The following is a 57,671-nucleotide window of genomic DNA, read 5'->3' as shown; positions in this document are numbered from 1 at the left end:
GTCGAGGTCAGCGCGCGGTACAACCTGGTTGTAGTGAATCGCGAAGCCGTGGGAGAACGCCAGTGTTGCGCCCTTTTTCAGGTTCGGCTCGACTTCGTTCTTGTACAGCTGGGACTGAAACTCGTCCGGGGTCAGGATCATGACCAGGTCGGCAGCAGCAACGGCAGAAGCAACATCAGTCACTTTCAGGCCATGAGCCTCGGCCTTGGCGACAGTAGCCGAACCTTTACGCAGGCCAACAGTGACATCAACGCCGGAGTCTTTCAGGTTGCACGCTTGAGCGTGGCCTTGCGAACCGTAACCGATGATGGCGACTTTCTTGCCCTGGATGATCGAAAGGTCACAGTCTTTGTCGTAGAAAACTTTCATGGAAATCCCCTGTTATCTTGGCCGTTCAGGCCATTTGCTTAATTGATTTAAATGCTCAGCACTTTGTCGCCACGGGCAATGCCCGTTACGCCGCTGCGTACTGTTTCCAGGATAGCGGCGGTGCCGATGGCCTGAATGAAGCTGTCCAGTTTGTCGCTCGTGCCACTCAGCTGCACGGTATAAACGCTGGCGGTCACGTCGACGATCTGCCCGCGGAAAATATCCGTGGTGCGCTTGATCTCGGCACGCTGCGCGCCAGTGGCCTTGACCTTGACCAACATCAGTTCGCGCTCGATGTGAGCGCTTTCCGACAGGTCGACCAGCTTGACCACTTCGATAAGTTTGTTGAGGTTCTTGGTGATCTGCTCGATCACCTCATCATGGCCTACGGTGGTGAGCGTCAGACGCGACAGGGTCGGGTCTTCGGTCGGCGCAACCGTCAGGCTTTCGATGTTGTAGTTGCGCTGGGAGAACAGACCGACGACGCGAGACAATGCACCCGGTTCGTTTTCCAGCAGCAGGGAAATGATATGGCGCATGATTATGTCCGCTCCGTCTTGCTCAACCACATATCGCGCATGGAGCCGTCCTTGATCTGCATCGGGTAGACGTGCTCGGTCACATCGACCTGAATATCCATGAACACCAGACGATCAGTCATGGCAAAAGCTTCTTCCATCTTCGGCTTCAAGTCCTTCAGGTCAGTGATACGCATGCCGACGTGGCCATAGGCTTCGACCAGCTTGACGAAATCAGGCAGCGATTCCATGTAGGAATGCGAGTGACGCGAGCCATAGCTCATGTCTTGCCACTGACGGACCATGCCCAGAACACCGTTATTGAGCAGGATGATCTTCACCGGCAAGCCGTATTGCAGGCAGGTCGACAGTTCCTGAATGTTCATCTGGATACTGCCTTCACCGGTCACACAGGCAACGTGCGCATCCGGAAAGCTCAGCTTTACGCCCATCGCAGCCGGGAAGCCAAAGCCCATCGTGCCCAGACCGCCCGAGTTGATCCAGCGGTTCGGCTTGTTGAAACGGTAGTACTGCGCAGCGAACATCTGGTGCTGGCCAACGTCCGAGGTGACGTAAGCGTCGCCCTTGGTGACTTCGCACAGCGTTTCGATAACGGCTTGCGGCTTGATGACCGTGCCATCGCCACGGTTGTACGGGAACAGATCACCCGCACCGCGCCACTCGTCAATCTGCTTCCACCACGCGGCAACGGATGCCTTGTCAGGTGTCTCGCCGATCTCTTTCAAAGTGGCGACCATTTCGGTAAGCACGCTTTCGACAGGACCGACGATAGGCACGTCGGCCTTGATGGTCTTGGAGATCGAAGCCGGGTCGATGTCGATGTGGATGATTTTTGCGTTCGGACAGAACTTGCTCGCGCCATTGATGACACGATCATCAAAGCGCGCGCCGACTGCCAGGATCACATCGGTGTGGTGCATCGCGAGGTTGGCGGTGTAGCTGCCGTGCATCCCGAGCATGCCGACGAACTGACGATCCGTGCCCGGATAGCAGCCAAGCCCCATCAGGGTATTGGTGACCGGAGCATTGAGCAGTTGCGCCAGTTCGGTCAGTTGCGCCGAAGCATTGCCCATGATCACGCCGCCACCGGCGTAGACGATAGGACGCTTGGCCGCCAGCAGCATCTCGACGGCTTTGCGGATCTGGCCGGAATGGCCACGGACCGCTGGGCTGTAGGAGCGCAGCTTGGCTTTTTTCGGAAAGACGTATTCGAATTTCTCGGCCGGGTTGGTCATGTCTTTCGGAATGTCGACCACTACAGGGCCCGGACGACCGGACTGCGCCAGGTAGAAAGCCTTTTTCAGGACTTCCGGGATTTCCGACGGGTGCTTGATCATGAAGCTGTGCTTCACGATCGGCCGGGAGATACCGATCATGTCGGTCTCCTGGAAGGCATCGGTACCCACCAGCGTGCTCGCTACCTGACCAGACAGAACCACCATCGGAATGGAGTCCATGTACGCCGTGGCGATACCGGTAATGGCATTGGTTGCACCTGGGCCGGACGTCACCAGCACCACGCCCGCCTTGCCGGTAGCCCGCGCATAGCCGTCGGCCATGTGCGTGGCAGCCTGCTCGTGGCGAACAAGGATATGGCTTACCGCCGGTTCTTTGAACAGGGCATCGTAGACATGCAGGAGAGCACCACCCGGGTACCCATAGATATGCTCAACGCCTTCGTCACGCAAAAAGCGGACGACCATTTCAGCGCCAGATAAAAGCTCCACGTTGTTCACCTCTAAAACGCCAGAATACCGCCCACTCCGGGACGGGTCTTAATAGGTTTACTGCCAGCAGAGCATGAGCGACGGTGGTCGCCGACTACGTCAGCACTGACTGAGCAAGTATTGGGAGGTCCCTGAGTGTTGCGGAACATTCCCACCCAGCGCGAGGTAACGCGTTGCGGGTGTTACAGGTCGGCGCGGGTGTGCGCCTCATGATCTACTGAGAGGGTCTGCTTCTGGCAGTCCTTCTACAGCGAACTTTGGATTGTTGTGATTCCCCCCCTTCAAGTCAAGTGATCCGTGCGCTTTCTTGACAGAGGACCGGCGAAATCGCACCGTTTCGGACTGAAATGCACCGTTATGGTAGTTTTCTGTGTGCACAGACTCTCAAGGACACGACATGCATTGGATGATTCTCGCCGCCGCACTGGCCCTCAGCACAACCAGCCAGGCCGCCTCAATCTATAAGTGGGTCGACGCTCAGGGCGTGACGCATTTTGATGCTCAACCCCCCACCGGCCAGCAGGTGCAGGAAATCAATGTGCAGACGCCGCCGCCTGCCTCTGCGCCCAGCACTCCTGCGGACGACGGAGCTGCACAGCAACGCGCTATTGACCAGAAAGTCAAAAGTCAGGTGAAGGCTCAGGAAGCGAAACGCGCGGAGAATTGCGAAACCCTGCGCACCAATCTCGCGCAGTTGCAGAACAATCCGCGAGTGCGCGAGCAGGTCGGAGGAGAGTCGAGGCGTCTCACGGATGAAAACCGCAAGACGCGTATCGAAGAAACCGAGAAAGCCATCAGCGAATTCTGTCGCTAGAGGATTGGCTCAGCGAGCGGCCGTAATCAACTGGTCGAACCGTGCCAGATGCTGCTGCAGCAGCCGGGTTTCACTCAGGCGCCCGGCATAGACCATCTCGGCCATCTCCAGAATGCCGGACGCATTGGGCAGCGGCAGGTCACGCTCGAGGATGACTTTCATGCGCGGCAGGAAGATCCATTGCAGCCACTGCGCGAACTCGAGCGTATCGACGCTGAACGGTTCCTGACTGGCAAGCGCCTGCTCGCTGGGCGGCGTCGTATCCCACCAGCCCAGCGCGCGCAACTCGCGCTCTATCAACAGCAACTGCTCGGCCACCTCAGGCAAACGTACGTCCATCAGCGAGCCTTTTGGCGAGCCAGCGCAGCACCGGCCGCGTCACCCTGCTTTTCGCGAGACTGGGCGATCAGACCCCAAAGGCTGGCCTGAAGGCTGGTACGCCCGTTGGCGTAGGTCAGACCGCGACGAGCCAGTTGCTCTGCCTGAGCTGCATCGCCCTGAGCCAGACGCACCTGAGCCAGACGATAAAGCACCTGAGGCTCACGCGGGGCGACACGCTGCGCGCGCTCCAGGCTTGAGGATGCGCCGTTGAGGTCGCCACTGCTCTGCTGTTGCTGTGCCGTGGTCAGCAACGCCAATACCGGCCCGTCAAGCTGCTCGTCCTCTGACAGACCGCCGCCACTGGACGGAATCCCGGTCGGTGCAGAGGCCGCCGGCATGCTGTAACTGTTGTTCGCCGGAGCCGGGCTGATCGGGGCCTGATTGACCGGAGCGGCATCGACAGGCGGCGTGTTGACACTGAACGGAGCCTGACTGGTCGGCGCAGAGAAGCTCTGCCCTGCATCGGAACCACCCGCGCCAGGCACCATCACCACGACACCCGAATCCTGCGGCACGGCTTGCGGCTGCTGGACTGGAGCGGTGTTGGTTCGGTAAGTGCCGTTACGCGACGCTGCCGCGCGCTCGCCGTTGGACACCTTGGAGCTCGAATCCACGACCGGAATCGAGCCGCGTTCCACACTGGCGCAGCCGTTCAGCAAGGCCAGTGCCGTTAAAGCTGGAATCCACCATTTATTCACTTCAAAACCTCGATTGCCTAGTTCAACCAACCCTTGACCCAGTCCATCACCTCAGTGGCAGGTGCCGGAGCGCCGCCGCATGTCGCGCCGGGCTGGGGCTCACTGCCGCGAATATACGGCATCTGCACTGCATTCGGGCAGCTTGAGTCAGAACCCTGGCCTGTCTGCGCATCGACCCATGCCTGAACGACGTTATCCGGCATCGCCATGTCCAGCGGCAGCGGATTGGCCTTGCGCATAAAGCTGGTCCAGACCTGCAAGGCACCAGTGGCGCCAGTAAACGGTGTCTTGCCGTTATCATCACGGCCCATCCACACTACGGCCAGCAGATCCTGACTGAAACCGGCGAACCAGCTGTCGCGCGAGTCATTACTGGTGCCGGTCTTGCCCGCCAGATTCAGCGAGCTCGGCAACACGTTGTAAACAGATTTGCCAGTCCCTTCGCGCATGACCCGCTGCATCGCATTCTGTACCAGGTAAATGGCACCCGGATCGAAACGCTGCTCGATCTTGAACGGATAACGCTTGAGCGGTTCACCTTCGGCGGTCAGCACACTGCGAATACCACGCATCGGCGTATTGAACCCGCCGCTGGCGATGGTCTGGTACATAGTGGCGACTTCCATCGGACTCAAGCCGCCCGCACCCAGCAGCATCGACGGATAAGCAGGCCACTCACGCGTTACACCCAGCTTGGCCAGTGTCTTGAAGACAGTTGGAATACCCAGCTCAAGGCCCAGCTTGGCAGTCGACAGGTTGTAGGAATGCGCCAGCCCTTGATACAGAAAGATGTTGCCATGCGACTTGTGATCGTAGTTCTGCGGTTTCCAGATCTGGCCATCAGCGCCCTTGACCTGAAACAGTTCGTCGGCAATCCAGCTGGTCAGCGTGTACTGGCTCGGACGTTCCAGTGCGGTCAGGTAAATAGCCGGCTTGACCAGCGAGCCTATCGGACGCACTGCATCGATCGCCCGGTTGAAACCCGAGAACCCGGCCTCGCGACCGCCAATCAGCGCCTGCACCTCACCGGTCTCCGGGTTGGTGACGACCATACCCGCCTCTACTTCATCAACACCCTTGCGCCCGGCGAGCTTTTTGAACGTGTCGTCCATAGCGGCCTGGGACTTCATCTGCAGGATCGGATCAAAGCTGGTAAAGATCCGCAGCCCTTCTTCGGTCAAGTCTTCATCGCGATAGTCTTCGCGTAACTGGCGCTTGACCAGATCCAGAAAAGCCGGGAATGAGCTGTCGGCGAGCGTGCCGGTCTTGGTCACACCCAGTGGCAATTTCTTCGCGGCGGCCACCACTTCGGGGGTTGCCACACCTTGCTGCTCAAACAGGTCAAGCACCAGATTACGACGCTCCAGAGCACGCTCGGGATTGCGGCGCGGGTTGTAGAAGGACGGCCCCTTGACCAGCCCGACCAGCATCGCCACCTGATGAATCTTCAGTTCGGAAAGCGGCTGGCTGAAGAAATACTGACTGGCCAGACCAAAACCGTGCACTGCACGTTGACCGTCCTGACCGACAAACACTTCATTGAGGTAAGCCTCGAGGATTTCCTGCTTGCTGTAATGGATCTCCAGCAAGACCGCCATCATGGCCTCGGTTAGCTTGCGGGTCAGGCTGCGCTCGTTGGTCAGGTAGAAGTTCTTGACCAACTGCTGGGTCAGCGTACTGCCGCCCTGGCGCATCTGCCCTTGCGAAGTATTCACCCAGATAGCCCGGGCAATGGACTTGGGCGACACGCCGAAGTGGTGATAGAAATCGCGGTCCTCGACCGCCACCAGCCCGTCGAGCAGATACGGCGGTGCCTGATCAAGCTTGATCAGGATCCGGTCTTCGAGGTTCTTCGGGTAAAGCCCGCCGATCAGCAAGGGCTCCAGCCGCGCCACGGCAAGCTTGGCACCATTGCCCGACGACAGGTCGGCGACGTAATCACCGGAAAAGCGCACGCGCACCTGCTGCGCCGCATCAGTGCCTTCGTAGAACTGGAAACCCCGCGTGTTGAGGTCGACGGTATTGCCATTCACCGCCGCAGCGCCAGGACCATTCGCGACGCTTTCGCGGCGATAACCCAAGGCGTCGAGTTCGATGAGAAAATCATCGCGGCTCAGCTTCTGTCCGACGAACAGCTCCAGCGGTCGTGCATAGACCTTGGCCGGAATGGTCCAGCGCTTGCCGGAGAACTTCTCCTGAACGATTGCATCGAGGTAAATGGCCAGGCCGCCCAGCAGAACCAGGCCGACAATACCGAGCTTCAACGCCCAGCCCAGCCACTTGTTCAGGCTGCGAGGAGGTTGCTTTTTAGGAGAACGAGAGGTGCGGGATCGAGTCATGGGCGCGGATTATACGCACTTTAGCAAGGATCGACAGACGCCCGAGTCAGCGGTTTGCAGCCTCGCGCCAAGCGGCCATAATGGCGGCATCGCGTACTTACATTTTGAACACATTCCTGAAGGATCGCCCGTGAGCAAGTCTTTGATCGCTGCCCTGCAGAACCCTGCTCTTTTCCCACATCAGGTGGAGAATTTCCAGCTCATCGAAACGCACATTTCGTGGGTTCTGCTGACTGGCCCGTATGCCTACAAATTCAAGAAGCCGATGAACTTCGGTTTTCTGGATTTTACTACGCTGGCTCTGCGTAAGCATTTCTGCGAAGAAGAGCTGCGCCTCAATCAGCGCCTGACCGACGACCTCTACATCGAAGTGCTGCCGATCACCGGCACAGTCGACGCGCCGCAATTGGGCGGCGACGGCGAAGTCATCGAATACGCCTTGAAGATGAAGCAGTTTTCACAGGACGGCCTGCTCAGCACCCTGCAGGCCAACGGCGAGGTGACCACTGCGCATATCGACGAACTGGCGCGCCAGATCGCAGGCTTCCACCTCAGCTCGCCGCAGGTCGGAACCGAAAGCGAACTGGGCTCGCCAGACAGCGTGATGGCCCCCGTGGTACAGAATTTTGAGCAGATTCGTCCACTGATCAGCGAAAAATCCGACCTGGCACAGCTCGATGCCCTGCAGGCGTGGGCAGAGTCTAGCTTTGCGCGGCTCAAGCCACTGCTGGCTCAGCGCAAGGCCGACGGATTCATCCGCGAATGCCACGGCGACATCCATCTGGGCAACGCGACAGTGATTGACGGCAAGGTCGTGCTGTTTGACTGCATCGAGTTCAACGAACCGTTCCGCAAGACCGACGTGTACGCCGACATCGGCTTCCTGGCAATGGACCTTGAGGACCGCGGCCTGAAATCCCTTTCCCGGCGCCTGATCAGCCAGTACCTGGAAGTCACCGGCGACTACGCAGGCCTGGAACTGCTGAATTTCTACAAGGCTTATCGGGCGATGGTTCGTGCCAAAGTGGCGCTGTTCAGCCAGCCATCCGATGCCGACGGTGTGCAGCGCGCAGCGACGCTTCGTCAATACCGCAACTACGCCAATCTGGCCGAAAGCTACAGCGCCATTCCCTCACCGTTCCTGACAATTACCCACGGTGTATCAGCCGTCGGCAAAAGCCATGTCGCAATGCGCCTGGTGGAATCGCTGGGCGCCATTCGCCTGCGTTCGGACATAGAGCGCAAGCGCCTATTTGCCGGGCGAGATGAAGAGATGTATGGCGCGCAAGCCAACGATGCAACCTATGCACACCTGCACGAACTTGCCGGTATAACCCTTCGCGCAGGCTTCTCGGTAGTGATCGATGCCACCTACCTCAAGCATGGGCAGCGTGATGCAGCGGCAAAAGTCGCCGAAAACACCGGCGTGCCGTTTATGATCCTCGATTGCGAAGCACCACAGGCAGTGATCGCTGGCTGGCTTGCCCAGCGTCAGGCACAGAACAATGATCCTTCCGACGCCACCCTGGAGGTCATCGAGGCCCAGCAGGCCAACCGCGAACCGCTGAGCGCAGAGGAAACGCTGCGCAGCAAGAAGGTTGCCACCCACATCAGCAGTGAGCTGGACAGCCTCATCGACAACCTGCGCCAGCGCCTGCCGGGGCTGTAAAACCGGTACATGGCCGTTGAGCGGGTAACGCTTCACGGCCTCGCAATGATGGCGATATAATGGCGTCATAATTCCAACGCAACCACATGTCCGAGGCCATCATGAGCCAGCCCAAACAGATCGACTCACCGCTTTATATGCTGCTGCGCAAAGATGATGTCGAAGGTTTCAACCAGGAAAAACCGCGGACCGGCACAATTGACATGGCCGGGGGCGACTTTCGAGGGCTGGACCTGCGGGCACTGGACACCGCCGGTATCGACTTCACCGACGCCTACTTCCGGTCTGCCGACCTTCGCGGCCTGGACCTGCGGCACACGCCGATGGAAGGTGCGAGTATCGCTCACGCACAGATTTCAGGCGTGTTCTTCCCCGCCGAGCTCTCGGCTGACGAGATTCTGATGTCGGTAAATTTCGGTACACGCCTGCGCTATCGCACCCGCTAAAACCGTAAAACCTTCGCAGCCTGCATGCGCAATGCATGTCAGGCTGGCGCTGCGTCGCTTCATTTCCGAAACTCCCCCTCTAAATATCGCGGCCATGCGCAGCCAGCCGTTATGCCGTGCAAGGCATTTTTGGCCTATGGATAGCTGTCAGGTGATGAGCATGGACAGGTTCAAAAGAACTGTTGACTTAGAAATGAGAATCGTTATGATTATCACATCCGGTCGAGAGACTGGACGGTAACTGAAAGACCTTGGTTCGGACTTTCAGATTATCTCCTCATCAGGCTAATCACGGTTTTTGACCCGGCTCTTTGCCGGGTCTTTTTTTGTCCTTCAAAAAGCTGCCCACCGCTCAAAAACCGTTGCCATACGACTCATACAGGCCAAGTCTGGCCAGCAAATCGTCCAGTAAGCTTGAGCCGCCCAACCGCACGCGCCCGGCGTTCATCCATTGCCGACCAAAACGGGCACGCGCCAGCGTCATGTAAAAACGTGCCTCGTCGAACGTCCGGATCCCTCCCGCAACCTTCAACCCCACCTGCCCGCCGAAGTCCGCGATAGACTCGAGCATCACCCGCGCAGCCTGCGGTGTAACGTGGGTGGCTGATTTGCCTGTGCTGGTCTTGATAAAGTCGGCACCCGAAACAATCGCATCGCGGCAAGCATTGAGGATCATTTGGGAATCGCGCAGATCGCCGGTTTCAAGTGTCGCGGTGAGTTTGACCCGCCCTGAACACAATGAGCTGCACGCCGATATCATCTCAAGGCCGGGCTGCCTGTCCCCACCGAGCAGTGCGCGAAAGGGGTACACGACATCTATTTCGTCCGCGCCGGACAGCAGCGCAGCGCGAACTTGCGAGGTCACTGACTGAATGTTGCTGCTGCCGTGAGGGAAATTGACTATGGCGACAACCTTGATGTCATGCGCCAGCATACGGTCCAGGGTGGTGCGCGCCAGACACACGAAACGCGGCTGCACGCAGACCGCGGCAACCTGCCCCACAGGCGTCCATGCGCGCTGACAAATGCCGACGATGCGCTGCTCCGTATCGTCGGCATTGAGGGCAAACAGCTCAAGCAGCCTTATGACCTGACGCGCCAGCCGCTCATCATCTGCTGTCATCTCTTTCATGGCGTATTCGCTCTGCAAAACATGGGCAGAACGATATACGGGCTTGAAGGCCAGAAGGCGCTAGGACCATGCTCAGAGAAAAAAGCCACAGGAAGACAGGAAAAAACTGACGCAGCCTGTAACAAGCCCCGCGTACGACAACGCGACAATCCAAAGAAGCTGTCAGACTACCCAGGTCAGGCGTCTACACAAAAAACAGGCCTGTGGAGGCTTCTTGAAATTCCTTTGCACCTCAAGTCACTTGCACGAAGCCCAAAGCAGGGGTTTCGAGCTAGGCGGACACGCATTGCTGGCAGTACGTCGTCAGGGTGAAGTGTTCATCTACAAAAACCGCTGCCCGCATCGCGGTATCGCCCTGGAATGGCAGCCGGATCAATTCCTCGACAGCAGCGCCAGCCTGATCCGGTGCGCAATGCATGGGGCGTTGTTTCTGATCGAGAATGGCGAATGCGTTGCCGGCCCCTGCGAAGGCCAATCATTGACGGCGATCCAGAGCCGTGAAGATGCTGAGGGGATCTGGGTGTCGCTGCCCATGGAGGATGACGAGGACTGACTCGCCACGCCCAGAACGCTTCAATCCAGCCAGTGCACCTGCAGTCGTCGGTCAATAACAATTTCGTCTGACGTCAGGTGCACACCGTAGGCAAGAATTTGCACACCAGCGTCAATGGCTTCGCGCAACGCAGCCGCGTAAGCCGGATCGATCTCCTTTGCGGGTCGCACGGCGTCGATACCGGTGAGGTTGACGCAATACAACAACACGGCCCGCACGCCCTCGCGCGCCAGCGTGGCCAGTTCACGCAAGTGCCGCGCACCACGCTGGGTGACCGCGTCGGGAAACGCAGCGACACTGGAATCATCGAAACCCAACGTGACACTTTTCACTTCCAGATACAGATAGCCATCAGGGTATTCAAGGCGAAAGTCCACACGACTCTTTTCCTGCCCGTAGGCCACCTCGCGCTTGAGCGTCGTAAACCCCTCGAGTTCGCTGATAACCCCGGCGCGCAAGGCCTCTTCAACCAGCGTATTGGCTCGCCCGGTGTTGATACAGGCCAGCCTGCCCTGCGGCGTCTCGCTGATTTCCCAAGTGCCCGGCAGCTTGCGCTTCGGGTCACTTGAACGGCTGAACCACACACGCCCACCGGGCATCATGCAGTTGAGCATCGAACCGGTGTTGGGGCAGTGAATGGTCAACAGCTCGCCGCTGTCGGTTTCGATATCAGCCAGAAAGCGTTTGTAACGGATCAGCAGGCGTCCCTGTTCAAGCTGCGGAGCAAAGCGCATCAGGCACCCCAGCTACGCAAACCGCGAGCAATTCGCTCGACTGCCTGCTGAAGGCGCGGCAGGCTCTGTGTATAGGCAAAGCGCACATGATGCCCAGCCTGATGGCGACCAAAGTCCAGGCCTGGCGTAAAAGCGACATGCTCGGTTTCCAGAAAATGCCGGCAGAACGCGAAGGCATCGCCGCCAAACGCCGAGATGTCGGCGTACAAATAGAATGCCCCTTCCGGCTCGACGGCAATACCGAAACCCAGTTCGCGCAGCGCAGGCAACAGGAAGTCCCGGCGACGGCCGAACTCGGCGCGCCGCTGCTCGAATATTTCAAGTGTCTGAGGCTCAAAGCAGGCAAGCGCGGCATGTTGCGCCATGCTTGGTGCGCTGATGTAGAGGTTCTGCGCCAGTTTTTCCAGATCGACCACGGCGTCTTGCGGTGCAACCAGCCAACCGAGGCGCCAGCCCGTCATGCCGAAATACTTTGAAAAACTATTAAGAACAAACGCTTCGTCATCCACCTCCAGCACACTGCTGGCCTCCACGCCGTAGGTCAGGCCGTGGTAAATCTCATCCACCACCAGGTGGCCGTTACGAGCTTTCAGCGCTTGTGACAAGGCTGCCAGTTCGTCGCGATTCAGCAGCGTGCCGGTAGGATTGGCAGGCGATGCCACCAGTGCGCCGACACTGTTCTGGTTCCAGTGAGCCGCCACCAGTTCGGGATTCAGTTGATAGCGTTCTTGCGGACCGACCGGCACCAGTTGCGCCTCGCCCTCGATCAAACGCAGGAAGTGTCGATTGCAAGGGTAGCCAGGGTCGGCCAGCAACCAATGCTTGCCCGGATCGACCAACAGGCTGCTGGCAAGCAACAACGCGCCCGAACCGCCCGGCGTGACCAGAATGCGCTGGGGATCAATATCAACGCCGTAGCGTCGGGCGTAGAATCCGGAAATCGCTTCGCGCAGTTGCGGAAGACCACGAGCGGCGGTGTAGCGAGTCTTGCCGTCTGCCAGCGCCGCCTGGCCAGCCTTGATGATGGGCTGCGCAGTCGTAAAATCGGGCTCGCCGATTTCAAGGTGAATAACGTCATGACCCGCTGCCTGCAGTTCATTGGCACGCGCCAGCAACGCCATGACATGAAAAGGTTCGATGGCGCGACTACGTGCACTGTAAGGCTGGGGCATGGATATTCCTTTATGGGTGCGGGTATTAAAAACATGATTGTCATGACGACGCGGCATGATTCTACCGAACCGACCGCACTACGGTGCTTTAACGGGCTGAAAAACCCAGTCGTCGAATGCTGAATAAAAGAAAGCTACGACGGTACGCATCGACTAGAGTTCATTTAAGTGAAGGGCAGATGTGAAATAGCCATCTCTATACGCGGACGGCGTCGTCATGCTCGACAACCGGGAGTAGCGCACTCCGATTTGATCTGGTAAGTTCGCCCGCTTGCAGCTGCAGGGCCGACGGGTGTCGGTGATGGAACAATCCTGCGCAATAGATTAGAAGAGTGAGAGGCGGTCCAGACATGCCCACCCCAGAAAAGCAACACAGCCATCTAATCGGCGGCTTTGCACCCTACCCGGAAACAAAGGGTGAGGAGTACATGAGCGAGCCCATGCGCGCGCACTTCACCAAGATCCTGAACAAGTGGAAGCAGGACTTGATGCAAGAGGTCGACCGAACGGTAGACCACATGAAGGACGAAGCAGCCAACTTTCCCGACCCGGCCGACCGTGCCAGTCAGGAAGAAGAGTTCAGCCTTGAACTTCGTGCCCGTGACCGCGAACGCAAGCTGATCAAGAAGATCGACAAGACGCTGCAACTGATCAAGGACGAAGAATACGGCTGGTGTGAATCGTGCGGCGTAGAGATCGGCATTCGCCGTCTTGAAGCGCGCCCGACTGCCGACCAGTGCGTCGACTGCAAGACACTTGCTGAAATCAAGGAAAAACAGGTCGGTAAGTGACCTGGGGCCGCCTTTGACTGAAAAAGACGCTTCGGCGTCTTTTTTTGTGCCTGTTGGAATCACGCCCCTCGTGCCAATACGCGCGTTGACTATCGTGCCGACGCTTCACTTCGGTTCGTCGTTCTGGATTTGCGTCCGATCTTGAATGTGCGATGCGGCACAAATCTGTGACGCGGAGCGTCACCCAAGGCATTCCTACGCTGGAGCGTGAGGAACGATAATCTCAACTATCGTGCGACGCTCCGTGTCGCATGCCGTTCTGGACGCTCTGCGTCACATGGCAGTTCTGTGATGTCAGGTGGGTTGGATTCTGCTCAAGTCCCCTTTTCGCCCCTCGGCGACCTACTTTGATGGGGCCAAAGTAGGCAAATCCCCTCGCTCCTGTTTCCGGCCCGACTTCGTCGGGTTCCTTCGCCCTGTCACTGATCCGGGGGTCGCCGCAACGGGCCATCCATGGCCCGGTGCGGCTAGCCTGGCGTCCTGCCAGGCTACCCCCGGATCAGCGCCAGGACTCAGCCGTCACTAACGTCGCAATTTGCGTCGCCAGTGCTATCGCGACCGAAAAGCTTTGCGTTGGCAGCGGCTGCGTGTAGGGCGTGACAGTATTAACTATCGTGCGACGCTCCGCGTCGCATGCCGTTCTGGACGCTCTGCGTCCGGTCTTGGACGAGCAACGCGGCGCAGAGTGAACATCGTCACTAGAGTCCGCGTGAAGACCAACCGCGTTTCGCTTGCCCACTCAAGCTAGCCACCCGTAACATCCCGCCCATGAAAAAACCGGCCTATATCGGGCGCTTTGCGCCGACTCCCAGTGGTTATCTGCATTTTGGCTCGCTGGTCGCAGCGCTGGCGTCCTATCTGGACGCTCGCGCAGTCGGCGGCCAGTGGCTGTTACGCATGGAAGACCTGGACCCGCCGCGCGAGGTGGCCGGCGCGCAAGCCGCGATTCTTGAAACCCTTGAGCGCTACGGCTTTGAATGGGATGGCGAGATGGCTCGGCAGAGCGAGCGCCATGATGCATACGCCGAAATACTCCAGCGCTGGTTCAATCATGGCCTGGCCTATGCCTGCACCTGCTCACGCAAACAGCTCGAGCCGTTTGAAGGCGTGTATCCCGGTTTTTGCCGCAATGCGGGACATGCGCCCGAGAATGCCGCAATCCGCATCCGGGTCCCGGAGCTTGAATATCGCTTCGAAGACCGTGTGCAGGGCACATTCAAAATGCACCTGGGACGCGAAAGCGGTGACTTCGTGATCCGCAGGCGCGACGGCCTGTATGCCTATCAGCTCGCCGTGATAATCGATGACGCCTGGCAAGGCGTGACCGATATCGTGCGCGGTGCCGACCTGCTGGACTCGACGCCCCGCCAGTTGTACTTGCAGGAACTGCTGGGCTTGCCCCAGCCACGCTACCTGCATGTGCCGCTGATCACCCAGCCGGATGGCCACAAGCTCGGCAAATCCTATCGCTCGCCACCGTTGCCGGCCGAACAGGCCACCCCTCTGCTGATTCGGGCGTTGCGGGCACTGGGGCAACCACTCGATACGCACATGACCGATGGCACCGCGCAGGAAGTGCTTGCCTGGGGAATCCGCCACTGGAACGCCGACCTGATCCCCAGACTACGCAATATTGAAGAAGCCCGGATAGACTGATCCAGAGCGGTCGCCGCAAACTGCGACGCAAGTATGCTTGCAGGTTATCCGGCATCCGTTAACATGCCGCTCCTCATCTACCAGCACAGGGAGACCAGATGTACATATACCGGTTGGTTTTGCTTCTGGTGGTAGGCATCTATCTGTTCTCTCCGGCCATCATGGACTGGTGGATCGATGCGACCGGTGCCTGGTATCGCCCCTACATGCTGTGGCTGATCCTGATCGTGGTGACTTTCATTCTGCAGAGCCAGCGAGATGCCGATGAGCTTTAGTCTGACGCAGATGCTGATGGTCAGCGCCGCCTACCTGCTGGTGCTGTTCGGTGTAGCCTGGGTCAGCGAGCATGGCCTTATTCCACGCTGGATCATCCGTCATCCGTTGACCTACACCCTGTCACTGGGCGTGTACGCCAGCGCCTGGGCGTTTTATGGCACGGTCGGCCTGGCCTATCAGTATGGCTACGGTTTTCTGTCCAGCTACCTGGGGGTTTCCGGTGCATTCCTGCTTGCGCCAGTGCTGCTCTACCCGATCCTCAGAATCACCCGCACCTATCAGCTTTCATCGCTGGCCGATTTGTTTGCCTTCCGCTTTCGCAGCACCTGGGCTGGTGCGCTGACCACCGTATTCATGCTGATCGGCGTACTGCCGTTGCTGGCCTTGCAGATTCAGGCAGTGGCCGACTCCATCGGCATTCTGACCCGCGAACCGGTGCAGGATCGGGTGGCCGTAGCGTTTTGCGCGCTGATCACCCTGTTCACTATTTTCTTTGGCTCACGGCACATCGCAACCCGTGAGAAGCACGAAGGGCTGGTATTCGCCATCGCCTTCGAATCGCTGATCAAGCTGATCGCACTGGGCGGTGTCGGGCTGTACGCCTTGTATGGCGTGTTCGACGGCCCGCAACAGCTGGAACTGTGGCTGTTGCAGAACCAGACCGCCCTCGCCTCGCTGCACACGCCGTTGCAGGAAGGCCCCTGGCGCACCCTGCTGCTGGTGTTCTTCGCCTCGGCGATTGTCATGCCGCACATGTATCACATGACCTTCACTGAAAACCTCAACCCGCGCTCGCTGGTCAGCGCCAGTTGGGGGCTGCCACTGTTTCTGCTGTTGATCAGCCTCGCTGTTCCACTGATCCTCTGGGCCGGGCTCAAACTCGGGGCCACGACCAGCCCGGAATACTTCACCCTCGGGATCGGTATCGCGGCCAACAGCAAGTCGTTGGCCCTGCTCGCCTATATCGGTGGACTGTCGGCGGCCAGCGGGCTGATCATCGTGACTACGCTGGCGCTGTCCGGCATGGCCCTCAACCATCTGGTGCTGCCGCTTTATCAGCCGCCAGCCGAGGGCAACATCTACCGCTGGCTGAAGTGGACGCGACGCGGGCTGATCGTGGCGATCATTGCCTTGGGTTACGGCTTCTATCTGCTGCTCGGTGCCCAGCAGGATCTGGCCAATCTCGGCATCGTCGCTTTCGTTGCGACGCTGCAATTCCTGCCGGGCGTACTGTCGGTGCTTTACTGGCCGACCGCCAACCGGCGAGGCTTCATCGCAGGCCTGCTGGCCGGCATTGCGGTCTGGGCAGTCAGCATGCTGCTGCCGCTGATCGGCAACCTGCAGGGCTTTTATATCCCCTGGCTGAACATGATCTACGTGCTGGACGACACCAGCTGGCACATGGCAGCTATCGCGTCTCTCGCGGCCAACGTGTTGTTGTTCACCCTGATATCCCTGTTCACCAATGCCAGCCCTGAAGAAGTCGGTGCAGCCGAGGCCTGCGCGGTCGATAACGTGCGCCGACCGCAACGCCGTGAACTGCATGCCGTGTCGCCCCAGGAATTCGCCACCCAACTGGCCAAGCCGCTGGGCGCGAAAGCCGCACAGAAGGAAGTCGAACAGGCGCTGCGCGATCTGTACCTGCCATTCGACGAGCGCCGTCCTTATGCCCTGCGCCGCCTGCGCGACAGGATCGAGGCCAACCTGTCCGGGTTGATGGGGCCAAGTGTCGCCCAGGACATGGTGGAAACCTTCCTGCCGTACAAATCGGGCAGCGAAAAATATGTCACCGAAGACATACATTTTATTGAAAGCCGTCTTGAGGACTACCACTCGCGCCTGACCGGCCTTGCTGCCGAACTCGACGCCCTGCGCCGCTACCACCGCCAGACCCTGCAGGAACTGCCGATGGGTGTGTGCTCGCTGGCCGAAGATCAGGAGATCCTGATGTGGAACAGGGCGATGGAAGAGCTGACCGGCATCGTCGCCCAGCGCGTGGTCGGTTCGCGACTGGAAACCATTGCCGAACCCTGGAAAAGCCTGCTTACCGGCTTTGCCAGCCTGCCCGATGAGCACCTGCACAAGCAGAAACTCGGTCTGGACGGCCAGACCCGCTGGCTAAACCTGCACAAGGCGGCCATCAACGAGCCTCTCGCCCCTGGCAACAGTGGCCTGGTGGTGCTGGTCGAGGACCTGACCGACACGCAGATGCTTGAAGACAAGCTGGTGCACTCAGAGCGGCTGGCCAGCATTGGTCGACTGGCAGCAGGCGTGGCGCACGAGATCGGCAACCCGATCACCGGCATTGCCTGCCTCGCGCAAAACCTGCGTGAAGAGCGTGAAGAAGACGGCGAACTGAAAGAAATCAGCAGTCAGATACTTGAACAGACCAAACGTGTGTCGCGCATTGTCCAGTCATTGATGAGCTTTGCCCACGCGGGGGCTCATCAGCACAGCGACGAGGCCGTTTGTCTGGCTGTGGTGGCTCAGGATGCTATTGGTCTGCTGGCGCTGAACCGGCGCAATTTCGAAGTACACTTCTATAACCTGTGCAACCCCGAACATTGGGCTGTCGGCGACCCGCAGCGCTTGGCACAAGTGCTGATCAACCTGCTCTCCAATGCCCGCGATGCGTCCCCGGCAGGCAGTGCGGTCAGGGTCAGAAGCGAAGTATCCGAGCACACGGTGGACCTGATCGTCGAAGACGAAGGCAGTGGGATTTCAAAGGCAATCATGGACCGATTGTTCGAGCCGTTTTTCACTACCAAGGAGCCTGGCGAAGGAACCGGACTTGGCCTCGCGCTGGTCTATTCCATCGTTGAAGAGCATTATGGACAAATCACTATCGACAGCCCGGCCGATCCCGAGCAGCAGCGTGGAACCCGTATTCGGGTGACCTTGCCACGTCATGTCGACGCGACGTCCACCGTGAACTGAGACCGTCGAGAGAACTGAATCAATGCCGCATATTTTGATCGTCGAAGACGAAACGATTATCCGCTCAGCCCTGCGTCGCCTGCTTGAACGCAATCAGTATGAAGTCAGTGAAGCCGGCTCCGTTCAGGAAGCTCAGGAGCGCTTCAGCATTCCGTCTTTTGATCTGATCGTCAGCGACCTGCGCCTGCCAGGCGCGCCGGGTACCGAACTGATCAAGCTCGGCGAAGGCAAACCGGTGCTGATCATGACCAGTTACGCCAGCCTGCGCTCAGCGGTCGATTCGATGAAGATGGGGGCAGTGGATTACATCGCCAAACCCTTCGATCACGATGAAATGCTGCAGGCAGTCTCGCGAATCCTGCGTGATCGCCAGACGGTCAAGGGGCTTCAGGACGAGCGTAACGCCCTTGCCAAGGCTAACGGTGCTGAAAAAGGCCCGGCACAGAATAATAATGGCGAGATAGGCATTATCGGTTCTTGCCCGCCCATGCTGGATCTCTACAGCAAGATCCGCAAAGTGGCACCGACCGATTCCAATGTCCTGGTTCAGGGCGAGTCGGGCACCGGTAAAGAACTGGTCGCCCGCGCCCTGCACAACCTGTCACGCCGTGCCAAGGCGCCGATGATTTCGGTCAACTGTGCGGCCATCCCTGAATCGCTGATCGAGTCTGAATTGTTCGGTCACGAGAAAGGCGCATTCACCGGTGCCAGTGCAGGTCGTGCTGGTCTGGTTGAAGCTGCTGACGGAGGCACGCTGTTTCTCGATGAAATCGGCGAGCTGCCTCTGGAAGCCCAGGCACGCCTGCTGCGCGTTTTGCAGGAAGGCGAGATTCGTCGTGTCGGCTCGGTGCAATCGCAAAAGGTCGACGTACGCCTGATTGCCGCAACCCACCGCGACCTCAAGACACTGGCCAAAAATGGCGAGTTTCGTGAAGACCTGTTCTACCGCCTGCACGTCATCGCCCTGAAACTCCCCGCCCTGCGCGAGCGTGGCAGCGACATTCTGGAAATCGCCCGTGCGTTTCTGGTACGTCAGAGCGCCAAGGTCGGTCGCGACGACCTGAAGTTTTCCCCCGACGCCGAACAAGCCATTCGCCATTACAGTTGGCCAGGCAACGTACGCGAACTGGAAAATGCGGTGGAGCGCTCGGTGATCCTGTGCGAAAACCCGGAAATCACCGCAGACCTGCTGGGCATCGACATCGAGCTCGACGGTCTGGATGACGACGAGTACATGGGCATGGCACCGCTGCCGGGGTCTTCCAGCTCGACGGGCAATGAGCCAGCCGAAGACCTGTCGCTTGAGGACTATTTCCAGCACTTCGTTCTGGAGCATCAGGACCACATGACTGAAACCGAACTGGCGCGCAAACTGGGCGTCAGCCGCAAGTGTCTGTGGGAACGTCGTCAGCGTCTGGGCATTCCGCGTCGCAAGGGCGTCGCCAACGAGACGTAAAAAGCGGCAAAAGGCTCTGGCACGCGGTGCGCAGAGCGGGTAGAAACTGTTACCGCAAACACTTCACGTAACAAAAGCCGGGTCTTACGGTAACGCAGACCCGGCTTTTTTATGCCAGCAACAACCGCCTTTCGCCCGCAAACGCCCGGTTTACGGGGCTTCGCAAAAGTTGGCACAGCTTCTGCTATATGCTTAGTACAAGAAAAACAACAAGCAGTACGACACCCATAATAAAAACAACACGAATCGACTCACGCATAACAAGAACAACACGGCGGAGGCGCAGCTAACTGATTCTTTTGGAGAGGAGTTGTATTTGGGGCTTGCCCCGCAACCAGGCCGAGAACAACAAAAACTACCCTTAGGTAGAGCCTGAACTGGTTGGATCGGATGATCATTGCAACGCAGCGACCAAAGCAATCCGTTTGCTCTTGACTCCCGATTGGGAGGTTTCACAGACGAAGGTCTCGTGAATGGGCACTCAACAAAAACAAGAAGCCCATACAGAAAACAATAATAAAGAGCACACACTTTGGGGGAGCTTCGGCTCCCCCAGTAGCTTCCCCAGCGTTAATACGCGCCATCGTTTGCCCTTCCGCGACAGCTTCCTACACCATCCCCCGACTAAATGCTAGAATCCCCGCCCATCATGCGGTCATTCCACGTTTTTGGCCGAATATTCCTTCAAACAGTGCATCCCATGCTGAAGAAGTTGTTCCAGTCATTTCGTTCCCCACTGCGCAAACCGCAGCAACATACGCGTACCACGCCTGAAGTGCTCAATAGCAGCCAGCATTCGCTGCAACGCAGCCAGTTCAGCCGTTATGCCGTTAATATCGTCGAGCGCCTGCAGAACGCCGGCTACCAGGCCTATCTGGTCGGCGGCTGCGTACGCGACATGATGCTCAATATCACGCCCAAGGATTTCGACGTCGCCACCAGCGCCACGCCGGAACAAGTGCGTGCCGAATTCCGTAATGCGCGAATCATTGGCCGCCGGTTCAAGCTGGTGCATATCCATTTCGGTCGTGAAATCATCGAAGTGGCGACCTTCCGCGCCAATCATCCCCAGGATGACAAAGAAGAGGACAGCAACCAGTCCTCGCGCAATGAAAGCGGGCGCATTCTGCGTGACAACGTGTACGGCACGCTTGAAGAGGACGCCCAGCGTCGCGACTTCACGATCAACGCGCTGTATTACGATCCGGTCAGCGAGCGTGTTCTGGATTACGCCAATGGCGTACACGACATTCGTAACCGTCTGATCCGCCTGATCGGCGACCCCGAGCAACGCTACAAGGAAGACCCGGTGCGCATGCTGCGTGCGGTGCGCTTTGCTGCCAAGCTGGACTTCGGCATCGAAAAGCACAGCGCCCAACCGATTCGCTCGCTGGCACCGATGCTGCGCGATATTCCGTCGGCACGCCTGTTCGAAGAAGTGCTCAAACTGTTCCTCTCCGGGCATGCTGCTCCCACCTTTGAAATGCTGGTGGACCTTGAACTGTTCGAACCGCTGTTCCCGGCCAGTTCCAAGGCGCTGGAATACAACCCGACCTACACCCATACACTGATCAGCAATGCCCTGATCAACACCGACCTGCGCATCAAGCAGAACAAACCGGTCACGCCGGCATTCCTGTTTGCCGCGCTGCTCTGGCCTGCCCTGCCGGCCAAGGTACTGCGCGCCCAGGAGCGCGGCATGCCGCCGATTGCAGCCATGCAGGAGGCCGCTCACGAACTGATTATCGAGCAATGCCAGCGCATCGCGATTCCAAAGCGCTTCACGCTGCCGATCCGCGAGATCTGGGATATGCAGGAGCGCCTGCCGCGCCGTTCGGGCAAACGTGCAGACCTGTTGCTGGACAACTCAAGGTTCCGTGCGGGTTACGATTTCCTCCTGTTGCGTGAAGCTGCGGGCGAGCAGACCGATGGTCTGGGCCAGTGGTGGACCGATTATCAGGACTGCAACGACAGCGAACGCCGCGACATGATTCGTGACCTGAGTAACAAGCCCGAAGCGGCGGGCGCAGCGCCACGCAAGCGTCGTCGTAACAGCGGTGCCAAACGCAAGCGCACCACCGGCGAGGCGCAAAGCGGTGAATGAACCGCTGTTGACCATTGAACGCGTTTACATCGGCCTGGGCAGCAATCTTGCTGACCCGGCCGAGCAACTGCGCAGTGCCCTCAAGGCAATGGCGCAACTACCCGATTGTGAACTGACCGGCGTGTCTTCGTTCTATGTCAGCGACTCGTTGCTGCCCGGCCAGCCGCGCTTTACCAACGCCGTCGCAGCACTCGACACTACCCTGACGCCACTGACCCTGCTTGACGCGCTACAGGCCATCGAGCTGGATCAGGGCCGCGAACGCCATGAACGCTGGGGGCCTCGCACGCTGGACCTCGACATTCTGCTGTTCGGCAATCGCCTGATCGATGAACCGCGCCTCAAGGTGCCGCATTACCATATGCAGGCGCGGGCATTCGTGCTGTACCCGCTGGCAGAGCTGGCCCCAGGCCTGACGCTGGCCGACGGACGCGAACTCGATCATCTACTCGAAGACTGCCCGTTTACGGGCCTTGAACGCCTGCCCGCCGAGGCGTAAAGCCTGTCTGTCACCGCACATGTGTAACCGGTCCGACGCACAGGTAACACCTTCAATTGACTTCATGCCCCCTCCTCACGAAGATAGGCCTCCCGCCGCCGCACCACAGGCGAACGGGCGCGAAACAGGCCTTTGCAAAACACCGCGACACGACGGTGTGCCTGCTTTTCCAGGATGACTCTCACGCGCTGAACACCCGTCTTCACAGCGCCTGATGGAGGACTTTACATGCCGAACATAACCGTTACGTCGCTGCTGGCCATGAAACAGAAAGGTGAGAAAATCACCATGCTGACCTGCTACGACGCAACCTTCGCACACACGGCCTCCCAGGCGGGTGTCGAAGTGCTGCTGATAGGCGACTCGCTGGGCATGGTCCTGCAGGGTCACGACAGCACCCTGCCCGTCACGACCGCCGAAACCGCGTACCACGTTGCCTGTGTGAAGCGCGGTAATCAGGGCGCGATGATTCTTGCTGACCTGCCGTTCATGGCCAACGCCACGCTGGAGCAAACCTTCATCAACAGCGCGACGCTGATGCAGGCAGGTGCGCACATGATCAAGGTCGAAGGCGCTGCATGGCTTGGCGAGTCGATCCGTTTGCTGGCAGAACGCGGCATCCCGGTGTGCGCACACATGGGCCTGACGCCGCAGGCAGTCAACGTACTGGGCGGCTATAAGGTTCAGGGTCGACTGGAAGCACAGGCACGGCAGATGCGTGCCGACGCGATCGCGCTGGAACAGGCGGGCGCAGCGATGATCCTGTTGGAGTGTGTGCCGAGCGAACTCGCCGAAGAAATCACCCAGGCGGTGAAAATTCCGGTCATCGGTATTGGCGCAGGCAGCGCTACCGACGGCCAGGTACTGGTGCTGCACGACATGCTGGGCCTGTCCATCAGCGGGCGCGTACCCAAATTCGTGAAAAACTTCATGACCGGTCAGCCCGATATCCAGTCGGCTATTCAGGCCTACGTGGCCGCGGTCAAAGACGTCAGCTTTCCAGCAACTGAACACGGATTCTCGGCATGAACACAGTAAAGACCGTACAGGAACTGCGCGCCGCCGTTGCGCGGGCACGCAGCGAAGGCAAGCGGATCGCGTTGACGCCGACCATGGGCAACCTGCACAGCGGCCACGCCGCACTGGTCGCCAAGGCGGCCCAACGTGCCGACTTCGTGGTCGCCACCATTTTCGTCAATCCGCTGCAGTTCGGCCCCAACGAAGACTTGGCCACTTACCCTCGCACCCTGGCGGCCGATCAGGAAAAACTTCTGCAGGCCGGGTGCAACCTGCTGTTCACCCCAAGCGTCGAGGAAATGTACCCGCACGGCATGGCCGATCAGACGCTGGTCAGCGTGCCACACCTGTCGCAAGGCCTGTGCGGTGCGAGCCGTCCCGGCCATTTCGAGGGCGTTGCTACGGTCGTCAGCAAGCTCTTCAACATGGTGCAGCCAGACCTGGCGATTTTCGGCGAAAAAGACTTCCAGCAGCTGGCGGTGATTCGCGCCATGGTCCGTGACCTGAACATGCCGATCCAGATCATCGGAGAACCTACCGTGCGTGCCGACGACGGTTTGGCGCTGTCTTCGCGTAACGGTTATCTGAATGAAGCTCAGCGCGCTGCGGCACCCGCGCTGTATCAGGCCATCCGCCAGACCGCCGACGCGATCAGCGCAGGCGAGCAGGATTTCGACGCACTGCTGACGAGCAAGAAGCAGCAACTGGAGGCAGCCGGTTTTCGTATCGATTATCTGGAAATACGTGACGCCACCAGCCTGCGTCCGACCACTGCCGAAAATCGCGACTTGGTCATCCTCGCCGCCGCATTCCTGGGTAAAACCCGCCTGATCGACAATCTGCACCTGACCAGAAGCTGACGGGATGCGCCGGGGCAATGAACTAAGCCACACCGGCAATGCCATACCGGTACAGGTTGCCTGAACCACAACCGACAGCATTTAAGCGCAAGCCCCGGTTTCTTGTGTGCGAAAAAGTACCGGGGTCGTGTAAGGCGAGGCGCAGACAAACGGGTACGCGAAGGGTAGTCTGCTATGTATAGCCCGTGAGAAAGCTTGCGACCTCGCCCCAAGAATATCCAAAGACAGAACCAGTTAAAGGAAACCCGCAGCGATGGCGTACTACCGCAATCCTTCCGATGTGACCGCTCTGCCCGCCTGGCAAGCGTTGAGCAAACACCGCCAGTCCATGCAGAATTTCAGCATGCGCGAAGCGTTCAATTCTGATCCGCAGCGCTTCAGCCAATTCACCCTCAGCAGCGCCGGCCTGTTTCTCGACTACTCCAAAAACCTGATCACCACCGAAACCCGTGATCTGTTGGTCAGCCTGGCGGGCGAAGTGAACCTCAAGGACGCGATCAAGGCTCAATACGAAGGCGAGCTGGTCAACTCATCCGAAGGTCGCCCGGCGCTGCACACCGCGCTGCGCCGGCCAGTCGGCGACAAGTTGAAGGTCAACGGCGTCGATGTTATGCCGGACGTACACCGCGTACTCAATCAGATGACCGAACTGGTCGGCCGAATTCACGACGGTCTGTGGCGCGGTTACACCGAAAAGCCGATCACCGACGTGGTGAACATCGGCATCGGCGGCTCGTTCCTCGGCCCGGAGCTGGTCTCCGAAGCGCTGGTGGCCTACGCGCACAAAGGTGTGCGTTGCCATTACCTGGCGAACATCGATGGCAGCGAGTTTCATGAACTGTCGATGAAAATTCGCGCCGAGACCACGCTGTTCATCGTCTCGTCGAAGTCCTTCAACACGCTGGAAACCCTGAAAAACGCTCAGGCTGCACGCGCTTGGTACCTGGCGCAGGGCGGCTCCGAAGTTGAACTGCATCGCCACTTCATCGCGGTTTCCAGCAACAACGCGGCGGCCGTAGCCTTCGGCATCCGTGAAGAAAACATCTTCCCGATGTGGGACTGGGTTGGCGGTCGCTATTCGCTGTGGTCGGCCATCGGCCTGCCTATCGCGCTGGCTATCGGCATGTCCAACTTCAAGGAACTGCTGTCCGGCGCCTATACGATGGACCAGCATTTCCAGAGCGCCCCTTTCGAACAGAACATGCCGGTGCTGCTGGCGCTGCTGGGTGTCTGGTACGGCAACTTCTGGAATGCGCAAAGCCACGCGATCCTGCCGTACGACCACTACCTGCGTAACATCACCAAACACCTGCAACAACTGGACATGGAGTCCAACGGCAAGAGCGTCCGTCAGGACGGTACGCCAACCGCCACCGACACCGGCCCGGTCATCTGGGGTGGCGTGGGTGCCAACGGTCAGCACGCTTATCACCAGTTGCTGCATCAAGGCACACAGATGATTCCAGCCGACTTCATTGTGCCGATCGTCAGCTTCAACCCGGTTGCCGACCATCACCAGTGGCTGTACGCGAACTGCCTGTCACAAAGCCAGGCTCTGATGATGGGCAAGACCCGCGCCGAAGCCGAAGCCGAGCTGCGCGAGAAGGGTATGAGCGAGGAAGAGGTGCAGAAACTGGCACCGCACAAGGTCATCCCCGGTAACCGTCCGAGCAACACCCTGGTGGTCGAACGCATCAGCCCTCGTCGTCTTGGCGCACTGGTGGCGATGTATGAGCACAAGGTGTTCGTGCAGAGCGTGATCTGGGGCACCAATGCCTTTGACCAATGGGGCGTGGAACTGGGCAAGGAGATGGGCAAGGCCGTGTACCAGCGTCTGACCGGCGGCACCGAAGAGCCGGCTGACGATGCATCGACCCAAGGGCTGATCAACTACTTCCGCGGCCGTCACCGCGGCTGATTTGTCCCTCTCATGGTTACGACCATCGTTCCCACGCTCTGCGTGGGAATGCCGTTCGTGACGCTCTGCGTCATAAAGAGGAAGCAAAGCGTCCAGAACTGCATGCCGACGCGGAGCGTCGGCACGATAGTCAGCCAGGCGATGAGCGCTCCGCGCTTCGAACGAGCTTCAGTCAGTTTTATCCACGCCCTCCCCGATGCACGAGCACGACATGGAATTCATCCGCACCCGCATCGAAACCCAGGTCATCAGCCTTACCGGCCTGGCCCTGGGCCAGCTGGATCTGGAGAACCCCAAGGGTGACCCCGGTCTGTTTGGTCCTCAGGCAGTGTGCTGGAAGGTACACGGCGACTTCACCAGCATGCTGGTCGGCGGCATCAGCGCCTTGATGTTGCAGGCTTTGCACCCGCTGGCACTGGCGGGCATCTGGGACCACTCCAACTTTCGTCAGGACATGCTCGGCCGCCTGCGGCGCACCGGGCAGTTTCTGTCCGGCACTACCTACGGCTCCACGCGAGATGCCAACTGGCTGATCGACAAGGTGCGCAACATTCATCTCAATATCGTCGGCACCGCGCCCGATGGCCGGCCGTATGCCGCCAGCGATCCGGATTTGCTGACCTGGGTGCATGTGGCCGAAGTCAGCAGCTTTCTCGCAGCCCACTTGCGCTACCTCAACCCGGATATGTCGCTCGCCGATCAGGACGCGTACTACGCTGAAACAGCGCTGGTTGCCGAACGGCTCGGGGCTCGTAATGTTCCGCGCTCCCGTCAGGCCATCGCTGATTATCTGGCAGACATTCGCGGGCAACTGGTATGTGACGAACGCAGTCACGAAGTGCTGCGCCTGCTGCTCGATGCCCCTGCGCCAAACTGGCTGGCCAAGCCTTTCGGTGTGTTGATGATGCGTGCCGGTATCGACTTGCTGCCGGACTGGGCCAGCGAAATGCTCGACATTACCCAGGGTCCCGTGCAGCGCCGGATAATCCGCCTGGGCGTCAACAACACCGCGCCCATTTTGCGTTGGGCCGTACGGGACGGATCAGCGCAACGTGCCAGACGCCGCATGGACGTTACGTAAAGGTTTTCGGCAAAACGTGACCGAGCGGTTCACGGTTGGAACCTGCCTGCCTATCTGTGCCACCATGAGCTCTCAATAACAATGAGGATCAGCACCATGCAGGACGTCGTTATCGTCGCCGCCACCCGTACCGCCGTCGGCAGTTTTCAGGGTTCTCTGGCTGCCATTGCTGCTGTAGATCTTGGCGCTGCAGTCATTCGTCAACTGCTGGTGCAGACCGGCGTGGACGGCGCGCAAGTCGATGAAGTCATCATGGGCCAGGTGCTGACCGCCGGCGCAGGCCAGAACCCGGCGCGGCAGGCCGCCATCAAGGCGGGCCTGCCCTTCTCGGTACCGGCCATGACCCTGAACAAAGTCTGCGGCTCGGGTCTCAAGGCACTGCACCTGGCGACCCAGGCGATTCGCTGCGGTGATGCCGAGGTCATCATTGCTGGCGGCCAGGAAAACATGAGCCTGTCCAACTACGTACTACCGGGCGCACGCACCGGTTTGCGCATGGGCCACACCAGCATGGTCGACACCATGATCACTGATGGTCTGTGGGATGCATTCAATGACTACCACATGGGCATCACCGCCGAGAACCTGGCGCAGCAGTACGACATCAGCCGTGAAGCCCAGGATCAGTTCGCTGCCCTGTCTCAGCAAAAAGCGATTGCGGCTATTGAAGGCGGGCGCTTCGTCGATGAGATCACCCCGATCCTGATCCCTCAGCGCAAGGGCGAGCCATTATCATTCGCCACTGACGAACAGCCCCGCGCGGGCACCACGGCCGAAACACTCGGCAAACTCAAACCTGCGTTCAAGAAGGACGGCACCGTCAGCGCTGGTAATGCGTCTTCGCTCAACGACGGTGCCGCCGCCGTGATGCTGATGAGCGCGGCCAAAGCCGAGCAGTTGGGCCTGCCAGTGCTGGCGCGCGTCGCCGCGTACGCCAACGCAGGTGTCGACCCGGCCATCATGGGCATCGGCCCGGTCAGTGCAACCCGGCGCTGCCTGGACAAGGCTGGCTGGACGCTGGACGAGCTGGACCTGATCGAAGCCAACGAAGCCTTTGCCGCACAGTCGCTGTCGGTCGGCAAGGAACTGGGGCTGGACCCGCAAAAGCTCAACGTCAATGGTGGCGCCATCGCCCTTGGCCACCCGATTGGCGCGTCGGGCTGCCGCGTGCTGGTGACGTTGCTGCACGAGATGATCAGGCGCGATGCGAAGAAGGGCCTGGCCACGCTGTGCATCGGCGGTGGCCAGGGGGTTGCCCTCGCGCTGGCACGCTGAGGGCGCTTACTATCTTAATCAGGCGCCTGCGGGCGCCACTTCCATGTCCACCGGCTCTGGACGCTTGATCAGCGCGTAGACCACGCCGGTCAGCACGCTACCGGCGATAATCGCCAGCAGATACAACAGCGCATGGTTGATGGCGTTGGGGATCAGCATCACAAACAGGCCGCCGTGTGGCGCCATCAGTTTGCAGCCGAAGTACATCGACAATGCACCGGTCAGCGCGCCACCCACGACACTGGCCGGAATCACCCGCAACGGATCCTTGGCGGCAAACGGAATGGCGCCTTCGGAAATAAAGCACAGCCCCAGCACGAACGCCGCCTTGCCTGCCTCTCGCTCGCTCTGGGCAAACTTGCGACGGGCCAGAATCGTGGCGATACCCATACCGATGGGCGGCACCATACCGGCAGCCATGGCAGTGGCCATCGGCGCGTAGCTCTGGGACGCCAGCAGACCGACCGAGAACGCATAGGACGCCTTGTTGATCGGCCCGCCAAGGTCGACGCACATCATTGCACCCAGCACCACGCCCAGCAGAATGGCGTTGGTGGTACCCATGCTGTCGAGGAAGTGTGTCAACGCTTCCAGCATGCCCGCAACCGGCTTGCCGACCACGTAGATCATCACCAGACCGGTGAACAGGCTCGACAGCAACGGGATGATCAGAATCGGCTTGAGCGCTTCGACGCTGGCTGGCAGGCGTGCATAGCGGTTGATCGCCGCAGCGCTGTAACCGGCCAGAAAACCGGCAATGATACCGCCAATGAAGCCGGCACCCAGCGTACTCGCCAGCAGACCACCGATCATGCCAGGCGCAAGCCCCGGGCGATCAGCAATCGAATACGCGATGTAACCGGCCAGCAACGGCACCATGAGTTTGAACGCAGCTTCCCCGCCGATCTGCATCAAGGCTGCCGCCAGCGTGCCTTGCTCTTTGAACGCGGTAATGCCGAACACAAACGACAGGGCGATCAATAGACCGCCTGCCACCACCATCGGCAGCATGAACGAAACACCGGTCAGCAAGTGCTTGTACACACCCGCCTTTTCTTGCCTGGCAGGTGATTGGGCAGCAGCCTCGTCGGACTCGACCTGGCCTTCTGCCAAGGCTTTTTTCAACGTTGCTTCGGACTGCTTGAGCGCGATCCCGGTGCCACAACGGTAGATTTTCTTGCCGGCAAAACGATCAGTATTGACTTCGATATCTGCCGCCAGCAGCACCACGTCAGCCTCGGCAATGGCCTTGGCGCTGAGCGGGTTGCGCGCGCCGACCGAGCCCTGGGTTTCGACTTGCAGGTCGTAATTCAGACGCTTGGCTGCTTGCTGGATGGCTTCGGCGGCCATGAACGTGTGCGCAACCCCGGTCGGGCAGGCGGTGATCGCAACAATGCGCGGCTGCGCACCGGAGCTATCGGTTGCTTGAGGGGTGACCGCCTCAGACGCCGCATGCACCTGCGCCTCTCGCTCGGCGCGTTGCAGAAAACCGTCGACGTCCTGCAACGCATGGGCAGGCGAATCCTGAAAAAGACGTTTGCCGACAAAGCGGCCCAAATCCACAGGACCGGTATTGACCACCAGAACGAGGTCGGCGGCTTCGATGTCCTGAGCGGACAACTGCTGGTCCGACTTGTTGGGATCGATGATTTCGACGCTGGTTTCCCAGCCCTGGCGCAATGCCGCCGCTTCAAGCAATCGTGCGCTGAGTACGCTGCTGACCTTGCCGTTCGGGCAGGCCGTAACTATGGCTAACTTCATGACGATCCTCTCTTATTGTTCTGAAAGGCTGCGTACAGTGACGCCGCCTTCAAGCCGTTTGAGTTGCGCGGCATCGGTGATACCGAAACCGATCTGGGTCACTGCCATAGCGGCAATCGCTGTGGCAGTGCGCAAGGTCTTCTGCGGCTCTTGACCGGTGATCAAGCCGTGCACCATGCCTGCCAGCAGCGAGTCACCCGCACCGACCGTGCTGGCCACCGTGACCTTGGGCGGCAGCGAGTGCAGCGCCACACTTGGACTGAACCAGTGCACGCCTTCAGAGCCCTGAGAGATCACCACATGCTCGATGCCCTGCGTGTGCAGGCGAGCAGCCACTTCGGCTTGCGCGGCGATGGAAATGATCGGTGCGTCGAGCGCATCGGCCAGTTCTTCGGTGTTGGGCTTGATCAGCCACGGCCCGGCGGTAAGACCGGCGCGCAGGGCCAGGCCGCTGCTGTCCAGCGCTACTTTCAGACCGAGGTCCTTGAGCATCACCAACAGTTTGTGCAGCCACTCCGGCGTGACACCACGCGGCAGGCTGCCAGCAACCACGACAACATCGAAACCTGATGCAATCTGTTGCACACGGGCGAACAGCGCTTGCTGTGCCTCTTCACTGACCTGCGGGCCAGGGCCGTTCAGGTCGGTGATGCGGCCACTGCCTTCGGCCAGCTTGATATTGCTGCGGGTTTCTCCCGGCACACGGACGAACTCGTCAACAAAGTTGCGACGTTCGAATAACGCCTCGAACGCTTGCTGGTTGTCGACACCGAGAAAACCGGCAACGGTCAGGTCGTGACCCAGGTCAGCCAGCACCTGCGCCACATTCAGGCCTTTGCCCGCTGCGTGAGTGAGCATTGCATTGCTGCGGTTGACCTGGCCCAGTTCCAGCTGGCCCAACTGCACAGTCAGGTCCAGCGCCGGGTTCATGGTCAGGGTAAGAATCTTAGCCATTACACAGCCTCCACAAGCGCGCGAACTTCGGCAGCGCTGCCCGCCGTCAGCGCATTTTGCGCCAGTTGTTGCGCGCTGCTCAGGGTCAGTTCACGCACGCACGCCTTGACCTCGCCAATGCTGCGCGCCGAGACACTCAATTCATCCACGCCCAGCCCGACCAGAATCGGCACCGCCAGCGGGTCGGCGGCCAGTTCGCCGCACACACCCACCCATTTGCCGTTGGCATGCGCAGCGCGCACGGTCATGTCGATCAGTTGCAGCACCGATGGGTGCAGGCCGTCAGCCTGGGCCGACAGCGTCGGGTGACCACGGTCGATGGCCATGGTGTATTGCGTCAGGTCATTGGTGCCGATGCTGAAGAAGTCCACTTCCTTCGCCAGCACCGGGGCAATCAGAGCCGCCGATGGCACTTCGATCATGATCCCCAGTTGCAGGTCGCTGACCGGAATCTCCTCGCGCAACCGCTCGGTCATTTCCCGCGCCTGACGCCACTCTTCAAGCGTGCCGATCATTGGGAACATGATGCGCAGCGGGCCGCTGTCTGCCGCGCGTAACAGGGCGCGCAGCTGGCTTTCCATGACATCCGGGCGTTGCAGGGTCAGGCGGATACCGCGTACGCCAAGGAACGGGTTTTCTTCTTTGGCGATCGGCCAGTAAGGCAGTGGTTTGTCGCCACCCACGTCCAGCGTACGCACCACCAGCGGACGGCCACCCAGATCAGTCAGCACGCGACGGTATTCAGCTTCCTGCGTGGCTTCATCGGGGGCCTGAGAATGCGCCATGAACAGCAGCTCGGTGCGTAGCAGGCCAACGCCTTCCGCGCCCTGCTCCACAGCCGCTGGCGTCCCGGTGCTGTCGCCGATATTGGCGAACACTTCGACGGCATGCCCATCACGCGTCACAGCAGGCTCCATACGCGCTGCCGCTGCGGCCTTGAGGCGCTCTTCGCGGGCATCACGGTCCTGAGCGGCGCGCTGCAGGGTTGCTTCGTCAGGTGCGACGGTGAGCCGCCCGCGCTGGCTGTCGAGCAGCAGCACGGTGCCTGGCTTGAGCAGCAACACCTCGTCACCAGCACCGACCAATGCGGGAATGCCTAACGCACGCGCCACGATGGCACTGTGCGCGGTCGCGCCGCCACGGGCGGTGAGGATGCCAGCGACCTGCGCCGGGTCCAGACGGGCTACGTCGGATGGGCCGACTTCGTCCATCACCAGAATGTAAGGTTCGTCCGGGGCCGCAACGGTTTCGACGCCGCAGATCTGCGCCAGCACGCGACGCCCCACATCACGCAGGTCGGCGGCACGCTCGGCCAGCAGTGCGTCCTGCAGTTGTTCCTGCTGAACGGCAGCGGTCTCGATGACCATGGCCCAGGCCGCAGCCGCACTTTCGTCGTTGTTGAGGCGCGCCTCGACTTCGTTGGTCAGTTCCGGGTCTTCGAGCATCTCCTGGTGGGTGATGAAGATTTCCCGGATGGCCTTGGACTTGCTGCGCTGAATGAGGTTTTCGATGTCGCTGCGGACTTCACCGATCGCCTTGTGCAGACGCTCGCGTTCGGCAGCCACAGACTCACCCTGCTGCGGATAATCAAAGCTTTGCAGCACCTGAACGTGGGCCGGGCCGATAGCAATGCCCGGCGAAGCAGGCACGGCCTGCAACACGCTGCCAGCAGCCGGGGCGTTGAGCGGCTTTGCTACAGCAGCAGGCGCTGGTGCAGCCTGAGCCTCTGAAGCAACGGGCAACGGTTCGACTTCTTCACCCAGGCCCTGCTCTACCGCGGCGATCAGGGCAGGCAACGCGTCGTTGGCAATCGTCGGTTCGGCAATGAACTCCAGCGTCTGACCACGGCGTGCGCCGAGGCTGAGCAGCTTGCTCAGGCTCTTGGCCGACACCGCAGATTCGCCGCTTTCCAGCACGCGCATACGGATCTCGCCGTCAAACTCTTTGGCCAGTTGCGCCAGTATCTTCGCCGGACGGGCGTGCAGGCCGTGGGCGTTGGCCAGCTGGACGCGCTGGGTCGGCCATTCGGCAGGCACTTCGCCGCCCAGCGCTTCCAGTACAACACGACTGTTGGTGGCGTGGCCCAACTCATGACCACGGCCTTCGATCAGCAACAGGCACAGACGCTCCAGCAGCGCCTGATGCGCCTCACCCAGACTGGCGAGACAGAACAGACCGGTCAGCGGCTGGCCCAGATAGCGGATAGGTTTGTCCGGCGTGACGAACGCCAGACCGGGACGCTTGACCGTTTGCTCGCTGTGCAGCCACCACAGGCCATCACCCAGCGACAACGCTTCAACCTGCTGCAGCACGGCAGCGAACCCGTTGCTCACGCAGTCGGCTTTGCGCAGCAGGCGTGCGCCGCGCCAGACCAGTTCTTCAAAATCGTCGGCCGATACGCCGAGGCTGATCATCTGTGCGTCGAGCGCCAGTTCCTGAGGTGCGCCCTGCAACAATTTGAGCAGGTCTTCCGGCGTCCTGGCTTCGCGCAGCGCCTGGCCCAGATCCTCTTCACCCAATGCGCGGGTCAGCAGTTGCAGCAGACGCAAGTGCTCATCGGACTTGGCCGCAATACCAATCGCCAGATAGACCATTTGCCCGTCGCCCCAGTCCACCCCTTCGGGGAACTGCATCAGACGCACACCGGTGGTAACCACCAGATCGCGGGTTTCGGGAGTGCCGTGCGGGATGGCGATGCCCTGACCGAGAAAGGTCGAGCCCTGCTGCTCACGGCTCATCAGCCCGGTGAGGTAGCCCTCGGCAACCAGTCCATCAGCGACCAGGTGGTCGGCAATCAGCTTAAGTGCGGCAGTTTTATCCACAGCCGACCGGGCCATGGATATTTGCTCCAGAGTGAGTTCGAGCATTGCCTTGACTCCTGTGCAGCGCCAAGGCGCCACCTGATTCTTGTTTTAATGACGATCACGTGATCGACAGCTTGGGGGGATGCAAGCGATGCTTGTCCGGACATCGTATCGGACATCACTTTCATCTCGATTGCAGCAGACAACAGGCGTGCTGAATCGTTTAATCTACAATTGCCCGGCACGTTACTCGATTCTGGGGATTCATTGAAGCCCAGTCGGTCTGATCACTGTGGGACACTTCCCAAAATACTTGAAGCACATGGGAATTTCCTACGGTCTGGTGTAAAGATCATCGTCATAGCAAAAATAATTCGACTGTCCAGAGCCACTTACCTGACTAAAGGAAATTTCGGGGTGAAACTGAGCGATATCGCACGTCTGGCAGGTGTTTCTGTCACTACGGCCAGTTACGTGATCAATGGCAAGGCCGAACAACAACGCATCAGCCCGGCAACGGTCGAGCGCGTCAAGGCAGTGGTCGAGCAGCACGACTTCCGGCCCAACCCGCAAGCGGCGGGCCTGCGCAGCCGTCATAGCAAAACGCTGGGCTTCATCCTGCCGGACCTGGAAAACCCCAGCTATGCGCGCATCGCCAAACTGCTTGAACAAGGCGCGCGCAGTCTCGGCTATCAACTGCTGATTGCCAGCTCCGATGACGACCCTGTCAGCGAACTGCAGCTCTTGCAGCTTTTCCGTGCGCGACGTTGCGATGCACTGCTGGTCGCCAGTTGCTTGCCACCTGATGACGACAGCTACCGCGACTTGCAGCTCAAGGGCATGCCGATCATCGCCATCGACCGGGAAATGAATCCCGAATTTTTCTGCTCGGTAGTCAGCGACGACCATGACGCAAGCCTGCAACTGACTCGCAGCCTCTTGCAAACCCGACCGCGACACATCGCCCTGATAGGAGCACGCCCTGAGCTGAGCATCAGTCGCGCACGTGCCGCAGGCTTCGAACATGCACTCGACGGCTTTACCGGGGCCACCATCATCGAGCACGGCGAAGCGTTCAGCCGTCAGTGTGGCCAGCGTTTGATGACCGAGATGCTACAGCGTGAGGGGCATTTTCCCGATGCGCTGATCACCACGTCCTATGTGCTGCTGCAGGGCGTGTTCGATGTGCTGCAAAGTCAGGCACTGCAATCGACTCAATTGCATCTGGGCACCTTTGGCGATACACAACTGCTGGACTTCCTGCCGTTGCCCGTCAATGCCATGGCCCAGCAGCATCAGTTGATCGCCGACACGGCGCTGCGACTAGCCCTGGCCGCTATCGAGAAGGATACTTATCAGCCTGGTGTGCATGCCATTGCACGCGCCTTCAAGCAACGTATTCACGAGGTGTGAATGTGACGCTGATCGATACCCACACCCACCTGGACTTTGCGGACTTCGATGCCGACCGCGCCCAGGTCCTGGATAGCTGCCTGTCACTCGGCGTGCAGCGCATCGTGGTGCTTGGGGTGTATCAGCGCAACTGGCAGCGGCTGTGGGAGCTGACCGAAGCAAACCCTGCCCTGCACGCAGCTTTCGGGCTGCATCCGGTGTACATTGATGAGCACCGGACCGAACATCTGAACGAGCTGGCGGACTGGCTGACGCGTCTACAAGGCCATCCGCAGCTGTGTGCAGTGGGCGAGATCGGTCTGGATTATTACGTCGAGCATCCGGACAAGCCACGTCAGCAGGAGCTCTTTGAAGCACAACTGCAATTGGCATCAGACTTCAACCTGCCCGCCCTGCTGCATGTGCGCCGCAGCCACGCTGACGTAATTGCCGCCCTCAAACGCCACAAACTCAAACGCAGCGGCATTGTTCACGCCTTTGCAGGTAGTCGTGAAGAGGCGCGTGAATACATAAAGCTGGGTTTCAAGCTGGGCCTCGGCGGCGCAGCGACATGGCCGCAGGCGCTGCGCATGCATCGTGTCATCGCCGAGCTGCCGCTGGACAGCGTCGTGCTGGAAACCGACTCACCGGACATGGCACCTGCCATGCACCCCTACACGCGCAACAGCCCGCAGCACTTGCCTGACATTTGCCAAGCGCTCGCCGACCTGATGAAGATCCCCTCTGAGCGCCTGGCCCAGGCTAGCACCGAGAATGCCTGCGAGCTGTTCGGCTGGCCTCGTACGGCCAGCGCATAAGTCAAAATCGTTGGGTCAAAACTGCCGAGCCGAATCAGCGCAACAGAGTCCACAACGCAAATCCTGCGTACCAGACAATTGCAGCACGAACCAGCAGCTCCCAGAGCATGTCGAGACCGGTGACACCTTGCGGACCGATCACCGGCGGCGGCACCTCGCTGGCAGCGCAACCCACACGCGTAATCAGCTGTGCGGCGCTGATGTTCCAGTTGAGCAGTTCGTGCAACATCACGCGGCTCACAGCTACAAAGTTGCCGACCAGCGCAAAGCTTGCGGCGAGCAGCCTGACCGGCACCCATTCAAAGGCGTGGCGCAGTTGCCCTGCCCGCTCTACCAGTGCAGGTGTCGTGCCCTGTTCAGCGGCAAGCGCCAACAGCCTGTAGGCCAATGCCGCTACCGGGCCGAGCACGAAATACCAGAAGATCACGGCGAAGAAACTCTGAAACGCCTGCCAGAGCATGTAGCCCTGCACGCCGTGCAGCAATTGCTCGCCGTTATCTGCCTGCACACCCATGTCGCGCCCGGCCACGTGCACCGCGGCCTGCGTATCACCACGCCTGCAGGCATCACGAAACGGCCCGAGTACCGCGATCAGGTCAACCCGACCCAGGCTGTAGATCAGCACCAGCAGGTGGATAGGCAGGACCAGCCAGCCATAAGCCACCGAGCCGATGATGGTCAGCGCCAGTTGCAGCAGCAGGACAGGCACTAGAACCAGCAGCGCCAGCATGACCCAGGGACGTGTCGCCGTCCGCGGGCTGGCTTCGAGCCTGGCCAGTTCCTTCAGCCAGGGCCCGTCACGCTGAACGCGCTGACGCAGAGCCGAAAACTTCTCGACAAGAACGGCCAGCAGTAGCACCAGAAAACTCATTGTTCGTCCCTCACATCAATCCAGCAAAGCCGCTTGGAACCTGGCCCAGTCAAAAAAGGGGCCAGGGTCAGTCTTGCGTCCCGGCGCTATGTCACTGTGACCGCAGATGCGCTCGGGGGTGATTGCCACGAAAGCCCGACGCAATTGACGCGTCAGCTCGATCAGAGCGTCGTACTGCGCCTCGGTGAACGGCTGCTCGTCAGTTCCTTCCAGCTCAATGCCGACAGAGAAGTCATTACAGCCCTCACGCCCTTGAAAACTGGAAACCCCCGCGTGCCACGCGCGATCAAGACAGGAGACGAACTGAATGACCTCGCCATCACGTTCAATCAGAAAATGCGCTGAAACGCGCAGATCGGCAATCCCCACAAAGTAGGGATGCTCGGTGCTATCGAGCTGGTTCTGAAAGAAAGCCTGCACTTTGCCGGTCTTGAATTGCGCAGGCGGCAGACTGATGTTGTGGATGACCAGCAGCGAGATTTCGCCTTCGGGTCGCGCATTGAAGTTGGGTGAAGGGCAATGCTGTACGCCATCGCACCAGCCGCTTGCGGAGTCCAGTTGCATGAGCGCTCCTTGAACGGGCGGATAAGTGGCGCTGATTATGCCCGCGACAGGAATGGATGTGGAGGTTTAGCCGTTGACCCGCGGTGTAGGAAACACGCTCTACACAGCAGGGATGTGTGACGCAGATCGTCGAACTGCATGCCAACGCGGAGCGTCGGCAAGACGGTCAATCAGATAACGATCAGGCGCCTTTGAGCTTGCGCAGGTTGCTGATGACCGATTCCAGTGCCCGGTCGAACAGCAGCGCATCATCGAGAATCCGCACGGCACCGCGCCGAAACTCGATGGCAAGACCGGTACGGGTCTTTTCCAGGACCTTCATGCCGGTTCGGTTGACGAACACATAGCGCCCGGTCGGCTCGACAATCGCGGTCAGTTTGCAGCGCAGCTTGTGCTCTTCATCTTCCTGAATCTCGACCCAGCAACCGACGCGCAATTTGTCGACCATCTGCAGACCGGCATCGTCGGCAGGCAGCTGCACAGTCGGCTCATTGAGCATCCGCTCTTCGGGTGTGACCAGAACGATTTCTTCAACAACGGCCATCATCGGCGGGCTTTCAACGAGCTGTGCGCCTGTCAACGACGTTTCACCACCTTGGGCATCACCGCCTTCCTGCAAGCGCGAGAAGTGCTGGAACGCCTGAACATGCAGAGATTCCAGCTGGCTGAAGAATTCACTGGTGGCAAACGGGTCGAACGCAGCGCTGGTCAGGCCATCGCGCAGGGACTTGAGCAGCCCGGGCACCAGATCAAGCAAGCGCTGCAGCGCCTGGGGGTCGTCATGTTGTTCGACGCTCCAGATCAGCTCATCCATGGTTGCCAGTCCGGCCTGCCATTCGCTGGACTCTTCGCCATGCTTGAGGCAGGTCAGCAGAAGCACCTTGCTCCAGGCCTCCTGCAGCAGACGCACAACCACCTCCGGCAATGTGCGGCCCAACAGGCGCTGATTCAACTCATGCTGCACCTGCTGCCGTGCCAGTTCGGCACGCGCGCGCCCCTCTTCGGCATCGCGGGTGCGCTGCTCAAGCAGCTCACTGCGACGACGTTCGTCACTGGTGAACGCCAGAAAATCCGCCAGCAATTCAGAGAAGATTGCCGGATCATCGACAAAGTCATTGAGCAGGCGCTGCACGATCTGCTCGACGCGTTGATAAAGCGAGTCGCGCTGATAGTCATCACGGCTGCCCCAACCCAGCGCGGCAGTGGCAATTTCGTTGAGCAGGCGGCGGGCCGGATGGCTGCCGCGGCTGAAAAAGCTTTTATCGAGCACAGCTACTTTAAGCATCGGAATCTGCAAGCGCCCGATCAGCGCACGCAATGAAGGCGTCAGGTTGCGATCATCAAGGATGAACTCGAAGAGCATGGCAATCAGGTTGATCACATCCTCGTCGCCGCCGCCAACAATCCTGGATTTGCCGGTTTTGACGTTGACTCGGGTCAGCAACTGTTCCAGCTGATTGCGCAGGTCAAAATCGTCTGCGGTGTCTTGAGACGGGACGTACTGCTGCAGGTGAGAAAGCAGGCGCAGCAGGTCCCTACTGGAAATCGGCCGAACCTCGGCATTGGGCTCATGACGCGGAGCAAGGTTGCCGCGAACCTGCAGCAACAATTCCTGCAGGGCAGAGAAAACCTCCTGCACCCCCTTGTCGAGCTTGTCGGCGGCTTCATTCAGCCCAGGATCGGACATCTCGGAGACGCGATTCCTGGGAGCCGCCCGATCAGACGATCGACGGGCCGGCAGTGCTTTCATGTCCGGCAACACACCCGTGGCAATCAGCAGTTGATTGGCTTCACTGTAAAGGTGGTCAGTATTGGCCAGGACGTATTTCTCGAACAGCTTGAGAATGATCAGCTTGACCTTGATCTCGACGCCAAGGCTACGTCCTGCATCGAGGAAAAACCGGCACAGCATTGCCGGACCCAACGGGTTGGCATCCTCGGCGATGGTTTGCGGAATCAGAACATTCAGGCGGGCAGTGAGCTGGCCCAGCGCGAGGCTGTCGCGGCTCATGACCTTGCTGACCATGGCATCCACCGCCACAGTCTTCTCGAGATCATCGTTATGCACCAGCGCCAGCTTATCGAACGACACGGCGGTGGGCAGCACGGGCTCGTGAATCTGATACTGGCCCAAAGCCAGAAAAGACTCATAAAACTTGTCGAGGAAGCCACGCTCGATACTTTTACGCTTGAGGCGCAGGTCGCGCATGGCTTCAAAGAAAATGTTCTGATCAGTATTGCTGCGGGCGCGGTCAGCCATTTCGAAGAGCGTATCGTCGGCGTTGTCGAACAGCGCCTGCAACGCATCCTTGAGCTGCTGGGCCGCCTTGTCGCGGACCTGCAACAACACAACAGGTAATCGGGCCAAAGGAGTACCGGCCCCCTGCGCGGGGAGCAGTTTGCTCAACGGCACTACTTTTTCGTCGTTCGGCATTACACCCCCTGACAGGAAACAACCTGAACCCCATCACAAACGTGGCTTGCTACCCTCGCACTGTGAAGCGACCCGCTTGGCCTTGCAAAACGTCAAAGTCATGACGTCAATTACAAGTCGGATTATCTTTCAAAACTTGTCATCAACGCCAGTGACACTTCTATGGTTGTCGTTGGAACTGTGACAAGGCACTCATATGCTGCGATAGACCGCGATATTCGCTTTCCATCGCAAACGAATTTGCCAAACCGACCAACTGCATGTTCTCAAGGCTGCACCTGAGCATCGCCGCAGGTGGGTTAGCGGTGTGCGGTGCCTTATACTCGGACGACTTTGCTACTGGAGCCCGCTATGCCGAATTTACGAATTGCCGACCTGACCGCCGAGATCGAAGCCAATGTGCGCCGCGCATTGCTTGAAGATGTCGGCAGCGGCGATATCACCGCCCAACTGATTCCGGCGGAACGGCTGGCCAAGGCCACCATCATTTCCCGCGATGCAGCGGTGATCGCCGGCACCGCATGGGTCGATACGGTCTTCCGCCAACTGGACCCTCGCGTGGCGGTGCACTGGCAGGTGACCGATGGCGACCGGGTCAGCCCGAATCAGGCGCTGTTTCACCTGGAAGGTCCGGCTCGCTCGCTGCTAACCGGCGAACGCAGCGCGCTCAATTTTCTGCAGATGCTTTCGGGTGTGGCCACGCGTGCACAGTACTTCGCAGACATGGTCTCGGGCACCCAGGTCAAATTGCTGGACACCCGCAAGACACTGCCGGGCCTGCGCCTGGCGCAAAAATACGCCGTCACCTGCGGTGGCTGTCATAACCATCGCATCGGTCTGTACGACGCGTTTCTGATCAAGGAAAACCATATCGCAGCCTGTGGCGGCATTGCCCAGGCGGTAGAGGCTGCACACCGGATTGCGCCGGGCAAGCCTGTGGAAGTCGAGGTGGAAAGTCTGAGTGAACTCAAGCAGGCGCTGGACGCAGGTGCCGATATCATCATGCTCGATGAGCTCAGCCTCGATGACATGCGCGAAGCCGTGCGGCTGACCGCAGGCCGCGCCCGTCTGGAAGCCAGCGGCGGCATCAATGACGACACCCTGCGGGTGATTGCCGAGACCGGTGTGGATTACATTTCCATTGGTGCGATGACCAAGGACGTGAAGGCCGTGGACCTGTCCATGCGCCTGAGCCTCTGATATCGCGCAAAAACGCGCGCACAAACGACTGTCACGATTCGCTCGGGAGTAGACGCTTTGGAACAATGGTTTGTGATGAATGCGGGCCGACAGCTTGGCCCGATGGATGCGGACGCTGCACGGCTGATTGCCCGTGAGTCACCCGGCGCATGGTGCTGGAAACAGGGCATGCCGGACTGGCAACCGATCTATCAGGTGGCGCAGGTGCGCGCTATGAAGAAGGACGGCGTGACACCTTTCCCGGACCCGACGCCAGACATGATCCAGCCGAAGCCGTCCGGGCTGCCCGCACAGGCGGCATCCACACCTGCGGCACCTGCACCTCCTGCCAAGCGTCCCTCATTCACGCCAGACCCGAACGCCTCGGGCGGCTATGGCCTGGCGCAGACCACCGATGGCGTGGACTTCAAGCTGTACGGTGCGGAAACGCAATTCGTCGAGCTGGAGCTTGATCCCGGCGAAAGCGCCGTCGCCGAAGCCGGGGCGATGATGTACAAGACCTGCGACGTGCAGATGGAAACCATCTTCGGCGACGGCAGTAACCAGTCTTCAGGGCTGCTGGGTTCGCTGTTCGGTGCAGGCAAGCGCATGCTGACCGGCGAAAGCCTGTTCACCACGGTGTTTTCGCAACAGGGTTCGGGCAAGGGGCGCGTGGCGTTTGCAGCGCCCTACCCTGGCACCATCCTGCCACTGAACCTGCGTGATTTCGGCGGCAAACTGATCTGCCAGAAGGACAGCTTTCTGGCCGGTGCCAAAGGTGTATCCATTGGTATCCAGTTTCAGAAAAAAATCCTCACTGGCCTGTTCGGTGGCGAAGGTTTCATTCTGCAAAAGCTGGAAGGCGACGGCTGGGTATTCGTGCACATGGGCGGCACAGTGCGCAAGATCGAGCTGGCGGCAGGTGAATCGCTGGATGTCGATACCGGATGTCTGGCGGCCATGACGCAGACAGTCGATTACGATATCCGCATGGTTGGTGGCGGCATCAAGTCGATGCTGTTCGGCGGCGAAGGCGTGTTTTTCGCCAGGCTGACCGGGCCTGGCACTGTGTGGCTGCAAAGCCTGCCCTTCTCACGACTGGCCGGGCGCATGCTGGCAGCAGGGCCTGCCGGGGTGGGCAGAAGCGAACGTTAACGTCAGCACATCGCCACTCGACCGAGGGCCATGCTGCGCCCTCACTGCCAAGGAAGAGACATGCAGATTACTCAAGGTCAACGCGTTCCCCTGTCCGGCCTGATTCAGGGCTCTGATCTCACCCTGTCGATTGCCATCAAGTCCGCACAGGTCATCGATTACGTCTGCTTCGGCGTCGATGCCAACGGCAAGCTGTCGGACGACCGCTACATGGTTTTCTTCAATCAGCCGAGCAGCCCCTGTAACAGCGTCAAACAAGTCAATGGCGGAGATTTTCAGCTATCGCTCGCGGGCTTGCCTGCCTCGATAGAGCGCTTGGTATTTACTGCGTCCATCGATGGTGCGGGCACCATGAGCGAGATTCAGGCGAGCCATTTCAGTATCCACAGTCAGGGCCGCGAAGTGGCTCGCGGTGAGTTCTCCGGCGCAACCTTCACCGCCGAAAAAGCCATCATGGTTGCCGACATCTATCGCAAGAACGGCGAGTGGCGCATCGCCTCAAATCTGCAGGGTTATAACGCCGGGCTGGACGCGCTGGTGATGCATTTCGGCGGCGAGGTGGCTGATGCTCCAGCACCCGCGCCAGCAGCACCCCCGCGTATTTCGCTGGAAAAGAAAATCGCTGACGCCGCGCCGCAATTGATAAGCCTGGCCAAGAAGGCTCAGGTCAGCCTGGAAAAAGCCAGACTGACCGATACCAAGGCCAGGGTTGGTCTGGTACTGGATGCGTCCGGTTCGATGAATCCGCAGTACACCCGCGGTCATGTTCAGGAAGTGGTAGATCGCCTGATTCCGCTTGCTGTGCATTTCGACGACGACGGCGCACTGGACTGCTGGGCTTTCGGGGCGAAGCCACAGCAGTTGAATGCGGTGACGCTGAGCAACTTTCAGAACTTCATCAGAACCGACCATGGCGGCTGGAAAGACTGGGAACTGGGCGCACGCATCAACGATGAGCCCAAGGCAATGCGCATGGTCATCGACTACTACAAGAAGTCCGGTGACAAGACTCCGGTCTACATCCTGTTCATCAGCGACGGCGGCGTGCATCAGGATCGCGAAATTACAAGGTTGATGACCGAAGCGGCGAAGCTGCCGATCTTCTGGCAGTTCGTCGGCCTTGGCGGACGCGGTTACGGCATTCTGGAAAAACTTGATGACCTGGGCGGTCGCGTTGTCGACAACTGCAACTTCTTCGCCCTCGACCGCCTGGACGAGATCCCGGAAGAAAAGCTTTATGACCTGCTGATGGAAGAGTTTCCCGACTGGCTGAAAGCGGCAAAGGGTGCAGGGATTTTGTAACGCATCGAGCTCTCAGCTATCGTACAACGCAGAGCGTCGAGAACTGCTTTCCCAGCCGGAGCCTGCGGAACAACAATCTTAACTATCTTAACTATCTCAACTATCTCAACTATCTCAACTATCGTGCGACGCTCCGCGTCGCATGCCGTTCCGGACGCTCTGCGTCCTCTTTGCGACGCAGAGCGTCGAGAACTGCATTCCCACGCTGGAGCGTGCGGAACGATCATCAACTATCGCTCTTCTGCGTCCTCTTTGCGATGCAGAGCGTCGCAAGATGCGTCCTACGCTGGAGCGTGCGCAACGATAGCCTCGTAATCAGCCCCAATAAAAAACCTCCGCCATTGCTGGCAGGGGTTTTTGTCGTGCGCTGCTCGGGGTTTAGCCGATTGCCACGCCGTGCGCTTCTGCCAACGGCTTCAGGCCGCCTGCAAAGCCTTGGCCAATGGCCTTGAACTTGAACTCGTCGCCATTGCGGTAGAGCTCGCCGAAAATCATCGCGGTTTCGGTCGACGCGTCTTCCGACAGGTCGTAACGAGCGATTTCCTTGCCGTCAGCCTTGTTCACAACGCGAATGTAAGCGTTGGACACCTGACCAAAGCTCTGCTTGCGCTCTTCAGCCGAGTGGATAGTGACCGCAAAAACCAGCTTCTTGACCGCAGCAGCCAGACCGGTGAGTTTGACGTTTACCGACTCGTCATCACCATCGCCAGCGCCGGAACGGTTATCGCCCAAGTGCTCGACCGAGCCATCAGCCGATTTCTTGTTGTTGTAGAAAATGAAGCTGTTGTCATCCAACACCTTGCCACTTTCACCAACAATGAAGACCGATGCGTCCAGGTCGAACTCGGTGCCATCGGTAACACGTGGATCCCAGCCCAGGCCCACGGTGATTTCTGTCAGGCCCGGAGCCTCTTTCGACAGCGAAACGTTACCGCCTTTACTCAGACTTACTGCCATGTTCGTAATCCTTTCTGGAAAAATGGTTAGGCGCGAATCAGAAATTCATGCCGAAAGAGTTGGCCACAGCTTTCAGGCCACCGGCGAAGCCGCTACCCACTGCGCGGAACTTCCACTCGCCATTGTTGCGATACAGCTCGGCGAAGATCATCGCGGTTTCAGTCGAGGCGTCTTCCGCCAGGTCGTAGCGAACGATTTCCGAGCTGGATTTTTCATTCAGCACACGGATAAACGAGCCGCCCACCTGACCGAAGTTCTGCTTGCGGCTGTCAGCGTCGTGAATGGTCACAACGAAGACGATCTTGTCCACGTCAGCAGGAACGCTGGTCAGATTGACCTTGAGCACTTCGTCATCGCCATCACCAGCACCGGTACGGTTGTCACCGGTGTGCTCGACGGAACCATCGGCGCTCTTGAGCTGGTTGTAGAAAATGAAGTCAGCTTCACTGCGGACCTTGCCATTGGCGCCCAGCAGAAATGCGCTGGCGTCCAGGTCAAATTCCTGGCCGTCAGTGGCACGCGGATCCCAGCCCAGACCAATCAGTACATTGGTCAGGGTAGGGTCGGTTTTCGACAGCGAAAGGTTGCCACCTTTTTGCAGAGTCAAAGCCATGATTCGGTTATCTCCTTTATCCAGTGTTTACGCTTTTTCTTCAGCGGGTTCTTCTTTACCCGGGAAGAGCAGGCTTGCAACGATACCGATGATCAACACGACGACCACAACCAGCAGGCTGGTATTGGCGCTGATCTCGTAACCGTGGTGGAACAGGTGGTTGGTTGCGTTCAGGCCCAGTTTGATGGCGATGAAGAACAGCAAGGCGATAACCGCTTTCTCCAGATGCACCAGATAGCGCTTGAGGGCTTCAAGAACGAAGTACAGGGTACGCAGACCAAGAATCGCGAACAGCATGGCCGAGAACACGATCAGCGGCTCGCGGCTCACTGCAATGATTGCCGGCACGGAGTCGAACGCGAACAGCACGTCGGAGATTTCAGCCACAACCAGACACAGGAACAACGGGGTCGCAAACAGAGCGCCCTTGGCGGCCAGGGTGATACCGGCGTTTTCCGGTTTTTTGACTTCTTCTTCCAGAACCGAGCGACGGACGAAGAAGTTGCTGCCGTGCAGCTTCGGCCATACCGGGAACAGTTTCTTGGCGAAGCGATACGCCATGTGTTGCGAGTAGTCGACTTCTTCGTCGTCGTCATCACCCGCTCTGAGCATCATGATGGCTGTCCAGGCAACGATGACCGCAAACACCACTTCGACCCACGGCCCCAGGGCCAGCAGGCCTGTACCGATGGCGACGAAGATGCCGCGGAAGACGATGGCACCGATGATGCCCCAGTACAGAACGCGGTGGCGCAGGCCATCCGGGATCTTGAACCAGGAGAACAACGCCATGAACACGAACAGGTTGTCGACGCTCAGCACTTTTTCCAGCGCGTAACCGGTAACGAACAGCGTGGCGACTTCGGAGCCGTGCTGCACATACAGGAAACCGGCAAAAGCCAGCGAAATGGCGACCCAGAAAATCGACCACGCCGAGGCTTGCGCGAGGGTGATCGGCTTGTTTCCCCGGTGGGAGAACATGTCGATAGCCATGGCCGTAATGGCCAGGCCGACGAAAACCGCCATCGTGAGTGGAGGGAAGCCTAGAGAGGTGCTTTCCATTTAACTGCGTTCCTTAGGGTAAAAAATTACAGGTCGAAATCGGACGGGTTCAGGCCAAGCTCTCGGCAGATCGTGCGGCAGACTTCCCGCTCTTTCTCGTCGAAGCTGCCATCAGCGCCACCGATAGCACAGCAGACGCGCACCAGCAAACGGGCGGCATCTTCTTTCTTTTTGATCTTGCCGATGGTTTTCAACGCTTCGGCACGACCAATTTCAAAATCGAACTCGAACTTGGAGCACGCTTCCTGAAAACCCTGGATGACTTCCTTCATGTCAAAAACTTTCAGTTCCTGAGAGTTCTGGATGAAGCCAGCCATTTTCTGCTTTTCACTGGAGCTGATATCGCCGTCAGCGGCCGATACCAGCGCACAGCCGGAAACCACAGCTTCCATGAATTCGCGGTTCTTGAACTTCGAAACTTCCGAAGCCAGCTTGTCGCGAGCAGCCGTTGCGTTTGTTTTCAACCAGTCCAGCATGTCTATCTCCCATGAGGCGGCACAGCCAGCCCAGAAATACCACGGTATTGTTTACTTGGAACCGGCAGCCCAGCGCATGCCCCAGCCATAGGCCTTGTCCATGTTGCTGTGGCCATTGTGGAAATCCACCCGACGCGTCACCTTGACTGCACCATTGTCATTTTCCAGCAGGGCAATTGCACACATGCCCTGACGACCACCTTCTTCGTTGAGGCGAACCTCGATGGGCGGCTGGCCCGGCGCATGAATGGTGACAACACCGTCGGTTTCTTTCCAGTTCGGCGCACCTTCATAGATGAACGCATAAACCAGAATGCGACGGATCTTACTCCAGTGCGCGCCATTGATATGCAGCCACTCACCGTCACTGATCGAGCCAGTACGGTCATCGCCCATCAGTTTGATGAAAGGCTCGGTGTTGAGCGAACCGAACGAGTTGCCCAGCGCCTGAACCGCGCCTTTCAGGCCATCCTGCAGCTCAAAGAGGCAGCCTACATCAAGGTCGATGGCATTGCTCTTCTTCATCGAGAAGAAGCCACCGCCCTTGCTGTCGCTGCGACGGTTCCAGTTCAGGTTGACCCGAATCTCACCGAAACCGGCGCTGGACTTCTCCAGACTGATCGAAGCACGGGTCTTGTCGAGCGTGATCTTGCTCAAACTGACGGTCGACTTGGGTGCAGGTGCAGGTGCAGGTGCAGGTGCAGGTGCAGGTGCAGGTGCAGGTGCAGGTTGATCCTGGGGCGCCGCGACCTCTACGCCAAAGTTTTTTGCCAGCGGTTCAAGCCCGCCGGCAAAACCCTGGGCGACGCAGCGGAATTTCCACGCGCCCTGACGCAGATAAAACTCGCCCAGAATCAATGCGGTTTCTTTCATGCCGCTGGTAGGGATATCGGCTTCGATACCGCCAGTGATGCTCAGAGCCAACCGTGACACGCTGCCAAAACTGGCCTTGTTCTCATAGATGGTTGCCGTCAGGGCGACCTTCTCGATGACTGAATCCAGACGGCTCGGGTCAAGGCTGAACACAGCACGCCCGGCCGACGCTTCCGTCTGCTGGACCGCACCGCCGTTGACGCTTTTCTGGCCGTAGAAACACATGTCCTGATCGCCACGCACCTTGCCGGAGGCGGTCAGCAGGAATGCAGACACGTCGATATCCGCATCCGCCAGCGGGGAATAGCTGACCTCGACCGTCAACGGACCGGCAGCGACTGGCGCGTTGGCGCCTGGGACAAGTTGGGTCATGCGCGTACAGCTCCGATGGCCAGTTCGACCAGATCATCTGCAGTACGGCCGTTGGTAACCTGACCAACTGCGGTGAAATCCCAGCCTGCGGGGGTGCGCGCCAGGTAGGACATCACAACGCCGGTGTGCTGGCCTTTCTCGGACAGATCAAAGCGGCCCAGTTCGTTGCGGCTGCCCAGATCGACAATACGGCAGTAGGCGTTGGCGACTTTTTCGAAATTCTGACCGGTGAACGAGTTGACGGTGAACACCAGGTATTTGACCGTGGCTGGCAGTTTTTCCAGATCGACGCTGATGGTTTCATCGTCGCCCGCGCCTTCGCCGGTGCGGTTGTCACCCGAGTGCTGAATGGCACCGTCGCGCGACTGCAACTGGCGGAACCAGACCAGGTCGAGGGGCTTTTTGTCGGCGTCGAGCATGATGCAGGAGGCATCCAGGTCGATATCGCCACCGCCACCGCCGAGCAACTTGCCGAAGAAACCGCTGGCTTTTTCAGGGTCCCATCCAAGGCCCATACTGACTTTCTTGAGGCCGGTACCAGCGGTTTTCTCCAGTGAGATCGTCTGGTTCTTTGCCAAAGTGAGTGCCATTTTTCGCTCCATGTGAACGTCGGAATTCGGATAAAAGTGTTACAGCCTTACCGTGTTGGCCCATCTTTGCCATCAGGATTGTGTAACTTGGCGTTAACGGGGCCTTTATAACGGCCTCGACGCCACGTCGGATGGAACAGACGCCAGTGCGCATCCTGAGCAGCGGCGAGCAATTCGTGATCACCACGCGTGTCGCCCCAAGCACGAACCCGGAACTGCGTGAGCGGCCCATAAACACTTTCAAGGCGTGCGACTTTCGAATCGCAACGGCAGTTGCTGCCTTCGATCAATCCAGTCAGTTTGCCGTCGATGACTTCCAGATTGGTGCCGATCAGCTCTACTTTCAAGCGATCAGCGAAGGGTTGCAGAACCATAGCAGGCGATGCTGAACATAGCGTGACAATGGCGCCCTTCTCGATTTCGGCGGCGATGGACTCCAGCGCAGCCGGGCGCATCAGGCGGTTCCAGTGCGACTGGCAGAACGCCTCGGCCTTTTGCTGCAGCCATTGCACTTCAACGCCGCTGAGAAACGCCTTGATAAGGCGGCCCTTCAGTTCGTCGCGGGTCACACGCTTGGCGAGATAGCCGATGCTCGGTAGCACCAGGCGGGCCATGCGCACGGAAAAGGCACGTTGCCCAAAGGCGAACTTGAGAAAAGGCACAAAGCTGTCGTGCCGGGTTATGGTTCCGTCGAAATCGAAAACCGCCAGCAGGCGTTGTTCCACTTCGATTTCAAGATCAGGTCCTACAGGTTCAAGATCAGGTTCTACGGTTTCAAGGTCAGGTTCTATCATCTAGCTAACTGCCTCAGCGAGTCGAATGCTGGCATCCATGATCGAAGCGGGTGCGGATAACACTCCATGCCATTTGGCGCGCTCCATGATGTGGGTTGCCCATTTGTAATGGGTAGCCGGTTCACACATCGCATCGTTGTACTTGAACACTGCGGGGGCCACAGAGTTCAAAATCATCCGGGCGGAGTTCATGTCCTCCAGACTGACGCGTAGTGCATTCTGAATGATATTGACCTGCGAGGGGTGAATTGCCGTTTTACCGACCAACCCATTGGTAATATCCAGCGCCAGTTCATGTTCCAGAATGTCAGGTGTGGCCAGTTGCTCGAACACTGGTGCGGTGAGTGCAAACCCCTGCGAACCCATCACTCCCGCCAGCATCGGGATCACATAGCCCATGGGCGTCGAATAAAGGGTCATGGCCGGATTGCGGCGCAGCCCCAGACAGCCCATCAGGTCATTGCCACCGATACGTAACGCAATGATCCGCTCGTAGAGACTGGCTTTCAGCGCTTGCCCAAGCTCGACCATTGCCGTCGGATCGAACACTTCCGGCGTTTCCAGTGTAGGCATCAACGCCAGTGCCGGGTTGGTAACGGACTGCTCCCAACTCGTCAGACTTTTCAGCGAAAGCTTGGGGACAACGAACCCATCAACGTGCGCCATCAGCGGCCAGTCATTGAGAATCCGCGCCATTGCGGCATCTCTCGGACGAACGAACAACAGCGGACCGTTGGCCGGGCGGCCGCCACGGTCCTGAATGCGGGTCAGCACCTGGCGAAGGTTGACCAGCGCTGTATCGACATCAATCAGCGCTACCGCATCTTCCAGGCACACGACCAGCGAACGCAGTTCGGGAATCTTTTCACCGAACACCACATCGACGATGTCATCGCGGGTGGCGGGCATGTACAGCGTTGCCCCCAACGCATAAGGCGAAAATAAGGCCATTAGCTCAGACTCCGAATGATGGTCACTGCCCGATAAGGCCCCAGCACATCGCCGACTTCTTCAACGGGAATCCCCGCTTTTTCGGTCAGGTGCAGCAGCAATTGCACATCGCTGTCCGCCCGATTGCGTACCAGCACATGGTCTGGAACACGGCGCATGACTGCGCGAGTGGCTTCGGCAATGCCCGGTTTGATGCGATTGAAGTTAGTGATATCAAAGCGTTCGGCCAAGCGGTCGACCACCTGCGATGCGGCGTACTTGAGTCCGGCTCGCTGAGTCAGCGTCCAGGGTGTCAGCGTGAGCGTAGAACTGTTTTGACGACGCTGGCTGTCGATGTGTTCAATAAAAGACTGCGTGACGTCGTGGCCCTGCAACTGCTCGTAAACCACACAACCATGCAGCCCGCCGTCCGTCGGCCAGATAGAGCGCGACACCAGCCCGGACACGGTCGCGCCAAGAATACCGGACGGAATCACCCAGTCTTCTGCCGACGCCGCCAGCCAGGCGCTGCCGCAGGGATCGGCCAGCACCACCAGTCGTGGTTCTTTAGGGAAGCGCGTGTCGCCTGCCAGACTGCGACGTATTTCACCCGAAATTGCGCCCTTGCCGGTCCAGCCGTCGACAAATACGATGTTCTGCGCGCCGTGGGCCAGAATGATGGCCTCCAGCGCGACTTTATCGATGCCGCGATCACGAACAATACTAATGCCGTAGTGATGCGCTTCGCGGTGCAGATCGATCAGCGCCCGACGCAACAACACACCCAGCGGCAGACCGGCACGCACGAACGACACCAGAACGATTTCAGCGCCGGTGCATTCGCGGTCAAGCGCCTGCGCCAGGGCTTGCACGTCATCTGCCATGCGCAAACCGTTCTGGCTGAGTGCACGCTCATACAACGCCTTGTGAGCGGCGCTGGGGGCGGACTCCTCGCTGATCATTTCCGAGTAGTGCTTCTGGCGTGTCTGGATCAGGCGCTCCTTCTCCACCACGCTGGTGGTCTGCATCGCAACGCTGCGCAGCAGAAAATGCACGTCGTCGTACAGATAACTGCCACTGCCTACCGTATCGAGCCCGTGAACGGGATCACTCATGCTCTGCTCCGACAAACATTTTCGCCAACTGACTGCGGGCGGGTGTCGCCCACCAGTGGCACTCGTCCATGAAACCCAGGTCGGTAATGCTGTCGCCAAAACCGAGCACCGGGCGTTCGCCATTGATGGCCTTGTCGCGCCGCAGCCACTCCTGAACCGCGTAACGCTTGGCCAGCCCCTCGGGCAGAAAGGCCAGGTTGTTGCCATTGCCGTGGATGTGCATGCCATCGAGCAAGCCGCGGGCCTGCACTTCGGCCAGCACTTTGCTGAGGACGTTGTCATCACTCTCGTTATGCTTTGTCACCACGTAATGAAACAGCTGCGCCTCTTCAACCACCCAGCCGCGCAGTGAAAAGCCCAGCTCCTCACCAATCGCCAGTGTGGCGGCAGACAATTCATGCAACCGCGATTGATAGCTGGCCAGGGTATTTTTCATCTGCTCGTTCCAGTCCTGGTCCAGCCGCCCCATGACATCGAGCATCACACCGCCGTGCGAACAGATTGCGCCTGCAGTGAACGGCAGTTTGACCCGGCTGTAGGCCTCGACACTGCGCGCCGTCACCGGCACCACATCGGAATGCGCCAGCAGCCAGTGCGCGAAGGACTTCTGCACGTTGGTCATGTAGCCATTGGCGTTACCGCTGATATCCAGCGTTGCGACATGTTTTTCAATGTTCGCGGGCGTTTTGCGGGCGGTCTGGAAGAGTGTGTCGTCCAGATCGACGAAGATCAGCGGGCGGTCGTTACTCATCGCAGATAACCTCGGCGTTCAGCGCTTCGATAAGCTCGGCGGGTACGGCCTGCCTTGGGGTTTCGGTGCAAATCAGCACCCGGTCAAACTGACCCGGCCGCACGTTGTACAGGAAGTTGGGAATGCCCAGGCCATAGTTGTCGGAGAACGACAGCGCATGGTCGATGGCATGCCCCAGTGCAATCGGTGAACGGCTGGTAGAGCTGAAATGCACATCGGCACCGGCTTTTTCCAGACGCTCGGCCAGCAGAAACGGCCGCCAGACAAACTCGCTGGTGCCCACCACCAGAACGCGTTCACCCTTTTGCACGGTAAGCCCTGGCGCCAGCGTATCGGCAACCGACAACACGCCCATCCGCCCCCAGTCATTGGCGGTCACCAGCGGCCAGTCGCCCATTGCCACGGTGCCAACCTCAGGCATGTCCGGCAATGGCGCGCTCACGTCTTCATCGAAAGAGTACGAGCCCTGCAACAACGAGACCTGCTCGGCCACTGCGCCCATCGACGTGCTGACTGCACCTGCCGACCAGTCGGTAAGCACGCAGGTCACCACCCGCTCGATGTTGCTCAGCCCGGCCTCGACCAGCGCCTGATGGAGGTTGATGAAGGTCTTGCCCGTCGACGCCTCGTCATCGACCAGCACCAGCGAACGTGCGCCGAGCATCATCTCGCGTAGCGCCGGATCGACAGGCAGATGGATAAGGTGAGCGCTGGCGTGGCTGTGCTCTTCTTCAAAGCGGGCGAACAGCTCGCTGCCGGTAGGATGGCGCGTGCTGACCAGATACAAGGCATCAGATCGCGTTGCGCTGTAGGCACGGTGCACGCCGGCACCGAGACCGACTGCGGTTTCGGCCATGCCGATGACGAGCACCGGGCCGGGCAGGTCTGCCGGAATCTTGTGCGCCAGGTCCTGAAAACTTTTCAGCATCACGCCCGGACGCGCGGGAATGTGGCGTCCCAACACCCGGGACACGAACAGAAACGCGCGCTTGGGGTTGCGCCGTTCAGCGAAGCCGAACAGAGAATCCGGGGCAATAGTGGACGAATCGACGCTGACGTCGAGACGACCACGAAGCAGGTCAGCACGAAGCTTTGTAGAGTTGGAAAAAGCTGCGCTGCTGTCCATTGATAAATTCCTGAGTAACGGGGCCGCAGCCCCAGACGCCTGCCACTTGAGCAGGCAACACCGACGTCATTGGCGAGAAGCTTCAACGAGCCATAACGATGACTGTGCGGCGCGTGAGATTTCTGTGGTGGTGTACGACCTTTCCGGGCAGGCATGCGGCGCATCGATACGGCATGCCTGCAGAAAGGACAGCAGCAGTGCGGACTTCACTGCGAAGTTCATGTTTTGCCCGTCCGGCACGGTGGACGTCACCATGCCGATCACCGCGCCACCGTTGTCAAACAGCGGGCTGCCACTGGACCCTGGCTGAATCGGTGCCGTGAACTGGAACAGGCTGGCGTCATTGTGCAGACCGAACAGACCGGAAATTCCGCCCTGCGTCACCTGCAGCCCGCCACCGGAAATGGACGCCAACGGGTAACCCAGGACCGCTACGGTATCACCCGGCTCACAGCCCTGCCCGTCCCGGAATGTAACCGGAGACAACGGCGGCGCGCCCTGCACCCGCAGCAGCGCGATGTCGTTGCGACGGTCGATCACCACCGGCTCGGCCTTGTAACGGCCTTCCAGTGACGTGATGTAGAACACGCCCATGTCTTCGATGACATGGGCACAGGTCATGACGTGCGCCGGGCCGACCACAAACGCCGTGCCGGTCGCCGACTCATGCCGAGGCCCGCGACCGGAGCCACCAGACGGGTGGCGCGGGTGACGGTCATCAACGTCCAGGCCGATCTTGCGCCCGAACGCCGACAACCCATACGCCGAGCCTTCGCTCAGCGCGCGGAATTTCCACTGTTCATTACGCTTGTAGAACTCGCCGATGATGATCGCCGCTTCGCCGTTATCGCGCAGATCCAGCCGATGCTCGATGTCGGCATCCACTTTGAGATGCAGGCTGGAAACGTCACGGACCGGCCCCATGGCTGCATATACATAGACCATCAACAACACGCGATCACTGCCCGCCGGAAGCCTGTCCAGCCTGAGCGTACAGCCAACATCCTGAGGGCCGCCGCTCCACTCCATCCAGCTCTGTTCCTGGTGCAGCAGCGCCGGGTCGCCCATGGGCTGGCGCTTGTCGTTGACCGCCAGCAAAGCGACTGCTGCGTACTCACCAAAAACCGAAGATTTGCCGCTCTCCAGATTCCAGGTGCAGTGGGCGTTTGCTAAAGCAGTGTTTGCACCTGGCGCAAGAAGCTTCATGCCCGATCCTCCCTGATAAGAGCGATTAGTGATAGCAAAAATCTATTATCCCGATCAAACCGTGGCCCGTACAGCGACCGTGATGGCCTTCACGCGGATATCCTCAAGCCAATGTGTTTCCGGTTCTTTCAAGCCGAGACGGCGTGTCACAAAAATACCCGGCAGGTTGACGCCGGTTTCACGCGTATAACCGATCCCGCCGGAGTAACGCGGGTTGATTTCCAGCAAACGCGGCTTGCCGTCAGCGTCGTCACGGGTCTGCACATTGATCAGCCCGTCGCAGGCAAAATGCTCCGCTGCGCGCACCGCCAGTTGCACCGCTTCGCTGTCGCGCTCGAAGGTCTGATTCAGCCCCACCTTGCGCCGCCCGACGAAAGCAACCGCCTTGCCGTGCTCGCAGACCATGTCCACCGAGCATTCACTGCCGGGCATATACGGCATCAGCAGCATCGCCGGTACGTCTTCGGCCTGACGATAAGCATTAAGGTACGCCTGAAAAGTCGTTTCACGCGCATCCGGATTGGCGAAACAGCGAAAATCGTCGACATCGGCCTTGAACCGCCAGAAGCCCCGCCCGTAAATCCCGACCACCGGCTTGATACACACCTCGCCAGATACCGACAACGAATCGTAAGCCGCCTGCAACTCCTCGGCGCTGCTCGCGGCAATTCCGGGAATGCAAGCCAGACCCGCCGCCTCGGCCGCCGCCGTGAAGCGGCTCTTGTCATCGACATTCATGAAGGTCTGCTGGGACGTTCCGCCCGTGACGAGGTCCAAACCCTCGGCAACAAAACGTGCACGCTGAGCTTCGTAAAAGCTGCCTATACGCCCGGCGACAATAGTCCGGACGCCCAGCGAACGAGCGGTCTCCAGCACCCAGTCGATACGCTCTTCATTATCGACAGGCTCTTGCAGTGCCAGATGGGCCTGCCCGGTAATTTCGGAGCGCTGCTGGCGATGCGAGGCGATAATCTGCACCGACGCAGGCAGCGCATCACGCGCGCCCATGATCACTTCACGCTGGCTGGACTGCCCTTCAAGGAACCAAATCATGTAAATCTCCGGAAGACAACGCCATCTGCAACGGCCTTGTCGAATTTTGTAATAACTGTTTTGCTTCGAAATGTTCGGATTAGGGCAAAGTCACGCAATTTTAAACAGAGGACGCTGGTATGAAGTGGCTGAGAAGGTCGATTTGGCTTGTGGTATTCGTGGCACTCGGGATCGGCGCATTAAGCCTTTATTACGTCTTGCCGCGCCATGATGTCGTGATGATCACCGGCGTGGAAGTCAAAAGAATGGACGCCGACGGCGTCATCAACGCCGAAAACCCGGCAGACGGCCCGACCCGCGACGTGTACTTCATCAACACCGAAGACCCGGACACCAAGAAAGTCGTGGTCTACCGCAACGAAGACACCGGCTGGAGCTTCCCGTGGTACTTCAAATTCGACTCCGCCGACATCCAGGCCAAAGCCCAGGGCTACTCGCGTGATGCCCAGCAACTTGCGCTGATTCGTTATTACGGCTGGCGCATAACGATCCTGTCGATGTTTCCCAACGTGACCGAGGTTGAAGCGGTGACGAGCCGTGATCAGCCGTTTCCGGTTTTTAATACGGTGTTTTTTGTGGTGGTGGGGTTGCTGGTGGTGATGGTTGTGGTTGGGGTGAGGAAGAGGTTTAAAGGGCGGGCTCGGGTTGATGGGGTTGTGCGTTAGAGGCTAATCCCTAAACTGAGTAGTCAGTCACTGCCTGGCCACGCATCTTAAGCTGCGTGGCTAAGCCCATATGTGATGGCTGCTTTCACTGCGACTGGCGGAATCTCGTAGAGTAAAGCCACACGCTTCGTGTTCTGACCTTCAGCCAGATAAGAATGATAGATCGCTGCTGTGTCGATTCCCGTTGTTGCCAACACTGGCTTGCCAAAATTCCTTGCCGGGTCCAAAACAACCGCCTTGCTTCGCTTTACTGGATACCAGCGCTTTGCCGACTCTTCGCCTGCGTAATCAATGCCCTCATACAGAGAGGGCGTAATGACCTGCTTGAACGCGTATTGCCGCTTCACCAGATCCAGCAGAGCCTCATCACCCGTTTCATCCAGGACGGTCGCGAAAATATCCCGACCGTCGGTTTGAAAGCGTCTGCACGTAAACGGGTAGAGCTGACCGAACATTTCTCTGGCTTGTAACGAGGCGCTGCGGATCGCTTGCAAGCTGACGCCGTGCTGGCGAAATGCATGAACAAAACGAATTTCCAGCAGGTCGTGGAAGCCAAGCAGCTTGTCGTTCAGAAATGCGACCTCTGCCGTCCAGAGGCCGGGGTGATCGACGCCTGCCGCGCTATAGCCAAATATCCATCTGCGAATGTCCTTTGCCGGAATGCCAGTGTATGAGGACGCTTCCACTGGGGTATAGAGACCTAAGCCGAGGAGGCGGCTGGGTGATGTAGTAGTGTTCATATGCCCCCTCCATATGCATGAGCTGATTAAGCGGGGGATTTTGAGCCTGATTCCGACATCAATCAATGTCCGTTTCGGGGAATCATATGGATTAGGACTGAGCCTATGAAGAAAGGTGAATAGTCCTACGAAAGCATTGACGCCGAACTCAAGACACTCGATAAATAATCTCCAGTCGAAATGAAAGCATTGGCTGGAGTTTCCCTTGGCACGTCAAATTTCACTCATTTGACATCCATACTAATATCAGAACTACTCGGATGATGACCTGCAATCGGCTTGATTCGTTACTAGAACGGATACAGAATTCTGTCGGCATGACCCTATCCACGTAACCTCTAGATGAAGAGTCGAGCCCGACTTTCAGCAAATTATATTTGATTTGGAAGGGAGACTAAAATAATTAGCGGCAGTATGCGGATAGACGCGCATGTTTTTTATGTAGACAATATCATTGAGGACTTAATTAGACTGAAGTAACAAATAGAAACGTCAAGGCTCTATCAAAATGATAGAGCCTTGACGACTTTCTACTATTAAACAGCTATACTTGCGTCATTCCTTAAGCGCTACAAGCTCTTAAAACCGCTCAAAAACCAAAGCCAATAACACTCCCGCCTTCATCATCATTAAATTATCGGCAATTAGCAGGGAGATGCTTGGGAAGACCA

At 59.1% G+C, this 57,671-nt stretch carries 52 protein-coding genes (2 of these 52 cut by a window edge); 22 read left to right on the top strand and 30 right to left on the bottom strand.

Annotated elements, in window-relative coordinates:
• The 3 genes in view from ilvC to RYA97_RS18080 are tightly spaced (at most 47 nt apart) and all read right to left on the bottom strand, a layout consistent with a single transcriptional unit that may run on beyond the window.
• Positions 1–369, bottom strand: partial view of a ketol-acid reductoisomerase gene (gene ilvC, locus RYA97_RS18090; protein ID WP_002552076.1) — the 5' end (the start) only. The gene continues 648 nt to the left of window position 1, outside the view; 369 of the gene's 1,017 nt are visible here — the first part of the coding sequence; it begins with the start codon at positions 367–369; its stop codon lies off the left edge, out of view.
• 47 nt (positions 370–416) lie between these two features.
• Positions 417–908 (bottom strand): acetolactate synthase small subunit, encoded by a 492-nt coding sequence (gene ilvN, locus RYA97_RS18085; protein WP_002552075.1) that lies wholly within the window; start codon positions 906–908, stop codon positions 417–419.
• A 2-nt stretch (positions 909–910) separates the two neighbouring features.
• On the bottom strand, positions 911–2,635 hold the full coding sequence (locus RYA97_RS18080; RefSeq protein ID WP_002552074.1) for an acetolactate synthase 3 large subunit: 1,725 nt from the start codon (positions 2,633–2,635) through the stop codon (positions 911–913).
• A gap of 397 nt (positions 2,636–3,032) precedes the next feature.
• On the opposite strand from RYA97_RS18080, the gene RYA97_RS18075 reads away from it, so the two are divergent.
• The gene (locus RYA97_RS18075) at positions 3,033–3,449 is read left to right on the top strand and encodes a DUF4124 domain-containing protein (RefSeq protein WP_005745528.1); all 417 of its coding nucleotides are present in this window, start codon (positions 3,033–3,035) and stop codon (positions 3,447–3,449) included.
• 9 nt (positions 3,450–3,458) lie between these two features.
• Here RYA97_RS18075 and RYA97_RS18070 read toward each other — a convergent pair whose 3' ends face one another.
• The 3 genes from RYA97_RS18070 to mrcB are packed head-to-tail and all read right to left on the bottom strand — an operon-like array spanning position 3,459 to position 6,867.
• Positions 3,459–3,788, bottom strand: coding sequence for a YqcC family protein (locus RYA97_RS18070; protein ID WP_002552072.1), 330 nt, complete (start codon positions 3,786–3,788; stop codon positions 3,459–3,461).
• Positions 3,788–4,528 (bottom strand): tetratricopeptide repeat protein, encoded by a 741-nt coding sequence (locus RYA97_RS18065; protein ID WP_044293652.1) that lies wholly within the window; start codon positions 4,526–4,528, stop codon positions 3,788–3,790. The genes RYA97_RS18070 and RYA97_RS18065 overlap by 1 nt, the downstream gene beginning before the upstream one ends.
• A gap of 17 nt (positions 4,529–4,545) precedes the next feature.
• The gene (mrcB, locus tag RYA97_RS18060) at positions 4,546–6,867 is read right to left on the bottom strand and encodes a penicillin-binding protein 1B (RefSeq protein WP_002552070.1); all 2,322 of its coding nucleotides are present in this window, start codon (positions 6,865–6,867) and stop codon (positions 4,546–4,548) included.
• Between the two features lie 130 nt (positions 6,868–6,997).
• Here mrcB and RYA97_RS18055 point away from each other — a divergent pair, with 130 nt between their 5' ends.
• Together RYA97_RS18055 and RYA97_RS18050 are read left to right on the top strand one after the other, a co-directional pair.
• A complete protein-coding gene (locus RYA97_RS18055) occupies positions 6,998–8,536 on the top strand; it encodes a bifunctional aminoglycoside phosphotransferase/ATP-binding protein (protein WP_016981155.1) in 1,539 nt (512 codons plus the stop codon).
• Positions 8,537–8,637: 101 nt separating this feature from the next.
• A complete protein-coding gene (locus RYA97_RS18050) occupies positions 8,638–8,982 on the top strand; it encodes a pentapeptide repeat-containing protein (RefSeq protein WP_002552068.1) in 345 nt (114 codons plus the stop codon).
• Positions 8,983–9,334: 352 nt separating this feature from the next.
• On the opposite strand, the gene deoC is transcribed toward RYA97_RS18050, so the two are convergent.
• Positions 9,335–10,114 carry a deoxyribose-phosphate aldolase gene (gene deoC, locus RYA97_RS18045; RefSeq protein WP_117140386.1) on the bottom strand — a complete coding sequence of 260 codons (780 nt, stop codon included), beginning with the start codon at positions 10,112–10,114 and terminating at the stop codon, positions 9,335–9,337.
• A 214-nt stretch (positions 10,115–10,328) separates the two neighbouring features.
• Here deoC and RYA97_RS18040 point away from each other — a divergent pair, with 214 nt between their 5' ends.
• Positions 10,329–10,667: a Rieske (2Fe-2S) protein gene (locus RYA97_RS18040; RefSeq protein WP_080164419.1), complete on the top strand. Its 339-nt coding sequence runs from the start codon at positions 10,329–10,331 to the stop codon at positions 10,665–10,667.
• Between the two features lie 20 nt (positions 10,668–10,687).
• On the opposite strand, the gene sfsA is transcribed toward RYA97_RS18040, so the two are convergent.
• Together sfsA and RYA97_RS18030 are read right to left on the bottom strand one after the other, a co-directional pair.
• Complete coding sequence (sfsA, locus tag RYA97_RS18035; RefSeq protein WP_005745522.1) at positions 10,688–11,401, bottom strand: DNA/RNA nuclease SfsA; 714 nt, start codon at positions 11,399–11,401, stop codon at positions 10,688–10,690.
• Positions 11,401–12,573 (bottom strand): pyridoxal phosphate-dependent aminotransferase, encoded by a 1,173-nt coding sequence (locus RYA97_RS18030; protein ID WP_117140387.1) that lies wholly within the window; start codon positions 12,571–12,573, stop codon positions 11,401–11,403. Before RYA97_RS18030 ends, sfsA begins: the two co-directional genes overlap by 1 nt.
• A gap of 350 nt (positions 12,574–12,923) precedes the next feature.
• On the opposite strand from RYA97_RS18030, the gene dksA reads away from it, so the two are divergent.
• The 12 genes from dksA to RYA97_RS17970 all read left to right on the top strand — a co-directional run bounded on the left by dksA (position 12,924) and on the right by RYA97_RS17970 (position 28,443).
• Positions 12,924–13,364, top strand: coding sequence for an RNA polymerase-binding protein DksA (dksA, locus tag RYA97_RS18025; protein ID WP_002552063.1), 441 nt, complete (start codon positions 12,924–12,926; stop codon positions 13,362–13,364).
• Positions 13,365–14,132: 768 nt separating this feature from the next.
• Positions 14,133–15,020 (top strand): tRNA glutamyl-Q(34) synthetase GluQRS, encoded by an 888-nt coding sequence (gene gluQRS, locus RYA97_RS18020; protein ID WP_002552061.1) that lies wholly within the window; start codon positions 14,133–14,135, stop codon positions 15,018–15,020.
• A gap of 98 nt (positions 15,021–15,118) precedes the next feature.
• Positions 15,119–15,295, top strand: a complete 177-nt coding sequence (locus RYA97_RS18015) for a hypothetical protein (protein WP_002552060.1) — start codon at positions 15,119–15,121, stop codon at positions 15,293–15,295.
• Positions 15,279–18,233, top strand: a complete 2,955-nt coding sequence (locus RYA97_RS18010) for a sensor histidine kinase (protein ID WP_005732364.1) — start codon at positions 15,279–15,281, stop codon at positions 18,231–18,233. Before RYA97_RS18015 ends, RYA97_RS18010 begins: the two co-directional genes overlap by 17 nt.
• A 22-nt stretch (positions 18,234–18,255) precedes the next feature.
• The gene (locus RYA97_RS18005; RefSeq protein WP_004663726.1) at positions 18,256–19,689 is read left to right on the top strand and encodes a sigma-54-dependent transcriptional regulator; all 1,434 of its coding nucleotides are present in this window, start codon (positions 18,256–18,258) and stop codon (positions 19,687–19,689) included.
• 700 nt (positions 19,690–20,389) lie between these two features.
• A complete protein-coding gene (locus tag RYA97_RS18000; RefSeq protein WP_117140388.1) occupies positions 20,390–21,793 on the top strand; it encodes a polynucleotide adenylyltransferase PcnB in 1,404 nt (467 codons plus the stop codon).
• On the top strand, positions 21,786–22,292 hold the full coding sequence (gene folK / locus RYA97_RS17995) for a 2-amino-4-hydroxy-6-hydroxymethyldihydropteridine diphosphokinase (RefSeq protein WP_016981151.1): 507 nt from the start codon (positions 21,786–21,788) through the stop codon (positions 22,290–22,292). The genes RYA97_RS18000 and folK overlap by 8 nt, the downstream gene beginning before the upstream one ends.
• Positions 22,293–22,520: 228 nt before the next feature.
• On the top strand, positions 22,521–23,321 hold the full coding sequence (panB, locus tag RYA97_RS17990) for a 3-methyl-2-oxobutanoate hydroxymethyltransferase (protein ID WP_005745516.1): 801 nt from the start codon (positions 22,521–22,523) through the stop codon (positions 23,319–23,321).
• Positions 23,318–24,169: a pantoate--beta-alanine ligase gene (panC, locus tag RYA97_RS17985; RefSeq protein ID WP_031596380.1), complete on the top strand. Its 852-nt coding sequence runs from the start codon at positions 23,318–23,320 to the stop codon at positions 24,167–24,169. The genes panB and panC overlap by 4 nt, the downstream gene beginning before the upstream one ends.
• Before the next feature lie 253 nt (positions 24,170–24,422).
• Positions 24,423–26,087: a glucose-6-phosphate isomerase gene (gene pgi, locus RYA97_RS17980; RefSeq protein ID WP_117140389.1), complete on the top strand. Its 1,665-nt coding sequence runs from the start codon at positions 24,423–24,425 to the stop codon at positions 26,085–26,087.
• 211 nt (positions 26,088–26,298) lie between these two features.
• Positions 26,299–27,168, top strand: a complete 870-nt coding sequence (locus RYA97_RS17975; protein WP_117140391.1) for an oxygenase MpaB family protein — start codon at positions 26,299–26,301, stop codon at positions 27,166–27,168.
• A gap of 96 nt (positions 27,169–27,264) precedes the next feature.
• Positions 27,265–28,443 (top strand): acetyl-CoA C-acetyltransferase, encoded by a 1,179-nt coding sequence (locus RYA97_RS17970; protein ID WP_117140483.1) that lies wholly within the window; start codon positions 27,265–27,267, stop codon positions 28,441–28,443.
• A gap of 18 nt (positions 28,444–28,461) precedes the next feature.
• Here the strand turns inward: RYA97_RS17970 and RYA97_RS17965 are convergent, their stop codons facing one another.
• From RYA97_RS17965 to ptsP, 3 genes are read right to left on the bottom strand one after another with little or no spacing between them, the layout of a single operon-like run.
• Positions 28,462–30,204 (bottom strand): PTS fructose-like transporter subunit IIB, encoded by a 1,743-nt coding sequence (locus tag RYA97_RS17965; RefSeq protein WP_117140392.1) that lies wholly within the window; start codon positions 30,202–30,204, stop codon positions 28,462–28,464.
• A gap of 12 nt (positions 30,205–30,216) precedes the next feature.
• Positions 30,217–31,158 (bottom strand): 1-phosphofructokinase, encoded by a 942-nt coding sequence (gene pfkB / locus RYA97_RS17960; protein WP_005745508.1) that lies wholly within the window; start codon positions 31,156–31,158, stop codon positions 30,217–30,219.
• On the bottom strand, positions 31,158–34,025 hold the full coding sequence (gene ptsP / locus RYA97_RS17955) for a phosphoenolpyruvate--protein phosphotransferase (RefSeq protein WP_316892814.1): 2,868 nt from the start codon (positions 34,023–34,025) through the stop codon (positions 31,158–31,160). Before ptsP ends, pfkB begins: the two co-directional genes overlap by 1 nt.
• A gap of 354 nt (positions 34,026–34,379) precedes the next feature.
• Between ptsP and cra the strand changes: the two genes are divergently transcribed.
• Both cra and RYA97_RS17945 read left to right on the top strand, forming a co-directional pair.
• On the top strand, positions 34,380–35,375 hold the full coding sequence (gene cra, locus RYA97_RS17950; RefSeq protein ID WP_004658635.1) for a catabolite repressor/activator: 996 nt from the start codon (positions 34,380–34,382) through the stop codon (positions 35,373–35,375).
• Positions 35,372–36,172 (top strand): TatD family hydrolase, encoded by an 801-nt coding sequence (locus RYA97_RS17945; RefSeq protein ID WP_005782730.1) that lies wholly within the window; start codon positions 35,372–35,374, stop codon positions 36,170–36,172. The genes cra and RYA97_RS17945 overlap by 4 nt, the downstream gene beginning before the upstream one ends.
• Before the next feature lie 34 nt (positions 36,173–36,206).
• Here RYA97_RS17945 and ampE read toward each other — a convergent pair whose 3' ends face one another.
• From ampE to RYA97_RS17930, 3 genes are all read right to left on the bottom strand, one after another.
• Positions 36,207–37,043 carry a regulatory signaling modulator protein AmpE gene (gene ampE / locus RYA97_RS17940; protein WP_010196296.1) on the bottom strand — a complete coding sequence of 279 codons (837 nt, stop codon included), beginning with the start codon at positions 37,041–37,043 and terminating at the stop codon, positions 36,207–36,209.
• 15 nt (positions 37,044–37,058) lie between these two features.
• Positions 37,059–37,607 carry a 1,6-anhydro-N-acetylmuramyl-L-alanine amidase AmpD gene (gene ampD / locus RYA97_RS17935; protein WP_004658638.1) on the bottom strand — a complete coding sequence of 183 codons (549 nt, stop codon included), beginning with the start codon at positions 37,605–37,607 and terminating at the stop codon, positions 37,059–37,061.
• A 181-nt stretch (positions 37,608–37,788) separates the two neighbouring features.
• A complete protein-coding gene (locus RYA97_RS17930) occupies positions 37,789–40,041 on the bottom strand; it encodes a DUF1631 domain-containing protein (protein ID WP_010196293.1) in 2,253 nt (750 codons plus the stop codon).
• A gap of 351 nt (positions 40,042–40,392) precedes the next feature.
• Here RYA97_RS17930 and nadC point away from each other — a divergent pair, with 351 nt between their 5' ends.
• Genes nadC through RYA97_RS17915 form a run of 3 tightly spaced genes read left to right on the top strand, consistent with a single transcriptional unit; the run spans position 40,393 to position 43,677 of the window.
• Positions 40,393–41,241 carry a carboxylating nicotinate-nucleotide diphosphorylase gene (gene nadC, locus RYA97_RS17925; RefSeq protein ID WP_002552042.1) on the top strand — a complete coding sequence of 283 codons (849 nt, stop codon included), beginning with the start codon at positions 40,393–40,395 and terminating at the stop codon, positions 41,239–41,241.
• Positions 41,242–41,298: 57 nt separating this feature from the next.
• Positions 41,299–42,375 (top strand): TIGR00266 family protein, encoded by a 1,077-nt coding sequence (locus RYA97_RS17920; RefSeq protein ID WP_004667371.1) that lies wholly within the window; start codon positions 41,299–41,301, stop codon positions 42,373–42,375.
• Positions 42,376–42,435: 60 nt separating this feature from the next.
• The gene (locus RYA97_RS17915; protein WP_005782721.1) at positions 42,436–43,677 is read left to right on the top strand and encodes a VWA domain-containing protein; all 1,242 of its coding nucleotides are present in this window, start codon (positions 42,436–42,438) and stop codon (positions 43,675–43,677) included.
• A 378-nt stretch (positions 43,678–44,055) separates the two neighbouring features.
• Here RYA97_RS17915 and RYA97_RS17910 read toward each other — a convergent pair whose 3' ends face one another.
• The 13 genes from RYA97_RS17910 to RYA97_RS17850 form a co-directional block, all read right to left on the bottom strand.
• Positions 44,056–44,634 carry a TerD family protein gene (locus RYA97_RS17910; RefSeq protein WP_002552039.1) on the bottom strand — a complete coding sequence of 193 codons (579 nt, stop codon included), beginning with the start codon at positions 44,632–44,634 and terminating at the stop codon, positions 44,056–44,058.
• A 37-nt stretch (positions 44,635–44,671) separates the two neighbouring features.
• Positions 44,672–45,247 (bottom strand): TerD family protein, encoded by a 576-nt coding sequence (locus RYA97_RS17905; RefSeq protein ID WP_002552038.1) that lies wholly within the window; start codon positions 45,245–45,247, stop codon positions 44,672–44,674.
• A 27-nt stretch (positions 45,248–45,274) separates the two neighbouring features.
• Positions 45,275–46,309: a TerC/Alx family metal homeostasis membrane protein gene (locus RYA97_RS17900; protein WP_004663703.1), complete on the bottom strand. Its 1,035-nt coding sequence runs from the start codon at positions 46,307–46,309 to the stop codon at positions 45,275–45,277.
• A 26-nt stretch (positions 46,310–46,335) separates the two neighbouring features.
• Positions 46,336–46,785 (bottom strand): tellurite resistance TerB family protein, encoded by a 450-nt coding sequence (locus RYA97_RS17895; RefSeq protein WP_002552036.1) that lies wholly within the window; start codon positions 46,783–46,785, stop codon positions 46,336–46,338.
• A gap of 51 nt (positions 46,786–46,836) precedes the next feature.
• Positions 46,837–48,030 (bottom strand): TerD family protein, encoded by a 1,194-nt coding sequence (locus tag RYA97_RS17890; protein WP_057404270.1) that lies wholly within the window; start codon positions 48,028–48,030, stop codon positions 46,837–46,839.
• Positions 48,027–48,620: a TerD family protein gene (locus RYA97_RS17885; RefSeq protein WP_002552034.1), complete on the bottom strand. Its 594-nt coding sequence runs from the start codon at positions 48,618–48,620 to the stop codon at positions 48,027–48,029. Before RYA97_RS17885 ends, RYA97_RS17890 begins: the two co-directional genes overlap by 4 nt.
• Before the next feature lie 47 nt (positions 48,621–48,667).
• Positions 48,668–49,414, bottom strand: coding sequence for an HAD-IB family hydrolase (locus RYA97_RS17880; protein ID WP_005782713.1), 747 nt, complete (start codon positions 49,412–49,414; stop codon positions 48,668–48,670).
• The gene (locus RYA97_RS17875; protein ID WP_005782711.1) at positions 49,415–50,365 is read right to left on the bottom strand and encodes an HpcH/HpaI aldolase/citrate lyase family protein; all 951 of its coding nucleotides are present in this window, start codon (positions 50,363–50,365) and stop codon (positions 49,415–49,417) included.
• Positions 50,365–51,459, bottom strand: coding sequence for a cysteine protease StiP family protein (locus RYA97_RS17870; RefSeq protein ID WP_010196269.1), 1,095 nt, complete (start codon positions 51,457–51,459; stop codon positions 50,365–50,367). Before RYA97_RS17870 ends, RYA97_RS17875 begins: the two co-directional genes overlap by 1 nt.
• Positions 51,452–52,210, bottom strand: a complete 759-nt coding sequence (locus RYA97_RS17865) for a hypothetical protein (protein ID WP_005782705.1) — start codon at positions 52,208–52,210, stop codon at positions 51,452–51,454. Before RYA97_RS17865 ends, RYA97_RS17870 begins: the two co-directional genes overlap by 8 nt.
• Complete coding sequence (locus RYA97_RS17860; RefSeq protein WP_002552029.1) at positions 52,203–53,336, bottom strand: phosphoribosyltransferase domain-containing protein; 1,134 nt, start codon at positions 53,334–53,336, stop codon at positions 52,203–52,205. Before RYA97_RS17860 ends, RYA97_RS17865 begins: the two co-directional genes overlap by 8 nt.
• A 66-nt stretch (positions 53,337–53,402) precedes the next feature.
• Positions 53,403–54,542 (bottom strand): trypsin-like peptidase domain-containing protein, encoded by a 1,140-nt coding sequence (locus RYA97_RS17855; RefSeq protein WP_005745489.1) that lies wholly within the window; start codon positions 54,540–54,542, stop codon positions 53,403–53,405.
• A 54-nt stretch (positions 54,543–54,596) separates the two neighbouring features.
• Positions 54,597–55,595, bottom strand: coding sequence for an ATP-grasp domain-containing protein (locus tag RYA97_RS17850; protein ID WP_005782703.1), 999 nt, complete (start codon positions 55,593–55,595; stop codon positions 54,597–54,599).
• A 119-nt stretch (positions 55,596–55,714) separates the two neighbouring features.
• Between RYA97_RS17850 and RYA97_RS17845 the strand changes: the two genes are divergently transcribed.
• Positions 55,715–56,260 carry a DUF1523 family protein gene (locus tag RYA97_RS17845; protein ID WP_005782702.1) on the top strand — a complete coding sequence of 182 codons (546 nt, stop codon included), beginning with the start codon at positions 55,715–55,717 and terminating at the stop codon, positions 56,258–56,260.
• Positions 56,261–56,307: 47 nt separating this feature from the next.
• Here the strand turns inward: RYA97_RS17845 and RYA97_RS17840 are convergent, their stop codons facing one another.
• Complete coding sequence (locus tag RYA97_RS17840) at positions 56,308–56,895, bottom strand: DUF433 domain-containing protein (RefSeq protein ID WP_162181474.1); 588 nt, start codon at positions 56,893–56,895, stop codon at positions 56,308–56,310.
• Between the two features lie 739 nt (positions 56,896–57,634).
• On the bottom strand, positions 57,635–57,671 hold the end of the coding sequence (locus RYA97_RS17835; protein WP_117140404.1) for a pilin. The gene runs 395 nt beyond the window's last position; the window shows 37 of its 432 coding nt (coding positions 396–432); its start codon lies off the right edge, out of view — the gene reads right to left on this strand; its stop codon occupies positions 57,635–57,637.

Source organism: Pseudomonas syringae group sp. 26L6 (assembly GCF_032587815.1).
Taxonomy (GTDB): domain Bacteria; phylum Pseudomonadota; class Gammaproteobacteria; order Pseudomonadales; family Pseudomonadaceae; genus Aquipseudomonas; species Aquipseudomonas amygdali.
The sequence above is the reverse complement of the archived record's forward strand: the minus strand, read 5'-3'. Positions and strand labels throughout refer to the sequence as shown.

Bases quoted from the DNA above. Each gene is read 5' to 3' on its own strand.
- ptsP (WP_316892814.1), bottom strand. From the start codon at position 34,025: ATGCTCGAACTCACTCTGGAGCAAATATCCATGGCCCGGTCGGCTGTG.
- pgi (WP_117140389.1), top strand. From the start codon at position 24,423: ATGGCGTACTACCGCAATCCTTCCGATGTGACCGCTCTGCCCGCCTGG.
- dksA (WP_002552063.1), top strand. From the start codon at position 12,924: ATGCCCACCCCAGAAAAGCAACACAGCCATCTAATCGGCGGCTTTGCA.
- RYA97_RS18075 (WP_005745528.1), top strand. From the start codon at position 3,033: ATGCATTGGATGATTCTCGCCGCCGCACTGGCCCTCAGCACAACCAGC.
- RYA97_RS17905 (WP_002552038.1), bottom strand. From the start codon at position 45,247: ATGGCTTTGACTCTGCAAAAAGGTGGCAACCTTTCGCTGTCGAAAACC.
- gluQRS (WP_002552061.1), top strand. From the start codon at position 14,133: ATGAAAAAACCGGCCTATATCGGGCGCTTTGCGCCGACTCCCAGTGGT.
- RYA97_RS17860 (WP_002552029.1), bottom strand. From the start codon at position 53,336: ATGGACAGCAGCGCAGCTTTTTCCAACTCTACAAAGCTTCGTGCTGAC.
- RYA97_RS17870 (WP_010196269.1), bottom strand. From the start codon at position 51,459: ATGAGTGATCCCGTTCACGGGCTCGATACGGTAGGCAGTGGCAGTTAT.
- RYA97_RS17890 (WP_057404270.1), bottom strand. From the start codon at position 48,030: ATGACCCAACTTGTCCCAGGCGCCAACGCGCCAGTCGCTGCCGGTCCG.
- ampE (WP_010196296.1), bottom strand. From the start codon at position 37,043: ATGAGTTTTCTGGTGCTACTGCTGGCCGTTCTTGTCGAGAAGTTTTCG.
- RYA97_RS17880 (WP_005782713.1), bottom strand. From the start codon at position 49,414: ATGATAGAACCTGACCTTGAAACCGTAGAACCTGATCTTGAACCTGTA.
- RYA97_RS17965 (WP_117140392.1), bottom strand. From the start codon at position 30,204: ATGAAGTTAGCCATAGTTACGGCCTGCCCGAACGGCAAGGTCAGCAGC.
- RYA97_RS18050 (WP_002552068.1), top strand. From the start codon at position 8,638: ATGAGCCAGCCCAAACAGATCGACTCACCGCTTTATATGCTGCTGCGC.
- RYA97_RS17910 (WP_002552039.1), bottom strand. From the start codon at position 44,634: ATGGCAGTAAGTCTGAGTAAAGGCGGTAACGTTTCGCTGTCGAAAGAG.
- RYA97_RS18000 (WP_117140388.1), top strand. From the start codon at position 20,390: ATGCTGAAGAAGTTGTTCCAGTCATTTCGTTCCCCACTGCGCAAACCG.
- RYA97_RS17970 (WP_117140483.1), top strand. From the start codon at position 27,265: ATGCAGGACGTCGTTATCGTCGCCGCCACCCGTACCGCCGTCGGCAGT.
- RYA97_RS17850 (WP_005782703.1), bottom strand. From the start codon at position 55,595: ATGATTTGGTTCCTTGAAGGGCAGTCCAGCCAGCGTGAAGTGATCATG.
- nadC (WP_002552042.1), top strand. From the start codon at position 40,393: ATGCCGAATTTACGAATTGCCGACCTGACCGCCGAGATCGAAGCCAAT.
- RYA97_RS17865 (WP_005782705.1), bottom strand. From the start codon at position 52,210: ATGAGTAACGACCGCCCGCTGATCTTCGTCGATCTGGACGACACACTC.
- panC (WP_031596380.1), top strand. From the start codon at position 23,318: ATGAACACAGTAAAGACCGTACAGGAACTGCGCGCCGCCGTTGCGCGG.
- deoC (WP_117140386.1), bottom strand. From the start codon at position 10,114: ATGAAAGAGATGACAGCAGATGATGAGCGGCTGGCGCGTCAGGTCATA.
- RYA97_RS17845 (WP_005782702.1), top strand. From the start codon at position 55,715: ATGAAGTGGCTGAGAAGGTCGATTTGGCTTGTGGTATTCGTGGCACTC.
- RYA97_RS17895 (WP_002552036.1), bottom strand. From the start codon at position 46,785: ATGCTGGACTGGTTGAAAACAAACGCAACGGCTGCTCGCGACAAGCTG.
- pfkB (WP_005745508.1), bottom strand. From the start codon at position 31,158: ATGGCTAAGATTCTTACCCTGACCATGAACCCGGCGCTGGACCTGACT.
- RYA97_RS17975 (WP_117140391.1), top strand. From the start codon at position 26,299: ATGGAATTCATCCGCACCCGCATCGAAACCCAGGTCATCAGCCTTACC.
- RYA97_RS18030 (WP_117140387.1), bottom strand. From the start codon at position 12,573: ATGCCCCAGCCTTACAGTGCACGTAGTCGCGCCATCGAACCTTTTCAT.
- RYA97_RS18010 (WP_005732364.1), top strand. From the start codon at position 15,279: ATGCCGATGAGCTTTAGTCTGACGCAGATGCTGATGGTCAGCGCCGCC.
- RYA97_RS18070 (WP_002552072.1), bottom strand. From the start codon at position 3,788: ATGGACGTACGTTTGCCTGAGGTGGCCGAGCAGTTGCTGTTGATAGAG.
- RYA97_RS17875 (WP_005782711.1), bottom strand. From the start codon at position 50,365: ATGGCCTTATTTTCGCCTTATGCGTTGGGGGCAACGCTGTACATGCCC.
- RYA97_RS17855 (WP_005745489.1), bottom strand. From the start codon at position 54,542: ATGAAGCTTCTTGCGCCAGGTGCAAACACTGCTTTAGCAAACGCCCAC.
- RYA97_RS18015 (WP_002552060.1), top strand. From the start codon at position 15,119: ATGTACATATACCGGTTGGTTTTGCTTCTGGTGGTAGGCATCTATCTG.
- panB (WP_005745516.1), top strand. From the start codon at position 22,521: ATGCCGAACATAACCGTTACGTCGCTGCTGGCCATGAAACAGAAAGGT.
- mrcB (WP_002552070.1), bottom strand. From the start codon at position 6,867: ATGACTCGATCCCGCACCTCTCGTTCTCCTAAAAAGCAACCTCCTCGC.
- RYA97_RS18005 (WP_004663726.1), top strand. From the start codon at position 18,256: ATGCCGCATATTTTGATCGTCGAAGACGAAACGATTATCCGCTCAGCC.
- RYA97_RS17915 (WP_005782721.1), top strand. From the start codon at position 42,436: ATGCAGATTACTCAAGGTCAACGCGTTCCCCTGTCCGGCCTGATTCAG.
- ilvN (WP_002552075.1), bottom strand. From the start codon at position 908: ATGCGCCATATCATTTCCCTGCTGCTGGAAAACGAACCGGGTGCATTG.
- sfsA (WP_005745522.1), bottom strand. From the start codon at position 11,401: ATGCGCTTTGCTCCGCAGCTTGAACAGGGACGCCTGCTGATCCGTTAC.
- RYA97_RS17885 (WP_002552034.1), bottom strand. From the start codon at position 48,620: ATGGCACTCACTTTGGCAAAGAACCAGACGATCTCACTGGAGAAAACC.
- ampD (WP_004658638.1), bottom strand. From the start codon at position 37,607: ATGCAACTGGACTCCGCAAGCGGCTGGTGCGATGGCGTACAGCATTGC.
- RYA97_RS17930 (WP_010196293.1), bottom strand. From the start codon at position 40,041: ATGCCGAACGACGAAAAAGTAGTGCCGTTGAGCAAACTGCTCCCCGCG.
- RYA97_RS17900 (WP_004663703.1), bottom strand. From the start codon at position 46,309: ATGGAAAGCACCTCTCTAGGCTTCCCTCCACTCACGATGGCGGTTTTC.